The sequence below is a fragment of the Bacillus sp. SRB3LM genome (genome assembly GCF_015712745.1).
Lineage (GTDB): Bacteria > Bacillota > Bacilli > Bacillales > Bacillaceae_G > Bacillus_A > Bacillus_A thuringiensis_K.
Window position 1 is genome coordinate 173,015 of the sequence record NZ_VWVQ01000114.1, and the last position, 57,671, is coordinate 230,685.

Below are 57,671 nucleotides of genomic sequence, written 5' to 3' on the forward strand. Positions count from 1 at the left end.
AGATTAAGCCGTGGATGATAGCAAATGCCCCTATATTCATAAGCATGTATGCCAGCATATAAAACCACATGCTATCCATTGTAAATGGTGATAATGCCACAAGTGGAACGAGTAAATATCCTGCATGAGCAATGCCCGAATAAGCAAATAAACGCTTTATATTGTATTGTTTTAACGCGACTACATTCCCAACAATCATCGTAATACTTGCTAGCACCGCAATATATATACTCATATGTCCATATAAAGATTGCATATCTCCTTGTATTAATACACTTGCAAACACCATAAGGAACAAACGAATAATGAGTAGGAACCCGGCAATTTTAGAAATCGTTCCAAGAAAAGCAGTAACAGGTGTAGCCGCTCCTTCATACACATCAGGTGCCCACATATGAAACGGCACTGTGGCAATTTTAAATGAGAGACCAACTAGCAATAAAAGAAATGCGAGAACTAGCAATAACTGAATACCACTAGCAAGCTCCCCAGTGAGTACCTTTTGCATATCTACAATGTTAGTTGAACCTGTAATACCGTATAAATAACTCATTCCGAAGAGCGTGATCGCTGTTCCAATCCCTCCGCTAATGACATATTTCATTGCCGCTTCATTTGATGCACGGCTTTTTTTTCGTATTCCTACTAAAATATAGGAAGAAAGTGAAAGTAACTCCAAACCAACGAAAAGGGTAATAAAATCAACACTAGAAGCCATGAACATCGCGCCAAGAAGTACCATTAAAAATAAGTAATAATATTCACCCTTATCTTCAATTGGATTCTTCTTATCATCGCTCATTGCGGTGCATAAAATGAGAGCTGAGGCACCTAATAGCAACGTTTTAAACCCTTTTGAAAATCCATCTAACACAAACGATCCATTTAAAATATCTCCCGCTGGTTCGCTATATAGAGTAATTAATGACACGATTGCTAATACGATGGCAGCAATCGCACCAAGAGCTACATATCTATGGTTCAGCTTAAAAAACAAATCACATATGGAAAGAAGGATGGCGGCGCCGAGAATAATAAATTCTGGCACCATTAGATGCCACGATAAGCTAAGTAACGTATTCATATCCATCCTACTTCACCCCCAATGTTTTCAATGTATTTTGAAGCGGATCCCCTAGTATTTCTGGCATAACTCCAATTGCAATAATACAAAAGATAAGTAGTAAAACAGGGACGTACTCCCATCCGTGTATATCAGATTTTGCTTCCCACTCTTTCTTTCCAAATGTCACTTGAAGTGTCGCCCTTAATACATATACAGCGGTTAAAATGATGCCAATCACACCGACTGCAGCAATGACGGGCTCTCCTTGAAATAAACCGAGAAAGGCAAGAAATTCACTAACAAACCCAGACATCCCTGGTAATCCAAGCGAAGCCATTCCTCCTGCTAAAAAGAATCCGCTAAGTATCGGTACACTTTTCGCAAGTCCGCCTAGCACCGTAATATCCGAAGTTCCAAACCGTTGTTCTATAACACCGAGTAGGAAGAAAAGCAAGGCTGCAATTAAACCATGTGATACAACTTGGAATAGTGCTCCTTGTGTACCAGGTGCATTAAGTGAAGCAAGTCCCATTAACACAATTCCCATATGCGAAATACTAGAGTAAGCCAGTACTTTCCTAAAGTCCGTTTGGATGAGCGCTAAAAAGGCACCGTATAATAAATTGATTACGCCTAATATAGCAATTAGCGTTGCAATATCGTGAAAATATTCCGGGAATAGCCCTTTCCCGAAGCGAATAATACCGTACGCTCCAATCTTCAGCAAAACACCCGCATGAAGCATAACTACAGCTGGATGCGCTTCTATGTGTACATTGACCATCCAGCGGTGCAACGGAAAAACAGGTAGTTTAATTGCAAAAGCAATCATTATGGCAATAAATACACTAAGCTGCAAACTACTTGGGATGACGAGTGCTCCCTCTGCGTTTACGCTTCTTAATATCTCTTTCAGCTCCACAATATTTGTTGTACCTGTTTTCGCAAACAAAATTGAGAAAACAATGAGCAAAATAGCTGAGCCAATACCGTTATATATTAAATAACTATACGCAGCCTTTTCACTCGACAATTTTCCCCACTTTCCAATTAATAAGAACATTGGTGGCAACGTAATTTCAAAGAAGATAAAAAACAACATTAAATTTTGAGCAGCAAAGACACCGAGCATTCCTATTTCTAGCATGAGTAACAACATATAAAATGCTTTTAAATTTCTTTTAATAGAAAAGGCTGCAATTGCTGCAAGCATCGCTAGAAGAGCCGTCAGTACCATCATGACAAGTGACAAACCATCAATACCGAGCTCGTAATAAATAGAAAACCACCTTTTATCCACCGCTGTTAAATCTCCGAACTTAATCCATTTCACCTTTTCATCAAATAGTGACAAATTCTTTCCAGAAGCATATGTACAAGCGAGGACTATAGCGATTCCAAATGGAAGTGCCGTCCCAAATAAGCCAAGCGCTCGCACTGTACGCAATTCCTTTTTCGGTGTTAATACAAGCAATAAAATTCCTAAAAGCGGGGAAAAAATGAAGAACGTTAACAACAAATCATTCATCGTAAATCCCCTCCCGTATAGAGCAAAATAATGACGAGTACAGCGAGCGAAACCGCCGTTACAGTACCGTACACTTGTACATTCCCGTTTTGAAGTTTCGAGCCAAGATTACTTGTGCCTTTAACTACACTTCCAATTAAAACTGCAATTCCTTCGACTACATACACTTCAAATAAGCGAAGCACATGAGTGATTCCTTTCGTAATAGAGATCACCGTCATGTTGTATAGTTCATCGACATAATATTTTTCTTTCAAAAGATTATAAAGCGATGTTTCCGTACCCCCAGCCCAATCTCTAGAAATTGATTTCTTGCCATATATGAAATATGCAAGAGCGATTCCCGCAAATGAAACGAGTGTCGCAACAATCATAATCCAAACTGGTCCATGCGCTTCTTCAACCTTAAACCCTACATCTTTCGTCAACCAATCTCCGAGAAACGTCCCAAACCAAGGTGTATTTATATATCCTGCCACTACCGCAAGAACGCCGAGAACAAGCATTGGATACGTCATAACGCGAGGCGATTCATGCACTTCTTCCTTCGTCTTCGCTTCTCCGGTAAAGACAAGAAAGTATAGACGGAACATATAAAACGCTGTTAAAAACGCTGCAATTACTGCTAAAGTAAATAAAACGTAATTGCCATTCATCCAAGTCGCCGCTAAAATTTCATCTTTGCTGAAAAAACCGGAAAGCAGCGGAACACCGCTAATGGCGAGGGTACCTGTTAAAAATAGCATACCAGTTACTTTCATCTTCTTCTGTAAACCGCCCATTTTATTAATGTTTTGCGTATGCACAGCATGAATTACACTTCCTGCTGCCAAAAATAGTAGTGCTTTAAAAAAAGCGTGTGTCGTTAAATGGAATATACCAGCTACATAGCCGGCAGAACCTAACGCAAGCATCATATAACCGAGCTGGCTAACTGTCGAATAAGCAAGCACCCTCTTTATATCTGTTTGCACAAGACCGATAGAGGCCGCAAAGATTGCAGTGAAAGCTCCAACGATTGCCACGGTCTGCATCGCCACTGTACTTGCTGAAAATAAAGGGAACATCGTTGCTACTAAATATACGCCAGCTGCGACCATCGTCGCTGCGTGAATAAGTGCCGAAACGGGCGTTGGCCCTTCCATTGCATCTGGCAACCATGTATGAAGCGGGAATTGACCTGATTTCCCCATCGCCCCGATAAAAATTAATATCGCTGTTATTGTAATCATGTAAGGAGGTAGATCACCTGTATAAATCGCCCTAAATATTGCGTCATATTCAAAACTACCTGCGTACCAAAAAATTAAAATCATCCCGATAAATAAACCAACATCACCAATACGTGTCATAATAAAAGCCTTTTTTGCAGCAGCCTTCGCTTCTTCTTTAAAGAAATAAAAACCAATAAGTAAAAATGAACCAAGGCCAACTAATTCCCAAAATATATAAAGCTGTAATAAATTCGTTGATATAACAAGCCCTAACATCGCAAATGTAAAGAGTCCTAAATATGCGTAAAAGGTTGGTAATCGTTCATCACCTTTCATATAACCTTTCGAATACACATGTACAAGCAGACTCACAAGCGTAACGATAAATAACATTAAAGCTCCTAATGCAGTCACTTCAAAGCCGAATGATATATCCACATCTCCAGCTCTAAGCCACACCCACCTATGCTTCACGCTTGCTTCTGAAAACCTTTCTATTAACACAAGTACCGCAAGTATGAAGGAGAGAAAGACGAAAAAAATACTAAGTACGCTGCTTCCTTCTCTAATTTTCTTCCCGAATATAATAAGTAACAAAAACGAAACGAGTGGGAAAAGCGGTATGAGCCATGCATAATCGATCATTGTTTCCTTCCCCCTTTTTCGGTCACAATGCTATCCTTTGAGCGTATCCATTTCATCCACCTGAACTGTCGTACGATTACGATATAAAGCAATTAAAATAGCGAGCCCTACCGCCGCTTCCGCTGCCGCTACAGCCATCGTAAACAGTGAGAAAATTTGACCTGTTAAATTCGGAAATAAGCCTAATTTACTAAACGCCACTAAGTTTAAATTGGCAGCATTCAGCATTAATTCGATACAAACTAATACGATTACTGTATTCCGCTTTGTTAAAGCTCCAAATAGACCGATGCAAAACAAAATAATCGCAAGTGTTAAATATGCAGAAGCTGGAACGCTACTCATTGGATTCCTCCTCTTTCTCGTCCTTTTTCGCAAGTATAATCGCGCCAACGAGTGCTACAAGTAAAATAACTGAAGTTAGTTCAAATGGGATAATATATTTTGAATAGAGAAGCGTACCGATTTGAAGTGTGTTGTTTTCATGGAGAGGTAAACTTCCTTGTGTGCTTTCATTTGCAAAATCAACATTATTAACAGCGAAATACATAACTGCTCCAAATGCTACAACTGCAAAGAAGATAATCCATTTTCGAAGAGTAAGACGCGATTCATTTTCCGCGTTATGTTTCGTTAACATAATGCCGAAAATCATAATAATTGTGATTGCACCAGAGTAAAGTAAAATTTGTGCAACGCCTATAAATTCGGCTGATAAAAGAAAATACAAACCTGCAATGCTGAGGAATGTTAGAACGAGAGCTAGCATCATGTGCATAACTTTCGTTAAGTTCAACATAAGAACACCGCCGATAATTGCAGACAAGGATAGTATAAAGAATGCTACAAACTCGCCATTCATGCCTTATTCTCCTTCCTGACGTTTTCGTCGTTTTCGTCAAGCCACTGCAAATTTTTAAATAAATCATCACGTGAATATTCCGCGAGTTCAAAGTTATTTGTCATGACAATTGCCTCTGTCGGACAAACTTCTGTACATAAGTCACAAAGAATACAAATTTCAAAATTAATATCGTACGTGTCGATAATTTTCCCTTTTTTCGTAGGATCCGGATGTTTCTTTCCTGTTAACTGAATACAGTCTGTCGGACAAATGTTAGAGCATTGATTACAAACAATACATTTCTCCGGATAAAATTTTTGAATCCCCCGAAAACGGTCTGGCAACGGCAACGGTTGATTTGGATAATCATACGTTACCTTCTTCTTACTCAAATTACTTAATGTATATTTTAACCCTTTAAATAGTCCTTTCATCTCTTACTGGCACCCCCCTCATAGATTAGAAGAATAACTCCTTAATCAATGCCGTTAAGAAAATATTTGCAAGTGCAATCGGCAATAATACTTTCCATCCAAATTCCATTAACTGGTCACCTCTTATACGCGGAAACGTAACGCGGAACCAAATTAATAGAAAGACTACACTGCTAAATTTCAAAGCAAACCATACGGCACCTGGGATAAATCCAAGAAACATGACTGGATTCCATCCTCCTAAAAAGAGCACTGTAATTAACCATGCCATCCCGAAGAAATATACGTACTCTGAAAGCATGAAAAACGCCCAGCGAAACCCTGAGTATTCCGTATGATATCCAGAAACAAGTTCTGACTCCGCTTCTGGCAAATCGAACGGCGTCCTATTTAACTCTGCAACTGCTGCGATTAAGAAAACGACGAAGCCAATTGGCTGTACGAAAATGTACCAAACCTTCTCCTGCGCCGCTACAATCTCATTTAAATTCAGGCTACCAGCTAACAAAACGATACCAATTACACTCATTACGAGCGGAATCTCATAAGAAATCATTTGCGCCGCCGCACGCATCCCTCCTAAAAGGGAATATTTATTATTCGATGCCCATCCCCCAGTTACAACACCTATCGTCGTAATACCGGAAACAGCAATATAATAAAGTAACCCGACTCCAATATCTGCAAATTGAAATTTATCAGTGAACGGGATAACTGCAAGCACCATAAATGCTGGTGCAAATGCAATGACAGGCGCTAATATAAACAGCGGTTTATCTGCTGCTTTCGGAATACTATCTTCTTTCAATAATAGTTTTAAAACATCAGCTACCGTTTGCAGTAAACCGAATCGGCCTCCAACCTGGTTTGGTCCAATCCGCCCTTGCATAAACCCCATCACTTTCCGTTCTGCCAAAATTCCATATGTAACGAAGCCAAGGACTGCAAATAGTAGAAGTACCGCTAATCCGAAAAAAATGAAGAAATTCGTCCAGCTTGAAGGTGATTGTAAGAGCGTCTCAATCATTAGCCATCAACCTCCCCAAGTACAATATCAACTCCACCTAAAATCGTAATTAAATTAGCGATGTTTTCACCTTTTAATAACTTCGGTAAAATTTGCAAGTTATAAAAAGATGGCCTACGAAACTTCAAACGGTACGGCTCTTTCTTTCCGTCACTAGCGATATAACAACCAATCTCTCCGCGCGGCGATTCGATACGTACAAACGCTTCTCCCTTAGGTGCCTTAATAATTTTCGGTACTTTTGCCAGCACAGCTCCATCTTTCGGGAACTGCTGAACCGCTTGCTCAACAATCTTTAAAGACTCCTCGATTTCTTGCATTCGGCAAACGTAGCGATCCCAAGCATCTCCCACGCTTCTAACAGGAATATCAAAATCAAAACGATCATAAATCGAATACGGCTCATCTTTGCGGAGATCCCAGTTTACTCCAGTGCACCGCAAATTTGCTCCGCTTAAAGAATACGAAATCGCTTCTTCCGCGCTATATATACCAACGCCTTTCACACGATTTAAGAAAATCTCATTACCGCTAACAAGATCATGATAACCTGCCAGTTGCTCTCTCATATACGGAACAAACTCTTCCACCTTTTCAATCCAACCATCTGGCGCATCCCACTTCACACCACCAACTCTCATATAGTTAAAAGTAAGCCGTGCCCCGCATAATTCATTTAATAAATTTATAATCATCTCTCGTTCACGAAACGCGTACAGAAACGGGCTGACCGCTCCTATATCAAGAAGATTCGTCCCCCACCAAACGAGATGGCTCGCAATTCTTCCTAGCTCCATCGCAAGTACTCGCAAGTATTCGGCACGCTCCGGAATTTCAAGCCCCATCATCGTCTCTACAGCATGGCAAATGACGTAATTATTCGTCATGGCTGATAAATAGTCCATTCGATCTGTATAAGGGATAATTTGCGTATACTGTAAGCTCTCAGCAATCTTTTCCGTCCCGCGATGCAAATACCCAATAACCGGTGTAGCTTCTTTAATAATTTCCCCGTCAATCTTAATTACGAGCCTGAACACACCATGTGTACTCGGATGCTGAGGTCCTACATTCAAAAGCATCTCTTCCGTGCGGATCATAGCTACACCTCCACATCATACGGTTCATAGTCTTTTCTAAGCGGATATCCTACCCAATCATCTGGCATTAAAATACGCGTTAAATTCGGATGCCCTTTAAATACAATACCGAGCAAATCGTACGCTTCTCTCTCCGGCCAGTCAGCCCCTTTCCAAAGCGCTGTCACAGATTCGACTTGCGGCGCTTCCCGGTCTAGCTTTACCTTCACCGCTACCGATTGTTTCTTACCATATGAAAACAAATGAACATACACTTCCATATGTGTCACAAAATCCGTCGCATGTAGCTCTGACATATAATCAAAAGCAAGTCCCTCATGGAATCGCAGTAACTCCATCACTTCATAATATTTTTCGGGATCCACCACAAGAGTTGGCACATCCTTTGACAGTTTATTAATATAGGAATCTACTAATGCACCCTCTCCTAACTTCTCCCTAATAGCCTCAACATACTGATTTAAATACGGCTGATTTACGGACAGTTCTTCCTGCTTCGGCTCATCCTCTTTCTTACCTTCAGCCCCCTTTGTCTTCGCTCTTGCAGCCGCTGCTGCTTTTGCTTTTGCCGCTGCAATTGCCTTTGCCTTTTCATCTCCCGAATCCCCATCACCTTGCGAGGCTTTCTGCTTCGCCAATGCTGCCGCTTTTGCCTTGGCCGCTGCCGCTGCCTTCGCCTTCGCTTTTTCTTCTTCCGTTACTTCTTCTGTTCCTTCTCTTTTCTGCTTCGCTAACGCCGCCGCTTTTGCTTTGGCAGCCGCTGCTGCCTTCGCCTTGCCTTTCGCTTTTTCTTCTTCCGTTACTTCTTCTGTTCCTTCTCTTTTCTGCTTCGCTAACGCTGCCGCTTTTGCCTTGGCCGCTGCCACCGCCTTCGCCTTGCCTTTCGCTTTTTCTTCTTCCGTTACTTCTTCTGTTCCTTCTCTTTTCTGCTTCGCTAACGCCGCCGCTTTTGCTTTGGCAGCTGCTGCTGCACGTCGTTTTGCTTCTTCTATAGTAATATCATTATTTTTTGGTAGCGCTTTCTCTTTTTCTTGACCTTCTTCCTCAAGCTTACTTATTTCCGCCTCGTGTTTCGCTACAAGGCGTTTTCTCGCCTCTTCTTTTGCACGCCTAGCTGCTTCTTTTTTCAACTCCTCTAAATCTTTATTTGGATTACTCATTTATTCGTCACCTGCTTCCCGGTCTTTGCTTCGTAACGAATTTTTTCTTTTAATTTATTAATTCCATAAATTAAAGCAGCTGGATTTGGGGGACAACCAGGAATATACACATCAACTGGTACAATTTGGTCTACACCTTTTACAACAGCATATGAATTTACATACGGACCACCTGCTGTCGCACAAGATCCCATCGCAATAACCCATTTCGGTTCGGGCATTTGATCATATAAGCGCCGAACAATAGGAGCCATCTTCTTCGTTACCGTTCCCGATACAATCATGACGTCCGATTGCCTTGGTGAAGTCCGAAAAAATGACCCAAATCGATCTAAATCATAATGTGATGAGCCTACTCCCATCATTTCAATTGCACAGCACGCCAGTCCGAATGTCATCGGCCATAAAGAATTGCTCCTCGCCCATCCTTTCAACTGTTCCAATGTAGAAAAAAAGATATTTCGTTCTAATTCTGCTCGTTCATTTGGATGTAATTCCTCAAAATTTATAACCATTGTAACACCTTCTTTTTCCAAGCATACGCTAATCCAACTAGCAACATTACAACAAAGATGAGCATTTCAATTAATGCAAATAAACCTAGCTTGTCATACGCAACAGCCCAAGGATATAAAAATAAAGTTTCTACATCAAAGATCACAAACAATAAAGCGAAAATATAATAACGAGCATGAAACCGAATGTTTGCATCATGAAAAGGCTCAATTCCACTCTCATACGTCGTCGCCTTTGCTGCACTTGGTTTATTTGGGCGCAGCATCCTGCCTAATGTAAGAGCCACTACCGGCAGCAATATACCTAATAGCAAGAAAATCAAAACGATCATATAACTATTTTCATATACACTTGCCATTGTGAAACCCTCCCCCCTAAATTAAGAACAAGTTCACATAGTAAACAATATGTCCTAGTTGCAGTAATTATTATTTTTAAATTTTTCTAAATAATGCAACTATTATAATCATTATAGCAAACTTCAAATTCCTATGTCGATATGTTGGGAGACAGAAACAAGAATTATTAAAATCTATCTTTACAACTTGCTATAATTGTGCAAAATAAATATAAAACTTATATATGCTTTTCAAGAAACCGTAGGTGATATAAATGAAAAAACAAACACATGTAAGTATTCTTATAAGCATTGTATTGCTGTCTATAACGCTTCACTATGTAGCGATGCCTTTTCTGTATGAATACTCATTTCCTTTTCAGCTATTAATCGGAACGAGTACCCTATTAATTGATATTATCGCTTGTAGTTATATACTTTATTTTTCAAACATGAAAGAAGGGCTATCTCGTTTATTTTGGATCATATTATCTGTTGGAGCTCTCTCTTATTTTATCGGTGATATAGTCGTTGCCTATCAGCGTTTAATTGTAAAAGACTTCTATACGTTCGTTGATCCATCTGACTTTTTTTACTTACTTTTTTTAGTTAGCTTTACGTTTGCCTTTCTATACGAAATCATTTACAACCGAGATTTATTAGAAAAACTTTTTATGCTATGTGATATTTGTATTATCGTTACAGCCCAATTTACTTTAAGTTACTACTTACTTATTGAACGAACTATTCACATCTTTACAACATCCTATATCGACATATTTGTTCAACTTACCTATCCAATGGCTGATTTACTCTTTCTCTTAATAGGAATCAACCTTTTATTTAAACCACTATCCTTATTACCTAAAAAGGTCGGTGCACTTCTTGGCAGTGCTTTAATTTTATATGCTACTACAGATGCGATTTATGCTTATATAAAATACTTCATACCAGAGTATTCTATGTTTACAGTTACTCCTTTCTATCAAGTAACCTTAGCACTAGTAGCAATCGCCTGTATTCTCCATACAAAAGAGCCTGAAAAACAAGAACAAGTACTACTAACACCTAAAATTGGTGAATCAATCCGATTATCATTACCGTATATTTCGGTAGTAATGCTTATTGTTTTTATATTAGTTGAATACGTTTTTGCGCCTATTATAGTAATCGGACTTATAATAACTTTCTCTTTCGTTCTCATACGTCATAGTTTAGTTCGAAAACAAAATAAAATATTATTGCTAGCTCAAATGCAATTCAACTCAGAACTCGAGAAACAAATTAAACTACGTACAGAAGATTTAGTAGAACAGAAAAATGAACTTTATCATAATCAACAAATGTTTAAATCTTTATACGAGCATCATCCAGATCCAATCTTCACATTAGATTTGTACGGCAATTTTCTCAAAGTAAATAACGCTGGTACTACTTTACTCGGTTATCAAACGAATGAATTATTAAACCAGCCTTACTACTCACTCATATACGAAGAAGATTTAGAAGAAATGATTAACGCCTTTCATCGTGTGAAAAAGGGATATTCTATCTCTTTAGAAATACGGGCATACCATAAAAACAGAGATATTTACTACTTGCACGTTACCGCCGTACCGATCTTTTTAAAGGAGAAAATTTCTGGGGTTTATTTAATGATTAAAGATATTACGGAAAGCAAACAACAACAAGAACAAATCAACTTCCTAGCATACCATGATACTTTAACAGAGCTTGCAAATCGTCGTGCATTTCATCAACATTTAGAACAAGCAATTGCACGAGCAAAAATATCGAAAAAGCCTTTTGCTGTTATGTTTCTCGACCTAGACCGTTTTAAAGTTATTAATGATACCCTCGGTCATCGAGTAGGAGACCTATTACTCATCGCAGTAGCAAAAAGGCTCGAAAAAATAGCAACATCAAATATGAAACTCGCACGGCTAGCTGGGGATGAGTTCACAATCCTTATCGAGAATTACAAAAAAAAGCCAGATGTCCAAAAAATAGCTGATAGGATTGTGGGGGCCATGAATGAGCCATTTGAAATCGAAAATCAACATTTACAAATCTCACCGAGCATCGGAATTGCAATATATCCTGAAGCAGGTGAAGATCCGCTATCCATTTTGCAGCATGCTGATATGGCCATGTACGAAGCAAAGAATAAAGGAAAAAACGGTAGCTCTCTTTACACGAAAGAACTATATAAAAAAATGGAACGAAAAGCTCGAATCGAAAAAGATTTGCCAATCGCTTTAGTAAACAAAGAATTTTATCTCGTTTATCAACCACAAATTGATACGACAACAAATAAAATTATCGGTGCTGAAGCTTTAATACGTTGGAAACACCCACTATTAGGTGACATTTCACCATGTGAGTTTATTCCAATTGTAGAAGAGACGCCACAAGTAGTCCCACTTGGACATTGGGTATTACAAGAAGCTTGTCTCCAATTAAAAATATGGCATACCTTTGGCTACCAAAATTTAAAAATAAGTGTTAATCTATCCGCAAAAGAGTTCCGGCAAGATCAATTAATCGAAAGCATTTCACAAATATTAAACGACGTGCAAGTCGATCCAAAATATGTAACCCTTGAGTTAACAGAAAGAATTGCAATGATTGACGAGAAAGAAACGTTATTAAGACTGAAGCAATTAAAAGAGTACGGTATCCAAACTTCCATTGATGACTTCGGTACTGGGTATTCTTCTCTTGCTTATTTATCAATTTTTCCAATCGATACATTAAAAGTACCGAGAGAATTTACACAATTAGCTGATCATCGTCCTGAAGAACGAGCCATCGTTTCTACAATACTTTCCCTCGCAAATACTTTAAATCTTTCAGTCGTTGCCGAAGGAATTGAAACCGAAAAACAACTTAAGTTTCTGCAAAAACATAACTGTAAATATATGCAAGGTTACTATTTCAGTAAACCACTTACTAGTAATGAGTTTATAAAGTTTCTACAAAAAACCCCCAGTATGAACAAATAATTCATACCGGGGGTTTTTTAGTGCTAAATATTTTTCTCATAATATTCTTCTGCGATCTCTTCGTAAAAAGCTGCAGATGTTGTATAGAAATATGGAATTAACCATAAGAATCCAATCCCTAATGTAATACAACTTAATATAAACCAGCCAATAAAACTTAAACATAAAATGAAATACTCCATCTTATGTCCATCCATCATACGACGACTTTCTGTAATAGCCTGGTTCAGTGAATACTCAGGATGATCGTTTATAATAAAGTATGTCATCGCATAAGAAAATGATTTAATAATACCTGGAATAATGAACAATAACATCCATAAGAAAAGATAAAGATTTACTAATAAATATAATAAAAATGATTTTAGAAATCTCTTTCCCTCTGAAAACCAAACGAATACATTACCAATACTAGCTTGCTTTTCACGAAGGATATTTAAACCAAGATAATATCCACCTAAAGTTAACGGTCCAGTAACAAAAAATGTAAGAATATTCGTTGAAAGTGAACCATTTGTTTTTTGCCAACCGAAAATTAAAGAAAATCCCCAATCAACACTAAAACTAAAAGCCGTGATAAGAATTGAAATGAGTAGTGTAGCTCCAACAGCTAATCCCCATTTTCCCTCTAATGAATCTAGTGCTTCTCCTTTTAAATCACTAATCATGCGTAGCCTCGCCTCCTATACACAATAATTCTATTAGTATAGCATGTTCCTATTGAAATTCACCTTTTGAAATATAGCGATAAAAGTGTGCTGTCGTCGTACTCATATACGGACTAAGCCAAAGAAATCCTATTCCAAAAGTAAAAAGCGCTAAAATAGCCCATCCTATGAAGCTCAGCCATAAAAGAAACAAATCTAACTTATGACCCTTCATAAGATTCTTACTTTCCTTCATCGCCTGCGAAACACTATATTCTGGATTTTCAATCATCACATAATACGTCAGTGCATAAGAAAAATACATCACAATCATACCAACAATTGAAATTGCTAATAGTACGAAGAAAGCTATTGCAAATGACGTATTCCCTTCTTCACCTAACAATGCAAATAAGCCTATTAACAGCATCGGAATCCATGTACCTGTATATAACAAAATAGCAAGCATTGCCCACATTGTTTTCATCATTCTTTTAAAGCCACGAAATCCTTCAAATAAGTAATCTACTTTAGCATCTTCTCGTTTACTAATCTGTAAAAATACATTTGTATAACCATATGACGTAATCCCATACGATGCGTTACTCAAAATTATCATAATGAAATAAAAAATCCCAAAGGTAATACCTGCTCCAATTGACATCGTTTCCTCTTCAAATGATCCAGTTAAGCTTGCAACTGAGAGAAATATAATAATTCCTGGAATTAATAGTATAAGCATTGCAGCCATCGAAACGACATAACTTAAAATAAAATATAAAATTGTTGATCCAACACCTAGTCCCCATTTTCCCTTTAAAGAGTACAATGCTTCTCGCTTCATTTCACCAATCATTGATTCATCCCCTTTATGAAATATAAATTGTTGTACACTTCTACTTATACAAGCATCAATATAATTATACCAGTTTTGTAAAATTATCCATAAAACAAACAAAAAAAAAAATCCGTAAAGGCAAAGCCCTTACGGATTTTTTTACTTCATATCGGAAACGTTTAAACGGTTCACGGCACGTTGTAATGCCATTTCTGCACGTTTAAAGTCAACATGTGCTTGTTTATCTTGCAGACGTTGCTCAGCGCGACGCTTCGCTTCATTTGCGCGATGGATATCGATATGGTTTGCTTCTTCAGCAGATGATGATAATACAGTCACTTTATCTGGACGAACTTCGATAAAGCCACCGCTTACTGCTACATAATCAGTGTGTCCACCATTTTTCAGACGAACTGCACTAATTTTTAATGGTGCAACAGTTGGAATGTGACCTGGTAAGATCCCCATTTCCCCACTCTCTGCTTTTACACTTACCATTTCTACTTCTTTTTCGTAAACCGGTCCATCAGGAGTTACAATACTGACTGGAAATGTCTTCATACTTCGTCCCTCCTAAGGCCTTACGCCATCATTTTCTTCGCGTTTTCAATAACTTCTTCAATGCCACCTACTAAGCGGAATGCATCTTCTGGAAGGTCATCATATTTTCCTTCTAGAATTTCTTTGAAACCACTAACTGTATTTTTTACAGGTACGTAAGAACCTTTTTGACCTGTAAACTGCTCAGCTACGTGGAAGTTTTGAGATAAGAAGAATTGAATACGACGAGCACGATGTACAACTAACTTATCTTCTTCAGATAACTCATCCATACCTAAGATAGCGATGATATCTTGAAGCTCTTTATAACGTTGTAAAGTTTGCTGTACTTGACGAGCTACTTCATAATGCTCTTCTCCTACGATTTCTGGAGAAAGTGCACGAGATGTAGATGCTAATGGATCTACGGCTGGATAAATACCCATTTGCGTTAAACGACGCTCTAAGTTTGTTGTTGCATCTAAGTGAGCGAACGTTGTAGCTGGTGCTGGGTCAGTATAGTCATCGGCTGGTACATATACCGCTTGGATAGACGTGATAGACCCTTTATTTGTAGATGTAATACGCTCTTGTAATTGACCCATTTCTGTTGCAAGTGTTGGTTGGTAACCTACCGCAGATGGCATACGACCAAGAAGGGCAGATACTTCAGAACCCGCTTGCGTGAAACGGAAGATGTTATCGATGAACAGAAGTACGTCTTGTCCTTGCTCATCACGGAAATGCTCAGCCATTGTTAAACCTGTTAATGCAACACGTTGACGTGCTCCAGGTGGCTCGTTCATTTGTCCGAATACCATCGCAGTTTTCTTGATTACGCCAGAATCGCTCATTTCGTGGTATAAGTCATTACCCTCACGAGTACGCTCACCTACACCAGCGAATACAGAGATACCACCGTGCTCTTGTGCGATGTTGTTAATTAATTCCTGAATTAATACTGTTTTACCTACGCCGGCACCACCGAATAGGCCGATCTTACCACCCTTAATGTAAGGAGCAAGTAAGTCTACTACTTTAATACCAGTTTCAAGAATTTCTACTTTAGTAGATAATTCTTCGAATGCAGGTGCTTGACGGTGAATTGGATCACGATGTACATCTGCAGGAACCTCACCATCTAAGTCAATTGCATCACCTAATACGTTAAATACGCGACCAAGTGTTACATCACCAACTGGTACAGAGATTGGTTTACCAGTATCTTCTACTTCTGTGCCACGAACAAGTCCATCTGTGGAAGACATCGCAACTGTACGAACTGTATCATCACCTAAATGAAGTGCAACTTCAAATGTTAAGTTAATACTTCCGTTTTCGTTGCTTTGTTTTACCGTAAGGGCGTTGTAGATTTCTGGTAGCTTTCCGCCATCAAACTTAACGTCTACAACCGGACCCATGATTTGCGTAACGCGCCCTTTATTCATCGGGTTCCCTCCTAGCTTTCTTTTAATTAGCCAACTTTCTACGAGCAGCTAGCTTTTAATTTTTTATTGGTTTATAGCTTACGCGACTCTTTTGACAGAGCCGCTTCCACTTTTTATTGAATCTAGTTCCAGCGGCTAGAACAGTCGGTCATTTCGCGCCTTCCTGTGAGGCAAACTACGCCTCTTCGTCAGGAGCTCCAATGCCCTCCTGTTCTGGACGAGCCGCTTCCACTTTTTATTACTATTCTAACGCTGCTGCTCCACCAACGATTTCCGTAATTTCTTGCGTAATCGCTGCCTGACGCGCACGGTTGAATGAAAGTGTAAGTGAATCGATAACTTCCATTGCGTTGTCTGTAGCACTCTTCATTGCTGTCATACGCGCTGCGTGTTCACTTGCTTTACCATCTAGTAATGCACCGTACACTAAGCTTTCTGCGTATTGTGGCAATAGTACTTTTAAAATTTCTTCTTCAGAAGGTTCGAATTCATAAGCTGTCGTTGGTTTATCAGACGCCACATCAGTAAGCGGTAAAATTTTATTTTCCGTTACTTCTTGTGAAATTTTACTTACGTAATGGTTGTAGTAAATATACAGCTCATCATAAGCACCATCTGCGAACATCGCAATTGCTCGAGAAGCAAGGTCTTTAATGTCAGTAAATGATGGGTGGTCAGATAATCCAACTACTTCATCAATGATGTTAAAGCCGCGACGTTTTAAATAATCACGTCCTAGTCGTCCAAGCACAATAATAGAATATTGGTTTGAATCCATATTATGACGTTCACGAATTACGTTACTTACTGTACGTAATACGTTACTGTTATAACCACCTGCTAGTCCGCGATCAGATGTAATAACGATGTATCCTGTACGCTTTACAGGACGCGCATTTAGCATTGGATGATTAATCCCTTTGCTTCCTTGTGCAATGCTCGCTACTACTTCTTGAATCTTTTCCATATACGGAACGAAAGATTTAGCATTTTGCTCTGCACGGTTTAACTTAGATGCAGATACCATCTCCATCGCTTTCGTAATTTGACTCGTTTTCTTTGTCGAGTTAATCTTCGCTTTTATATCGCGTAAAGATGCCACAGGTTTTCACCACCTTTTTTCCGGAAGTTGGCACGATTAGTAAGAATCCTCTTCCTAATCTACGTTGCAAGATATTCTTGCTCATGATTGAAGGAAAAGAATAGGTGCACCTACTCTTTTCCTTTACATGACCTTTAGCAATCTCAGAGCCCGAGATGCCTTTTATATATACTATCTAGCTCCAGCGGCTTGAATGTTCGGTGGCTTCACTTCTTCCTACGAGGCAAACACCGCCTCTTCGTCAGAAGCTCCATCCCCCTCACATTCAGAACGAGCCGCTTCCGCCTTTATTAATCTAGTTCCGCCTCCTAGCCCCTTTCGTCTAAGAACCTTCCCCACAAGAAGGTAAAAAGCACCTTCTGTGAGAAAGAACCTTAGCCGATGGGGCTGAACAGTCGGCTTCACTTTTTATTATTATTCAGAAGCTACGAATACTTTTTTAAATCCATTGATTGCTGCTGCAAATTTGTCGTCATCCGCAAGTTTCTTAGTTGTGCGGATTTCTTCTAATAAGTCAGTCGCATTAGAATCTAACCAAGCATGGAATTCTTCTTCAAAACGAGTGATATCTACTACTGGGATATCATCTAGGAATCCACGTGTTAAAGCGTAAAGAATGATAACTTGTTTCTCTACACGTAACGGTTTGTGTAATCCTTGTTTTAATACCTCAACAGTACGAGCACCACGGTTTAATTTCGCTTGAGTTGCTTTATCAAGGTCAGAACCGAACTGAGCGAACGCTTCTAACTCACGGTAAGATGCAAGGTCAAGACGAAGTGTACCTGATACTTTACTCATTGCTTTAATCTGAGCAGATCCACCTACACGAGATACAGAAGTACCCGCATCGATCGCTGGACGTACGCCAGAGAAGAATAGGTCAGATTGTAAGAAGATTTGTCCATCCGTAATAGAAATTACGTTTGTTGGGATGTATGCTGATACGTCCCCTGCTTGTGTTTCGATGAAAGGTAGTGCAGTTAAAGAACCGCCGCCTTTTGCATCACTTAATTTTGCTGCACGCTCTAATAAGCGAGAATGTAAGTAGAATACATCCCCTGGGTAAGCTTCACGACCTGGAGGACGACGTAATAGTAATGACAGCTCACGGTAAGCCGCTGCTTGTTTTGATAAGTCATCATATACTACTAATACGTGTTTACCATTGTACATGAACTCTTCACCCATTGTTACACCAGCGTAAGGAGCTAGGTATAATAATGGAGCTGGTTGAGAAGCAGATGCAGTTACAACGATTGTGTACTCTAATGCACCGTGCTTACGTAGTGTTTCTACTACGTTACGTACAGTTGATTCTTTTTGTCCAATTGCTACGTAGATACAAATCATGTCTTCATCTTTTTGGTTAATGATTGTATCAAGTGCAACTGCTGTTTTACCAGTTTGACGGTCACCGATGATTAACTCACGTTGACCACGACCAATTGGTACAAGGGCATCGATCGCTTTAATACCTGTTTGAAGTGGCTCATGAACAGATTTACGATCCATTACACCTGGTGCTGGACTTTCGATTGGACGAGTGTTTGTTGTATTGATTGGGCCTAAACCATCAACTGGTTGACCTAATGGGTTTACAACACGACCAATTAGTTCTTTTCCTACTGGTACTTGCATGATGCGACCAGTACGACGAACTTCGTCACCTTCACGGATTTCTGTGTAAGGTCCTAAAATGATAATACCTACGTTGTTTTCCTCTAAGTTTTGTGCTAGTCCCATAACGCCGTTAGAGAACTCTACAAGTTCACCAGCCATAACGTTATCAAGACCATGAGCACGCGCGATACCGTCACCAACTTGGATAACTGTACCAACATCACTAACTTCGATTTCAGACTGATAGTTCTCGATTTGTTGCTTTATCAGTGCGCTAATTTCTTCAGCTCTGATGCTCATGTGCTTCACCCCTATCTATTCTTCATTAATTCACGCTGAATACGTGCTAATTTTCCTTGTAAACTTCCGTCATAAATGCGATTTCCAATACGTACTTTAATGCCGCCTAGTAAATCTTCATCTACAACATTTTTCACGCGAATTGCATCTTTGCCCGTTCTCTTTGCAAATGCTTCAGCAATGTTAAGCTTCTCTTCTTCTGATAGAAGACGAGTAGAATATACAGTTGCATCCGCTACGTTACGTTCTTCATTAGCAAGAACAACATATTCATCTGCAATTTCAGGTAAGATATCAATGCGTTTGTTATCAATTAAAATATATAACGTATTTAAAATAGATTCAGAAACAGATCCGAATACGTTTGCAAGAAACGTTTTCTTCTGCTCTTTTGAAATGTTCGGTTGCGTTAAAAAGCTATGTAGTTCTCCGTTCTTTACATAAACGTTTTGTACAAGGCGTAATTCCTCTTCAAACATTTCTAATACGTGTTTTTCTTTAGCAATTTTAAAAAGAGCGACAGCATAACGTTTTGCTACAATCCCATTGCTCATCGCGCTTCTCCTACTTCTTTAATATAATCGCGAATTAACTTCACTTGATCTTCTTCTTTTAATTCTTTTTCAATTACTTTAGAAGCAATTTGAACAGATAAAGAAGCAACTTGTTCTTGTAAAGCAGCAATTGCTTGCTCTTTTTCGCGTTGAATTTCTTGTACAGCAGATGCTTTAATTGATTCTGCTTCTTCTTTCGCAGCAGCAACAATAACATCTTTTTGATCTACAGCTTGCTTTTTCGCTCTTTCGATTAACTCTTGTGCTTCAACACGTGATTGTTTTAACATTTCACGTTGTTCTTCTACTAACTTCTTCGCCTCAGCATTACTTCTTTCTGCAGCGTCGATTTCATTAGTAACATGCTCTTCACGTTCTTTCATAATTCCCATTAAAGGACCCCACGCAAATTTGCGTAGCATTACTAATAGAAGTAAGAAAATGAACAATGTATAAGCAATCGTTCCAAATGGAATGGCAGCACCTAATAATAAAGTTGGCACAAGGATTCACTCCCTTCAAAATATCTAAATTGATCATATGAAAAAAAAAGACATACGTTTCATTCATAAAGCAATGGCGAAGAAAGTTCGGAAAAACACTCTTCGCCATCTATGTAAGGGGAGTCTCCCTTATTTGTTCATTACGATGAATGCAATAACTACACCGATGATTGGAAGTGCCTCAACTAAAGCAACCCCGATGAACATAATTGTTTGAAGTGCGCCTTTTAATTCTGGTTGACGAGCAACACCTTCGATTGTACGTGATACGATAAGACCGTTACCAATACCTGCACCTAATGCTGATAAACCAATTGCAATTGCAGCTGCGATTACACCTAAACTCATTTAATTTGTCCTCCTTTGTATTATAAAAAAATAAATTTTTTCTTACTTAAATTATATTAATGGTCATGGCTTACTTTATGAGCCATATAAACCATCGTTAACATAACGAAAATAAATGCTTGGATTGATCCAACGAATACACTGAATCCCATCCATGCTAACATTGGTACAAGCGCACCTAATGCCCCAAGGACTGATGCTCCGCCCAACTTAGCAAGTAATCCTAATAAGATCTCACCTGCATAAATGTTACCAAATAAACGAAGACCTAACGTTAATGTGTTAGCAAACTCCTCAATAACCTTTAATGGGAATAAGAATTTCATAGGTTGGAAATAACCTTTTACGTACTCTTTCGTACCCTTCATCTTAATTCCATAATAATGGGTGAGGGTAACTACCATCACGGCTAATGTTAATGTAACTGCTGGATCAGACGTTGGTGATCTCCACCATGCAATATGTTCGCCAGCTTCAGTTGCTGAATACATGAATGGTAAACCAAGGAAGTTCGATACGATGATAAACATGATAAGCGTAACGCCAAGCGTTAAGAAACGTCCACCTGTTTTCCAGTCCATCGTACTATTGATAATCCCTTTCACGAAGTCAAACACCCATTCCATGAAGTTTTGCATCCCGGTTGGGCGAAGAGCTAAGCTGCGAGTTCCGATAACAGCGATTAAGAAAACAATAACTGCTGCTACAGTAACCATCATAACTGATGACAAATCGAACGTTAAACCTAGAAATTCAACTAATTTACCGTGTTCCACTAGTAATTCACCTCTCTTCCCTGCTCTTATACTCTAAATAAAGAAAATCTATGATCATGACAAGGTATCCTGTCAGCAATCCTACACCTAGGCCCCACATCGCGATTAACTCTTGATATTTGGCTGCAAATAAAATTAATAACCCAATCGTGGCGAATCTTGAATATGTACTTACCGCTGTTGCCTTGAACTTCACGTTTTCTCCATTTGTTACGCGATCTAGCAGCTTGTCTGTTCTACGTGCAATGATGCGCAAACTAAGAAAACTGAAAATCGTCCCGATAATCAGTCCAAGAAATACATCCTTGTAAGAGGTAAATCCCCATCCTAGCACTAGAAGCGCAAGCAAGTAGTACATATATTTCTTTTGTCTTTGGACAAGTCCATGTACGTCTATCATCATTGCTCTCCCGAATAGTAATGTCGAATGAGTCGAATCATTGCGTATACCCCTGTTCCTAGTCCGAGTAATAACCCTATAATAAGAAACAACGGAAACGTTCCAACCTTATTATCAATCCACTGCCCACCAAAGATTCCAACAAGAATAGAACCGACTAATTGAGCAAGAATACCTGACATTAAAGCATAAGCTTTTATATGGCTGCGATCGTTTTTTTGCAAGGATTCATCCCTCCAATATGTAACCCTCATTCACGATGTGTTAATAATAACTCATTTTTTTGCATAAATCCTATACAAAACAAAAAGTTTACATTTTCGTCACGGAATAGATGTAATTTTGTCACTGAAAGCCCTACCATCTATCCCCGTTGTTAGCATACAATAGGGTACTAACAGTGTCAACGAGAAATCGTAAAAAATCTAAAAATTTGAGTATTAGGCATTTCCTCCCAAAAATGAAAACGTTCCCCTTCTAAATACTGGTTACATATATGCAATTTCTAACAGTTTTCTCTTTATAATAGAAGGAAATGTTCACAAGTTTGTCACTATTATATTTTCGAGATATAACGCTTTTCTTCCATAATATAGTGTTCCTCAGACGTAAGACTTCTATATTATATGTGAGGTGTATGCAACTTATGTTGTATATACGATGTATATTTATCCTCTCCCCCTTCCCTACTTGCTTACAGCAAAAAAGACGAGCTGGGGAATCTCCCCTGCTCGTCAGTTGTCTTACTTCGTTCCGAATAAACGGTCACCAGCATCACCAAGACCTGGTACTACATATCCGTGGTCATTTAATTTCTCATCTAATGCTGCTACATAAATATCAACATCAGGATGTTCTTCTTGTACTACTTTTACCCCTTCTGGAGCTGCAACGATACACATTAATTTAATTTGTTTCGCACCGCGCTTTTTCAGAGAGTTAATTGCTTCAGCCGCAGAACCACCTGTTGCTAGCATCGGATCTAGTACGATAAAGTCACGCTCTTCTACATCCGTTGGAAGTTTCACATAGTATTCTACCGGTTGCAATGTTTTAGGATCACGGTATAAACCAACGTGTCCTACTTTTGCTGCTGGAATTAATTTCAGAATTCCATCAACCATTCCTAAACCTGCACGTAAAATCGGAATTAAACCAAGTTTTTTACCAGCGATCACTTTTGTTGTCGCTTTGCTTACAGGTGTTTCAATTTCAATGTCCTTAAGTGGAAGGTCGCGAGTAATTTCGAAAGCCATTAAGCTTGCTACTTCGTCCACTAATTCACGAAAATCTTTCGTACCTGTATTCTTATCGCGAATATATGTAATCTTATGTTGAATTAACGGGTGATCAAATACATACAGTTTTCCCATGTGAATCTCTCCTTTAGATGATATTCATGCGTTTGCACGCTTTTTTACACTATTTACGATTGTAAAGAAAACGCTACTAATATTCAAGGGCAAATTTGGAAAAATCATGATTTTACGATGAATCTATCTAGTATCTTTACCAATTATGGGAGCTGTATCCTTCATTATATCGCCAAAATTTATTCATCATTTGTATACATACTTTAAAAATAATATATGTCCAAAAAAAAGACCGCCAAAACAATTAAGTCTCGGCAGTCTTCTTCAATCTATTATAGATTTGGATACATTGGGAATTTGCTAGTTAACGCTTCTACACGCTTACGTACTTCTTCTAACGCAGCTTCATTTTCATGATTTTTTAATGTATAAGCAATAAGTGACGCAATTTCATCCATTTCTTCTAAACCGAAACCACGAGATGTTACAGCTGCTGTACCGATACGTACACCACTTGTTACAAATGGGCTTGCTGTTTCAAATGGAATTGTATTTTTGTTCACTGTAATACCAACTTCATCTAATACGTGCTCTGCTACTTTACCTGTGATTTCTAAGTTACGAACATCAATCAAGATTAAGTGATTGTCTGTTCCGCCAGAAACAAGTGTAAGTCCTTCTTTTTGAAGACCTTCAGCTAAGCGGTTCGCATTGTTAATGATATTTTGTGCATATGTTTTGAAATCATCTTGAAGTGCTTCACCAAATGCAACAGCTTTTGCAGCGATTACGTGCATAAGTGGACCACCTTGAATACCAGGGAAGATTGATTTATCAATTTGTTTTGCAAATTGCTCTTCACATAAAATCATACCACCACGCGGACCACGTAACGTTTTATGTGTTGTCGTTGTAACGAAATGTGCATGTGGTACTGGATTTGGATGTAAACCAGCAGCTACTAAACCTGCGATATGTGCCATATCAACCATTAAATAAGCGCCCACTTCATCTGCAATCTCACGGAATCGCTTGAAATCGATAACACGAGGGTATGCACTTGCACCTGCAACGATTAATTTTGGTTTATGTTCTTTCGCTTTTGCTAATACATCATCGTAATTAATACGGTGAGAGTCAGCATCCACGCCATATTCTACGAAATTATATTGTACTCCACTGAAGTTAACAGGGCTTCCGTGTGTTAAGTGACCACCATGAGATAAGTTCATACCAAGTACTGTATCGCCTTGCTCTAAAATCGTGAAGTATACTGCCATGTTCGCTTGTGCACCAGAGTGTGGTTGAACATTTACGTGCTCTGCGCCGAAAATTTCTTTCACGCGATCACGTGCGATATCTTCTACTACGTCTACGTGTTCACAGCCACCATAGTAACGTTTTCCAGGATATCCTTCAGCATACTTATTCGTTAAAACAGAACCTTGTGCCTCCATTACTGCTTCACTTACAAAGTTTTCCGAAGCAATTAACTCAATCTTTGAACGCTGTCTTCCTAGTTCTGCCTCAATTGCAGCAAATACCTTTTCATCTTGACGTTTTAAATGATCCACCAAAATCCCCCTTTTCTGAACGAATTACATCGATTCCCAACAGTTTTTTCTTATTTATTCAGAAAAAACGAAAATTCAGGTTGTAATTCTTTCGAACCTTCATGTTTTCAACTACATTCTAACATGACTTTCTATATCATAAAAGAAAAAAAAGACCGAAAATCGGTCTTTTCTTTCTTCTATTATAAAGTCAGACAACATACCTTTTATCTTATGATAAACAGGTACTATATGACTTCCTAATTTCTCATATTTAACGGCAAGTGGTAGTCTCTTCCACTGCCGCATAGACAGCACGTGCTCCACCAATTAGTTTTCCACGTGTTTTGGCCATCGTTACATGCGCACTTCCAATTTCCTTCACACTTGTACGAACCGGAACAGCTACATGCTTTAAATGCATACCGATAAATGTATCACCAATATCCATTCCTGCATCAGCTTTAATAAACTCAACTACTACCGGATCTTTCAAATTGTGATACGCGTATGTCCCCAATGCACCACCTGCTGATCTAACAGGCGTAACTGTTACAATTTCAAATTGATATTTTATCGCTACTTCTCTCTCAACTACTAAAGCACGGTTTAAATGCTCACAACATTGAAACGCTAATTCAATACCTGTTTGCTCTTGAAATTGTTTTAACTCAGAGAAAATCGCCTCTGCTACTTCCATCGTTCCTGATGTTCCAATTCTTTCGCCTAGCACTTCGCTCGTGCTACAACCCACTACAAAAATTTGACCGCTTTGTAATGAAGCTTGTTCTTGGAAATCAGAAAGCAACATTTGTAGCTGTTCTCTTACCTTTACGATTTCTGTCATTACGCCTCTTCCTTTCACAGGTTGGTTCACCAAATTATATTGCACACTACTGATAGTTAGAATCTATTACTTTGTTTCGTATGTTTTAATTTTTCCTACGCGGTTTTCGTGACGACCACCTTCATAGTCAGTTGTTAACCAGATTTTCGCAATATCACGCGCTAGACCAGCACCAATTACACGCTCGCCCATTGCTAGCATGTTAGTGTCATTATGCTCTCTCGTTGCTTTCGCGCTGAAAGTATCATGAACTAACGCACAACGGATACCATTCACTTTGTTTGCTGCGATTGACATACCAATGCCTGTCCCACAAACTAAAATACCACGATCTACTTGACCATTCGCTACCATTTCAGCTGCTGGAAACGCAAAGTCAGGGTAATCAACAGAACCAGCTTCACATTCACAACCTAAATCAATATATTCAATATTTAACTCTTCTAATAAACTTACAAGTTCTTTGCGGATATTCATACCGCCGTGATCAGATGCTATTACTACTTTCATTTTTACCCCTCCAAAGTTTCAATCCATTATCTTCATTTCTCACTCGATCCTTTAATGGGACGAAGTGATCTCCAATATCGTATTATACACGAAACATCAACCTTCTGAATGGTTTTTCAGTAAAGTTTGTACAAGTTTTTCCATCTCTTCTAACGTTTCTTTATAAATAGAAAGTGATCCGCCAAATGGATCTGAAATATCCTTACTTATTCCCTCAGCTACTCCATATAATGTATCTACTTTCTCTTCGACACTCGGATAATGCCCAAGGACAATTTGCTTATGGTTTTCCGTCATTGTTACTACAATATCTGCCCAACCAATCAAAGTTTCGTTTACCTGCTGCGCGGCATGATCGATTGCAATTCCCTTTTCAGCTAAAGCTTCCTTCGCATGTACCGATGCATCGCTCCCAGGATAGGCGAAAACACCAGCAGATTGCACTTCAAACTTATCTCCTCCGTGATGACGAAGCAACGCCTCAGCCATTGGACTACGACATGTATTGCCAGTACAAACAAATAACACTCGTTTCATTCAAACCCACCCCTATATTCCATTTCTTATCACTCATCATAACTTACATTAGAATAGAACAAAAGAAATGTGAATATACAAAAGGCGCATTTCTCTTATATTTTTTCTAAGAAAAATGCGCCTTATCCACATATATGTGAAGCCCTATTTCCAAGTGCCTAGAGTATTTTAACATACCTGCTGAACATACAACAAAAATAAGGAATCCATTTCATACGAAACGGATTCCTCTTATATAGCAATTATTTCATTGTAACTTTCATTACTTCTGTTGAACCTTTTGTAGCTGCTACGCCTACAGTTGTCTTAATAGACTCAGCTGCATCTGTGTTTGTAATAACAATTGGAGTAATTGTGCTTTTCGCTTTTTCACGGATTAATTCTAAGTCGAATGAGATTAATTTATCTCCAGCTTTTACAGCTTGGCCTTCAGAAACGTGAGCTTCGAAACCTTCACCTTCCATTTTTACAGTTTCTAATCCAACGTGGATTAAAATTTCTGTACCGTTTTTCGCTTTAATTCCGATAGCATGTTTTGTGTGGAATAATTGTACGATTTCACCATCAACTGGAGATACAACTACACCTTCAGTAGGATCAATTGCAACACCGTCACCCATCATACGACCAGCAAATACTGGATCTGGTACTTCTTCAATATTTTTCACTGCTCCAGTTAATGGAGCTACGATTGTTTCTTCATTTGTTTTTGAACCAAGACCGAATAATTTTTTAAACATAGGATAGTCCTCCTTATAATTTACCTAAAAGTTTATAGGGCAATCCCTAGTAAAACTCGGGATACATGTAAGACTTCATACTTCGAATATTATACTGTAAAAACGCTTTCGAAATAAATTATGTCATTACTAATAGACTCTTATTGTAGCGCTTCACAAAATTCCAGTCAATTCTGATTGTCTGAATAACAATTAGAAGTTAACTTCTATTTATATTTTCTCTTTTTTTGCCCAACTTGTCTAGAGGTCTTTACTACATTTTATTTTTTGTTGTTAATTTGTAAAATTTAATTCAAACTTTTTTCAAAATCCACTTGACTAAAGTAAGTAACTATTTTAGTATTACTTACGTAAGATAAGTTAATAACTTTTAGGGGGTTTTTTAAAATGATGGATTTCGGTCTACTTATTATTCGTCTTATTATAGGAATTACATTCATGGGTCATGGCGCTCAAAAATTATTTGGTTGGTTCGGCGGTTACGGTTTAAAAGGAACAGGTGGCTGGATGGAGTCAATCGGTTTACGTCCTGGTGTATTTATGGCATTTATGGCTGGCACAACTGAATTACTAGGTGGTTTCTTATTTGCATCAGGTATTTTCATTGTAGTTGGTTCATTATTTATCGTTGGAACAATGTTAATGGCTATCTTCACTGTTCACGGAAAAAATGGTTACTGGGTAACACAAAACGGATATGAATATAACTTAATGTTAATCGCTGTCGCTGTTGGTGTAGCTTTAATCGGGCCTGGGGCATACGTTTTACTTTAATTTTTATCTCAAATTTGAGATTCTTGAAAAAGAACTTACTTCATTACAATTGAAGTAAGTTCTTTTTATGAAACAAAATATTATTTCCAGCAGGATTTTCTCATCGTTATCTTGTAAACAAACAATAAGTATCCATATTTAGAAAGGGGATTACAAGCATGTTATCCATTAATCCAAATGAACAAACTGAAAAAGATAATTACAAATTACTTACTGGAAGTATCATCCCTCGTCCTGTCGCATTCGTTACTTCTGTAACAAAAGAAGGCGTACTAAACGGAGCACCATATAGTTATTTCAATATTGTCGCTGCTAATCCACCACTTATCTCAGTATCTGTACAACGAAAAGCAGGAGAAAGAAAGGACACTTCCCGAAACGCAATTGAAAAAGGAGAATTTGTCGTACATATTTCTGACGAATCATATGTAGCAGCAATTAACGAAACAGCAGCTAACCTCCCGCCAAATGAAAGTGAAATTGAACTAGCAAAACTAACACCAATCGAAAGTGAAGTCATCTCTGTTCCAGGTGTAAAAGAAGCAAATATTCGAATGGAATGCGTATTAGAACGTGCAATTCCACTTGGCGGAACGGAAGACTCACCAGCTTGTGATCTACTAATTGGACGCGTCGTTCGTTTCCACGTTGCCGAACATCTATATGAAAAAGGGCGCATTCACGCAGAAGGACTCAAACCAATAAGCCGCCTAGCAGGACACAACTATGCAAAATTAGGAGAACAATTTGAATTGGTTAGGCCAATCTAAAAGCGGAAACGGCTCGTTCAGAATGGGAGGAGGATGGAGCTTCTGACGTAGAGGCGCTTTTTGCCTCGCAGGAAGACGCGAAGCCACCGACCATTCTAGCCGCTGGAGCTGGATAACATCTAAAAGCGGAGGCAGCTAGATTCCTCCCATCACTCAAATATAAAATCCCCTGCTTTTTAGCAGGAGATTTTATCATTGTAATTCTTCCTTCTTTTCCTCTAAAGTAGGCATTTTCTCTTTTTTCGGCTTCCCTAGCTTAATTACGAAGAAGTATAGGGAAAGCAATGTAATAAGAAAAACAATTAAAAACGGGTACGGAGAGTAAAAGGCACGCGCCGCCTCAGTCTTTCCCGCAACAAATTTCAATGACTCAATATCTAAAAACTCAGCAAACATTTGTACACCGAGCATACTAAACCAAAAAACAAAAAAACTAATAATAATACCAAAAACTTGCTTCAATCTCGTCATTCATCTCATCCTTTCTATATCTGTAATTTTTAGCGTAATAAATATAGTACAAACAAAATATTCACAGAAAGGAACTATCTCACCATTCACGAATTAACTTAATCCAACCTAACATCGAAATTTGCAAAATAATACCCCAAATTATAAGTCTTCTTAGCCATCGAGGAAAGAAGGTTAAAAACTTAACATACCATTCCAATAGCTTGTTCATAATTCCCTCCTACATAAAATTATATAGGAAAAAGGATATATAATCCAAACCCAACCAAAATGATACCACCTACTATCTCACCGTATGTACCGAGCATATCTTTCGCATGTCTCCCAATTAATAAACCAATCCACGCTAATAACATGCTAACAAATCCAAACAGTAAAATCGTAATAATTGTCTGTGCCCCATAAATACCAAGACTAAGCCCTACTGAGAAACTATCTATACTGACGCCAAATGCAAATACGAATAAACTAATTCCAATAGGAGCAGTTCTAGTCTCTTCATTTTGTAAAATGGTCGAATATACGATATAAAACCCTAGTCCGATTAATAAAATAGCACCCGCAAAATGTGCGATATCTCCATATTTCTCTGATAAAAAACGACCTAGTACCATTCCTATAAACGGCATAATAATATGAAATATCCCTATCGTCATACCAATATACAGGATTTGTCTTAACTTTAGGGGCATCATCCCCATACCAAGACTCACCGAGAACGCATCCATCCCTAAGGCGAACGCCATAATTATTAAAGGTATTAGCTGTTCAAACGTCATTCATGCCCCTCCTTGGACGTGCTACTTCACAATATGCTTATCCAAGGAGAAATATTCTGTTTGCTAATCTTACCTTATCATTCAATAATAATATGATGTCCTGCCGCTTTTGTTAAACGATTCATAATTGCATTCCCTATTCCTTCATTAGGAAATGACTCACTAAAAATAACATCCACTTCACTTGCATCAAATGTTCTAAGTACATCATATAATTTAGTCGCAACAATAGCTAAGTCACTTCTAACACCACAAGATAATATAACATCTGCACTATATACATGCTGATACTCTTCTGTCGTTAATACGCCTACTTTAAATCCTTCTTCCTTTTTCTCATCCACAAGATGCTGAATAAACTCACGTGAGCCCTCAACAATACTAAGTGGTGCTTTCGGTGCATAATGTGTGTATTTCATTCCAGGTGATTTCGGTTTTTCCTTCTCATCCTTTAAAGCTGGATCTAAAGAAACCGTACCTATCACCGCTTCTAATTGTTCTTTCGTAATCCCACCTGGACGTAATATTGTTGGAACCGCGCTTGTACAATCAATTACAGTTGATTCAACGCCTACTCCAGTTGCACCACCATCAACAATACCTGCAATCTTCCCATTCAAATCTTCATATACGTGAGAAGCTAATGTTGGACTTGGACGCCCTGAACGATTCGCACTTGGTGCCGCAACAGGTACATTCGCCTCTTCAATAAGAGCAAGTGCAATTGGATGATCAGGCATTCTTACTCCAACCGTATTAAGTCCTGCCGTCACCTTCTCTGAAATCCCTTCTTTTCTCGGCAAAATAATTGTTAATGGTCCTGGCCAAAAATGCGCCATTAACTTCTCTGCAACTGGTGGAATTTCTTTCACAATCCCATCTAACTGAGATTTTGTACCTATATGGACAATGAGTGGATTATCACTCGGTCTTCCTTTCGCTTCGAAAATTTTCGCGATTGCTTCATCATCCATCGCATTTGCACCTAACCCATATACTGTTTCCGTAGGGAAAGCCACCGCCTCATTTTCTCTTAATAATTTTGCTGCTTCTTGTAACTGTGGATAATATTTTTTTCTTTCCACAACATTATCCACAACCCACATATTTGTATGCATTTTTTTCCACGTCCTTTTCTATCCTTAAATACTTGTCTATTTTTAGTTTACTATGAGATTTATCCAAAAGACAAACAAGGTTTATCCACAAAATGTGGATAAACCTAATTAATCCGTGGATAACTTTGTGTATAGCTGACAATTTAGTATTATTGCATTCTGCTCTTTTATATTTTTACAAAAATGTTCTAGCTGTTGAATTCCCTCTGAAACCTCATCCTTTTCTATAGTAAAAAAGTCAAAGAACTGAAAGATCGGTACAGATTGTGGATGATTTGTTAGTAAGTACAATTGTTGAACACTTTTTTCTTTCATATACTGCAAAAACATTTCAAAAAAATATAAGAAAGTCTGTTTATCCACATGAGGTGTGAATAAACAAGAACGAATAAGCACATCTTCCCCACTTTGTTCATAACCAATTACAGCTCTTATTTCTTCCGCCTCTTCCAAAATCATAAATTGTGCGTACAACTCATTTATTTTATCATCTTTTTTATTAGCTTGTCCGAAAAAAGAATGTAATCTTTCCACATCTGCTTTCGTAGCAAAATACACTTTCTTCATAATAAATCCCTCCTCATTTTTATATATGAAGAGGGATTTATTAATAGTACTATTTAGAGAATAAAGATGTAAAAGCTTCTACAATAAACAATTTAACTTCTGGCTTTTCTTCTTCCTCTTCTACTTTTACATACTCATTTTGCTTTTCTTGTTTTTTCTCCACAGGTTTCTCCACTTTTTCCACAGTTTTCATTTCTTCTTTACTTACAGGCTGCTCTTCGACTTTTGTTTCATTTTTTACTACTTTCTTTTCAGAAGCTGTTACTTTTTTTACTACTTCCTGCTTTACAGCTTTCGTTTCTTTTACCTTATCTACTTTCTTCTCTTCTTTATCTATTACTTCCTCATCTAGTTGTTTCACCTGCTCCTCTTCAGGAGATTCCGCCTTGACAACGTGCTCTTCTTTTCTTACAACTGTCCCGCTCGAAAAATCTAAGAAACACATTGGTGGAAATAATACACACCACCAGTTCGCCCCTTCACCTTCTCCAATTGTGATTAATACTGCTTCATATTCTCCTGCTGGATAAATAAAATTCCCGTATACCTTTGTAGGAAACTTTACATTCTTACTAAATTTCACTTGAAATGAATCTTTACTTCCTTCTCTTTTTAACGTATTTTCCACCGTTTTCTCGATTTCTGGAATATGACTTTGAATTACTTTGCGTGCCTCTTCAAATGAAGTTAAATCCGCTACCCACCCATCAATTTGTGCTTTTACTTCATCACGCACTTTACGTTTCAATGCCTGGTCTTTATCTGAATCACTATTTGCTAAAATTCGTAATCGAACGGCCTCTTTCGGAATAACTGAAGGCCCTTTCGCATCAGCTTTCATATATCCAAACTGCACAAGTAACTGTGCACCAATTAATAGTATAAGAAGATAAGCAATAACTTGTTTTTTCATTTCCTCCACCGTCCCTTCTACAAACAGTGTGGACAGACTTTCATCTTTCTAAACTATTAAATTCAAAATCTATATGAATTTTTCCACAAAAAAATAGAGTAAGGTGTGAACCTTACTCCATCTCTGCAAATACCATACGATCTTTTCCGTTAATATCGAAAACAACCTCAACATGAGCATGTGGAAAAGCTTGTTGTAACAATCTTTTTACATCCTCACCTTGTCCTACTCCAATTTCAAACGCCACAATCGCTTTCTTCTGCAACACATTCGGCAATTCTTCCATAAAACGGCGATAGAAATCTAATCCGTCTTCACCACCAACAAGTGCTCTCTTCGGCTCATGCTCTTTCACAACAGGAGAAAGACCACGCCAATCCTCTTCCGGTATATATGGAGGATTTGAAACAACAACATCTAGCTTTTGACCCGTTTTATGAAATGGTGACAATAAATCACCGTGATAGAACGTTACTTCTGCACCTAAAGCTTTTGCATTTTCTTTTGCAACTTCAATCGACTCTTGTGCAATATCTACTGTATAAACATGAAGATTTTCATTTTCTAAAGCAAGCGTAATAGAAATCGCTCCACTACCTGTACCTATATCTGCTACATGTAGTTTCTCATCACCAAAATGGCGCTCGATTCTTTCTAATACTCCCACTATAAGCTCTTCTGTTTCCGGTCTTGGTATTAATACTTCTTCATTCACAAAGAAAGACCGTCCATAAAACTTTTCATAACCAATCATATATTGAATAGGAATACCTTCTACATGCTTGTGGATAAACTCCGTAAAGCTTTTCTCTTGATCCTCAGTTATTTCTTCACGCATATTCATAAGTAATCCTGTTCTGTTCACCTTTAATACATGGCAAAGGACAATTTCTCCCGCATTTTCATCTCGTCCATTTTCCTGTAAAAAAGAAGAAGCCCATTTCAGGGCTTCATAGACACGCATTACTCAGCTGCCTCCATCTTTTGAGCCTGATCTTCCATCACTAAGGCATTGATGAAATCATCTAACTTACCTTGTAAGATTTGATCTAGCTTTTGAATCGTTAAACCGATTCGATGGTCTGTAACACGGTTTTGCGGGAAGTTATACGTACGAATACGCTCTGAACGATCTCCCGTACCAACAGCTTGTTTACGGTTTTGATCATACTCAGCTTGCGCTTCTTGTCTAAACTTATCATAAACACGTGCGCGTAATACTTTCATCGCTTTTTCTTTATTCTTGATCTGTGATTTCTCATCCTGACAAGATACAACTACACCAGTCGGTAAATGCGTTAAACGCACCGCTGACATCGTTGTATTAACGCTCTGTCCACCAGGTCCACTAGAAGCGAATGTATCAACACGAACATCTTTCTCATGAATATCAATTTCTACTTCTTCTGCCTCTGGTAATACAGCTACAGTTGCTGTAGATGTATGAATACGTCCACCAGATTCCGTTTCAGGAACACGTTGTACACGGTGAGCACCATTCTCGAATTTCAGCTTCGCGAAAGCACCTTTACCATTAATCATAAAGATAATCTCTTTATATCCACCTAACTCTGTATAGCTAGCCTCAATAATCTCCGTTTTCCAGCCCTGTACCTCAGCGTAACGGCTATACATACGGTATAAGTCACCAGCAAATAAAGCTGCCTCGTCTCCACCAGCAGCTCCACGAACCTCAACGATAACGTTCTTATCATCATTAGGGTCTTTTGGAACAAGTAAAATTTTCAGACGCTCTGATAATGTTTTATCTTGTGATTCTAACTCAGAAACTTCTTCTTTTACCATTTCACGCATTTCTGCGTCTAACTTATCTTCTAACATTGCTTTCGCATCTTTTAATTGCTCACGAACATCCTTATACTCACGATACACCTCTACCGTTTCCTGTATATCAGACTGTTCCTTTGAATATTCACGAAGCTTATTTGAATCACTAATAATCGCTGGATCACTTAACAATTCATTTAACTTCTCATAACGATTTTCTACAGCTTGCAAACGATCTAACACATCATTCACCTCTACATCCTAGTATCTAATACAAATAGTATATGGTACTTACTCAAAAAAACGCAAATTATATTTAAAAGCGCAAGCGGCTCACACCGCTCATTCTCTCTATTTTGAAAAAAACCCGCCTTGCGCAGCGAGTTTTACTTATCTTTGTTTGCAGGTACTGCATGACAATGACGACAACGTGGTTCATACGATTCTGAAGCTCCAACTAAAATAATTGGATCATCAAATGCCGCTGGTTCTCCATCAATTAATCGTTGTGTACGACTTGCTGGAGATCCACATACAGAACATACTGCTTGTAGTTTTGTCACATGTTCAGCAATCGCCATCAGCTGAGGAACTTGTCCAAATGGTAGACCACGGAAATCTTGGTCTAAACCAGCTACAATGACACGATAGCCACGATTTGCCAATACTTGCACCACTTCCACAATGTCCCCATCAAAAAATTGCACCTCATCGATTGCAATAACATCCAGCTCTTCTGTAATATGTTCAAATATATCCTTTGAAGCTGAAACAGGAACTGCTTTTACCTTTAATCCGTTATGTGATACAACATCTTCTTCACTATATCGATTATCAATACATGGTTTAAATACAATTGCATGTTGTTTTGCAAATTGCGTACGGCGCACACGGCGGATTAGCTCTTCTGACTTGCCAGAAAACATACTACCGCAAATCACTTCAATCCAGCCATTTTGATTTATTAAGTACATGAAGCTCTCCTTTCATCTACTTTTCAGTTAAAAGTAGGGTAAAGGTATAATATTTTCGCAAAAAAAACAGACAAGCGAATACATACACTTGCCTGTTTTATGTTTTTATTACTTAAGACCGTATTTCTTATTGAAGCGGTCAACGCGTCCGTCTGCAGTAGCAAACTTCTGACGTCCAGTGTAGAATGGGTGAGAATCAGAACTGATCTCAACTTTTAGTAATGGATAAGTGTTACCATCTTCCCACTCAACAGTTTCGTTAGATCCTTTAGTAGATCCGCTTAAGAATTTGAAGCCTGTGTTTGTGTCCATGAATACAACTTTCTTGTAATCTGGGTGAATTCCTGCTTTCATTCTTTTCATCTCCTTCCGCCCTGAATCATTTTCGAAACAGAGTTTTTCATCTTCAGCTGCATACACAACTATATTGATGAAACACATATGATGAAATTATAACAAGGCTAACTTCATTTTGCAACTACCTGTTTTTGTCTTTTTAATTTTAAAAGCGCAAGCGGCTCGTTCAGAATGGGAGGGGGATGGAGCTTCTGACGTAGAGGCGCTTTTTGCCTCGTAGGAAGACGCGAAGCCACCGACCATTCTAGCCGCTGGAGCTGGATATTAAATTGAAAGTGGAGGTGGCTCGCTCAGCTCTGACCAGCTAAGGTTCTTTCGCCCTAAAGGTGCTTTTTACCTTTCGGGCGGAAGGTTCTTAGATGCGAAGAGCTAGCCACCGGAACTGGATATTATCTTAAAGTGGAGACGGCTCGTTCAGAATCGCAGGGCACTTTAAACTCTCGACCTTGAAGCGCTCTTTGCTTCATGCAAGAGAGCGAAATGACTAAAAATTTTAACTGCTGAAGCGGCTCATCCAGCTCTGACTAACTCAAGTTCTTCCACTTATTTCCCTCTTTAATATCACCTAAACAGCATAAAAAACTCGCTTACTATAAAATAAGCGAGTCCTGATTTTTTCCCTTTACTTAGTTGTTACATACCTTTTCGAGTCTGCAACAATGTTTTGTAAAAACTCTTCATTTGTCTTCGTTTGACGAAGCTTACGTAAGAAACTTTCAACGAAGTCTGGTGTATCACGCATTGTTTTACGAATGCCCCATAACTTGTCTAAATGTTCTTTTGGAATTAATAGATCTTCTTTACGTGTACCAGAACGACGAATATCAATCGCCGGGAAGATACGACGTTCAGCTAATGAACGATCTAAGTGAAGTTCCATATTTCCAGTTCCTTTAAATTCCTCGTAAATAACATCGTCCATACGGGATCCTGTATCAACAAGGGCTGTTGCTAAAATTGTTAAGCTACCGCCTTCTTCAATATTACGCGCAGCTCCAAAGAAACGCTTCGGTCTATGGAAGGCAGCTGGATCGATACCGCCTGATAATGTTCTACCACTTGGTGGAATAACGAGGTTGTAAGCTCGAGCTAAACGGGTAATACTATCCATTAAAATGATAACATCTTTCTTGTGCTCTACAAGACGCATCGCACGTTCTAACACAAGCTCAGCTACTTTAATATGATTTTCTGGTACTTCATCAAAAGTAGAACTTACAACATCCCCTTTAACAGAACGTTCAATGTCTGTTACTTCCTCTGGACGCTCATCAATTAAAAGTACAATTAATTCTGCTTCCGGATGATTTGTTGTAACACTGTGCGCGATTTCTTTTAATAGACTTGTTTTACCAGCCTTTGGAGGCGCAACAATTAAACCACGTTGTCCAAATCCAACTGGTGCGATTAAATCCATGATGCGTGTCGGTAACTTTTTCGGTTCCGTTTCCAATTTCATTTGGCGATCTGGGTATAATGGTGTTAATGCAGGGAAATGCACACGCTCTTTTGCTGAATCTGGATCATCTCCATTTACAGCTTCAACTTGTAATAACCCAAAATAGCGTTCATTTTCTTTCGGAGGTCGTACTTTACCAGAAACCTTGTCTCCATTACGTAAATCGAAACGACGAATTTGCGAAGCTGAGATATAAATATCTTCTGAGCTTGGAGAATAGTTGATAGGACGTAGGAATCCAAATCCTTCTGATTGAATAATTTCTAATACACCTTCCATGAAAAAGAAACCTTCTTTTTCTGCTCGAGCTTTCAAAATAGAAAAAATTAACTCTTTTTTCGTTAACTTGCTATAATACGAAATCTTAAATTCTTTCGCAAGCTCGTATAACTCTTTTAATTTCATGTTTTCTAATGCTGCAATTGACAAATTCATTCAGACACCACACTTTAACGTTATTCTCTTTTTTCATGGGTAAAGGGAAAAAATACGGAAGGCAAATAATTAATAATGAAAGGCAATAAGTTCAAGTAGGGTAATATTCACTATTGTAACCCTTTTATCTAGTTTTAATCAATACGTTGGAACACAAATACAAGAAGCGAAGACAAGAAAATTTGTCTTCGCTTCTTATTTAATTTAGTTCCAGCTCCGATAGTTAAAAAGATCGGCCATTTTAACCTTTCTGAACGAGCCGCTTACGCTTTTTACTTAATCCAGCTTCAGCAGCTAGAATGGTCGGTGGCTAGAATCTCCGGTCATTTCACTCTCTCACTCGAAGCAAAGAGCGCTTCAAGGTCGAGAGTTCCAATGTCCTGCGATTCTGAGCGAGCCGCTTCCACCTTTTACTTAATAACCAAGTTGGGTTTTTTATTTAAGCTATGACGGCCATCTACGAAGCGAACTGTGCCTGATTTTGCGCGCATAACAAGGGATTGCGTTGTGCCTACGCTACCTTTAAATTGAACACCGCGTAATAGTTCTCCATCTGTTACGCCTGTTGCTGCAAAGATTGCATCGTCACCTTTTACTAAGTCCTCCATACGAAGGATACGATTAATGTCTTCTATGCCCATTTTTTTACAACGTGCTAATTCAGCTTCGTTTTGTGGCAATAGTTTTCCGTGAATTTCTCCACCTAAACATTTTAAAGCAACTGCTGCTAATACACCTTCAGGTGCTCCACCAGATCCAAATAAAATATCTACACCTGTACGATCAAATGCTGTATTAATTGCTCCAGCTACATCTCCATCATTAATTAATTTAATGCGAGCACCAGCTTTACGAATTTCTTCGATAATTTCTTGATGACGTGGACGATTTAAAACTGTCGCTACAACATCTTCAATATCTTTATTTTTTGCTTTCGCAACTGCACGTAAGTTATCAATAATAGGCGCATCAATGTCGACCGCCCCGACTGCTTCTGGGCCAACCGCGATTTTATCCATGTACATGTCAGGGGCATGTAACAAATTACCGTGGTCTGCAATTGCAATAACAGCAAGAGCATTCCAGCCACCAGCTGCTACGATGTTTGTCCCTTCTAAAGGATCAACCGCAACGTCTACACGTGGTCCATATCCTGTACCTAATTTCTCTCCGATATATAGCATTGGTGCTTCATCCATCTCACCTTCACCAATTACAACTGTACCTTTCATCGGAATTGTATCAAATACATCACGCATAGCTGATGTTGCTGCACCATCTGCTTCATCCTTTTTCCCGCGCCCCATCCAACGCGCTGATGATAAAGCTGCAGCCTCTGTTACACGTACTAACTCCATAGATAAACTTCTTTCCACGATAATCCCTCTCCTTTAAGCCTTTATATTTCTGCCGTATTTTGTGAACCGTGTTTTTCTATAAAGTGTACTTCCGCAAGTAGTGATGCTTCGCTTCCCCCTTGCGGAAGTATCACTTATGCGTTCTTCATCTCTTCAATTTCTTGCTTTGTCATTTGTTCTCGCCAAATGTTTGCTCCAAGCCCTTTAAGCTTGTCCACTATATTCTCATAACCTCGATCAATATGCTCAAGTCCTGTTACTTCTGTAATTCCATCTGCCATTAACCCTGCAATAACAAGTGCCGCTCCCGCTCGTAAATCACTCGCCTTCACTTTTGCACCTTGCAGTAACACAGGACCAGTTACAATTGCCGAACGACCCTCTACTTTAATTTGAGCATTCATACGACGTAATTCATCAATGTGCTTGAAACGGGCACCGTAAATTGTATCTGTTACAACTCCCGTCCCGTGCGCCTTTGTTAAAAGCGTCGTAAACGGCTGTTGTAAATCCGTTGGAAAACCTGGATATACAAGCGTTTTGATATCAACTACTTTTAGCTTTCTATTACCGTTCACCGTAATTTGATCATCGTTCGTTTCAACTTGAACACCAGCTTCTCTTAGCTTTGCAGTAACTGATTCTAAATGCTGAGGAATAACATTATCAACCGTTACTTCTCCTCCTGATGCAGCTCCTAGAATCATATACGTACCAGCTTCAATACGATCTGGGATGATAGTATGGTGACAACCATGTAAAGAGTCCACACCATCTATTCGGATTACATCTGTACCAGCACCTTTAATACGTGCTCCCATGCTTGTTAACAATGTAGCTACATCAATGATCTCGGGCTCTTTCGCTGCATTTTCAATAACAGTTCTACCTTTCGCTCGTACAGCTGCTAGCATAATATTAATCGTAGCTCCTACACTAACAACATCTAAATAAATACGTGCCCCACGTAGCTCATCTGCTCTTAAATAGATGGCACCTTGTTCATTCGTAACATGTGCACCTAGCGCTTCAAACCCTTTAATATGCTGATCAATCGGCCTCGGTCCTAAATGACATCCACCCGGAAGCCCAATAACAGCTTTTTTAAAACGGCCAAGCATCGCACCCATTAAATAATAAGAAGCGCGCAATTTTTTCACTTTTCCATTTGGCAAAGGCATTGCAACCATGTTAGAAGGATCGACTACCATCTCCTCCTCCTGTCCATAAGTTACTTTCCCTCCAATTTCCTCTAGTAAGTCTCCTAACATTTTCACGTCCGAAATATTAGGGACACCACCAATAGTTACTGGAGTATCTGCTAAAATTGTCGCTGGAATTAATGCAACGGCACTGTTCTTTGCACCACTTACTCGAATTGTTCCATTTAAAGCTCTTCCGCCTTCAATTAGCAATTTTTCCATATTGAGCTCCCTTCTTGTGAATGTATTTACTTTCTATCTTTTTATAGAAAGCTCCCCTTAAGAATCTCAATTACTCTTTCCATCCCAAAACTCAATAAATAGGAAACCATTATCTTCATTTCTCCTATAGCACGAATAGATAAAGATCAACTATTCATCGAATTCACTTTATCAATTTAGATACGTTATCACATTTATTAATAGGACTATGCACATTATTTTCTATTTAAAAACCAAAAATGATAAAATCTTTAGACTTGTTCACGCTTTCATTATACAACGAAAGGAAACCGTCTAAAAGACTAGACGGTTTCCAAAACGGAATTTTATTCTTACGCTTTACCGTTAGAACCGAATTCGCGAATTTTACCAATAACAGTTGCTTTGATAGCGTCGCGGCCAGGTCCGATAAATTTACGAGGATCGTAAACTTCTTGGTCTTTGTTTAATACTTCACGAACAGCTTTTGTAAACTCGATTTGGTTCTCAGTGTTTACGTTGATTTTTGAAGTACCTAAAGAGATAGCTTTTTCGATATCAGCAGTTGGGATACCAGTACCACCATGTAATACTAAAGGTACGCCAGTGAAGTCACGAACTTGTTCCATTTCAGCGAATCCTAAGTTAGGCTCACCTTTGTAAGGACCGTGTACAGAACCTAAAGCTGGAGCTAGGCAATCGATACCTGTTGCTTCAACAAGGTGCTTACACTCTGCTGGGTCAGCGTAAATTACGCCTTCAGCGATTACGTCGTCTTCTTGTCCGCCAACTGTTCCAAGCTCAGCTTCAACAGATACGTTACGAGCGTGTGCGTATTCTACTACTTGTTTAGTAGTTTCAACGTTTTCTTCGAATGGGTGGTGAGAAGCGTCAATCATTACAGATGTGAAACCTGCATCGATTGCTTCTTTACATTTTTCGAAGCTTGAACCATGGTCAAGGTGAATCGCTACAGGAACAGTGATGTTCATTTCTTCGATTAAAGCTTTAACCATAGCTACAACTGTTTTGAAACCAGTCATATGACGAGCTGCACCCTCAGATACACCTAGGATTACAGGAGATTTTTCTTCTTCCGCAGCAGCTAAGATAGCTTGAGTCCACTCTAAGTTGTTCATGTTGAATTGACCAACTGCGTATTTTCCTTCTAGTGCTTTGTTTAGCATTTCTTTCATAGAAACTAAAGGCATGGTGAATCCTCCTAAAAAACGTTTTTTGTATCCGATAAGTTCTTATCGCTGGTAGTATGACCAGAATAAGGTAAAATATGTATATCTACATACCGGACTTTTTTCTACACTCAATAGGATAACAACTTGTACTCAAAAACTCAACCGTATTCACCTGCACAATAGTCCATGTAAACGCTTTTTTCCATATTTTTTATAAAAAATTCATTTTTATGCCTCTACAGCGAGCTCATTTCTCACAGCTTGACGAATTTCATCAATATCAAATGGTTTAGCAAAATGCATTAAAGCTCCTAAATCTTTTGCTTCTTGGATCATATCAAGTTCTCCATAAGCAGTCATTAAAATTACTTTAATACTCTCATCAATTTCTTTTACATGCTTTAAAATCTCTATACCATCCATGCCTGGAATTTTCATATCTAACACTACTAAATCTGGATTATCTTTTTTCACGATATCTAAAGCTTGAAATCCATTTGCTGCTTGGAATGTCTGATAACCTTCTTTTTGGAACACTTCATGTAATAACACACGAATCCCATATTGATCATCAACGATTAAAATTTTACCTTCCATAATTCCCAACCTTTCTGTGTAAGTACAAGATTTAAAGCTTCTTATATCTTAACGATTTATTTTCGCTATTCTTTGGCAAATTCCTTCCTATTCTTTCTTATTTTACCGTTTCCTATTTTGTTATGCTACCCTACGATTTCACCTTTCTAAAAAAATAAACTATAATGAAAGCCGGCAAACACGTACGAAGGGAGTAACATTATGTTAAAAATTTTTTCAACTCAATTAAGTGGTTATTTCTCCAGAGTTTCTCAAAAAGAAGAAATGAATATAGAAGATAGCGCTCGTTTACTTGCTCAAGCACTAGTTGGCGATGGTTTCATTTATTTATATGGTACAAATGAGATGGAGGGCGTTATTGCCGAAGCACTATTCGGTGCTGAACCAATGAAGCAAGCAAAACGCTTATTTGAAAATGGTAAAGAAGCAGAAGTAACCTCTGCGGATCGTGTACTTCTTATTAGCCGTTTTTCAACAGATGAAGCGGTTGTAGAAATTGCAAAAAAACTACAAGAAGAGGGACACTCTATTGTCGGCATTTCTGCTCTTCAAGAAGGTACGGAATCACTCGAACGATATACAGACGTACATATTGATATAAAACTGTTAAAAGGTCTTATTCCAGACGATGAAGGTAATCGCTACGGATTCCCAAGTTTAATAGTAGCTTTATTTGCTTATCACGGAATCAAATTTACAATCGATGAAATGTTAAACGAATATTAAAAAAAAGCGCCTTATTTCAGGCGCTTTTTTTATTACTTGCTCTCTTTATTCGTAATAGAAGCTCTTACGAAGTCATGGAACAATGGTTGTGGACGGTTTGGACGAGAAACAAGTTCTGGATGGAACTGTGCTGCCACGAACCAAGGGTGGTCTTTTAATTCAATGATTTCAACTAGACGGCCGTCTGGGCTTGTACCAGAGAATACAAATCCTTCTTTTTCCATATCCGGACGGAACTGGTTGTTGAACTCATAACGATGACGATGACGCTCATATACAACCGGCTCATTATAAGCATTGTAAGCATTTGTTTCTTCAGCAAGCTTACATGGGTATAGACCAAGACGAAGTGTACCACCTAGGTCCTCTACATCTTTTTGTTCTGGTAATAAGTCGATGATTGCATATGGTGTGTCAGGGTTGATTTCAGAAGAGTTAGCACCTTCTAAACCTAATACATTACGCGCGAATTCGATTGATGCAAGTTGCATACCTAAGCAAATTCCTAAGAATGGAACTTTGTTTTCACGAGCATATTGAATCGCAACGATTTTACCTTCTACACCACGATCACCGAAGCCACCTGGTACAAGGATACCATCTGTATCGCCAACTAATTCTTTTACGTTTTCTGCTGTTACGTGCTCAGCATTTACCCATTTCACTTCTACATCTGTGTCGAATGAGTAACCAGCATGACGAAGTGCTTCTACAACAGAAATATAAGCATCTTGAAGTTCTACATATTTACCAACAAGAGCGATTTTTGTTTTCTTAGAAAGATTACGCACTTTGTTAACTAGAGCAGTCCACTCTGTCATATCTGCAGCTGGATTGTCTAATTTTAAGTGGTCACAAACGATTTGGTCCATGTTTTGTTCTTGAAGAGATAATGGAACCGCATATAAAGTATCTGCATCGCGAGCTTCGATAACTGCTTTTGTATCGATGTCACAGAACAATGCAAGCTTGTCTTTCATATCTTGAGAAACAGGCATTTCTGTACGAACAACGATAATGTTTGGTTGAATACCTAAGCTACGAAGTTCTTTAACACTATGTTGTGTTGGTTTTGTCTTCATTTCACCCGCTGCTTTTAAGTACGGGATTAACGTACAGTGAATGTACATTACATTGTCACGACCGATGTCGCTCTTAATTTGACGGATTGCTTCTAAGAATGGTAGAGATTCGATGTCACCAACAGTCCCACCGATTTCTGTAATAACAACATCCGCATTTGTTTCACGACCAGAACGATATACGCGTTCTTTAATTTCGTTAGTAATGTGAGGAATAACTTGAACTGTTCCTCCTAAATATTCACCGCGACGCTCTTTTTGAAGAACTGAAGAGTAAATTTTACCTGTTGTTACGTTGCTGTATTTGTTTAAGTTAATGTCGATAAAACGCTCATAGTGACCAAGGTCTAAGTCAGTTTCTGCGCCATCATCTGTTACGAATACCTCACCGTGTTGATATGGGCTCATAGTCCCTGGGTCTACGTTAATGTATGGATCAAACTTTTGAATCGTTACGTTTAAACCACGATTTTTTAAAAGTCTTCCAAGAGATGCTGCTGTAATACCTTTTCCTAAAGACGATACTACACCGCCTGTTACAAAAATATACTTAGTCATGAAAAAGCTCCCTTCTATTTTGCTGTTATATAATCACCGTTGCAAAGCGCAACGTATGTAGATAACACTGTATCCATCTTATTGTTAGACTCTTTTTATTTTCTAAACAAAAAACAAAAAAGAAAATTGCTCCCCTCATCACAAAAAGTAATAAGTAGGGAGCAATTTTCTTTTATATTTACACTTTAAAAGTATTATCGTCCTTTTTTAAAGAGCCCAAAAATGATTCTACATGGACGATAATGAAAAGTCAAGAACTACAGTTCTTCCTCTTCTTCTTCTTCAGTTTCATCATACTCAAGTTCTTCTTCAGCGAAGTCATCGTCATCTTCGTCTAAATCATCAAGATCGTCGTCATCTCCGTCTTCTTCTTCAAGAACCTTGTCCAAATCTTCTACATCGTCTTCATCTTCACTTACGTCTGCATCGTCGAAGTCATCTTCATCTTCTTCAATGTAGTCATCAAAACCGTCTTCTTCAACTTTACGTTTCTTCTTCGGTTTTGGTTGAGGCAAGATTTCTTCATCAATTTGCTCGTATGGGTACCAGCTGCGTAGTCCCCAACGATTTTCTCCTAAATTAATGAAACGTCCATCGATGTTTAAGTCTGTATAAAATTGTGCGATTTTCGCATTAACTTGCTCTTGAGATAGTCCCAGCACTTGAGCGATTTCTTGAACCAACTCGTTGAATGTCGTTGCTTGTTTTTTATCCCCTAAAACGCTATGTACAACTTCAATCATTGAACATTCTTTTAGCTCTTCTGGTGAATATTGCTTAAAATCCACTTATGCGGCACTTCCTTTCATCAAATATAACCTTATATATAACGGCCTGCTTAAAAAAATCCATACTATTCATTATAAACAAAAGTCGCACAAATATGCTACAAAAAAAACGGGAAACTTTTATAGGGTAGTAAAATTATAATTTGTCTGTTCCTTATTTCGGAAGCATATGGGCCCCTTGCAATACATACCTAATTTGCATTTCTGTATATTCTTCGAGCGTATACAGTTTTTGCAACGCCCAGCGTCTAAATCCCCACATCTGCCCTTGTATAAAAATATTATGGGCAAGAAGCTGTATTTCTTTTTTATTTAATGTAAATGTTCCATTTTCCGTACACTGTTCTAAAATATCCTCGAACATTCCTACCATTTGAAACTCCTTTTCTAATACATACGGAAGTGATTCTTTCGGTAAAAAGCGTACCTCTTGATACATTATCAATACTTCTTCCTGCAATTCGTCCATCACTTTAAAGTAATTCGTTATTGCTATCTTTAAACTTTCTACACTCCCTTTTTCTGTACACACTACTTCCTCTAATCGTTCTTTTACATGTTCATATATACTATCACAAACTAAATATAAAACATCGTCTTTTGTACGAATGTACTCATAAAGTGTCCCTATACTAAATCCAGCCGCTTTTGCAATTTCTCTCGTTGTTGTACGCGGAAATCCTTTTTGTTTAAACAGTTGCACCGCACCTTTAATCATTTGTTCACGTCTTAACGCAACTAATTTTTCATCTTTCACCGATGCATGTACATTATGTTTAACCATTCCCTTCACCTCTCTCTATTATTTTTTGGAAGGAAAAAGCGTAGGAAAATACCTACGCTTTCGTTCCTACTTCGTTAACATACGAGAAATTACAAGCCTCTGAATCTCTTGTGTTCCTTCATATATTTGTGTAATCTTTGCATCTCTCATATAACGCTCTACTGGATAATCTTTCGTATAGCCGTAACCACCAAATACTTGCACCGCTTCAGTCGTCACCTTCATAGCTGTATCCCCTGCAAATACTTTTGACATCGCTGATTCTTTTCCATACGGAAGCCCTTCTGATTCAAGCCAAGCCGCTTGATATGTTAAAAGGCGTGCCGCTTCTACATCTGTTGCCATATCTGCAAGTTTAAAGCCAATCCCTTGCTGCGCCGCAATTGGTTTTCCAAATTGATGGCGCTCCCTTGCATATTCTACAGAAGCATCTAAAGCCCCTTGTGCAATACCAACAGCTTGCGCCGCAATACCGTTACGACCTCCATCTAATGTTTGCATCGCAACTTTAAACCCTTGCCCCTCTTCTCCAAGTAGATTCTCTACAGGAATACGGCAATCTTCAAACATAATTTCAGTCGTTGGTGAAGAGCGAATCCCTAGCTTGCTCTCCTTCTTCCCAACTGAAAATCCCGGTGTATCACTTTCTACAATAAATGCACTCGTACCACGCTGCTTCGATTCAGGATCAGTTAGCGCAAAAACAACATAAATATCAGCAATACCGCCATTTGTAATGAAAATTTTTGATCCATTTAAAATATAATGGTCTCCATCTCTCTTTGCAATTGTCTTCATTCCACCAGCATCCGATCCAGATCCTGGCTCCGTTAAGCCGTATGCACCAATTTTCTTCCCTTCAGCCATCGGTCGTAAAAATTTTTGCTTTTGCTCTTCCGTCCCAAATTTAAAAATTGGCCATCCCGCAAGTGAAGTATGCGCGGACAGTGTTACGCCTGTTGAAGCACAAACGCGAGATAATTCTTCAATAGCGATTACGTACGCTAAGTAATCGCTTCCAATTCCGCCGTACTCTTCAGGCCATGGAATACCAGTTAAACCAAGCTCTGCCATTTGATCAAATAATTCTCGATCAAATCGCTCTTCCTCATCACGCTCAGCTGCTGTTGGTGCCACTTCATTTTTAGCAAAATCTCGAACCATTTTTCTTATCATTTCATGTTCTTCTGATAGTTTAAAATGCATCTCCGTCTCCCCCTCGCCCTTTTATAAAGCACGGCTAATAACAAGTTTCTGTATTTCACTTGTTCCTTCATATATTTGCGTGATTTTCGCATCACGGAAAAATCGTTCTACTGGATAGTCTTTCGTATAACCGTAACCACCAAATACTTGCACCGCCTCAATCGCGACTTCAACCGCTGTCTTAGAAGCAAATAATTTCGCAATAGATGCTTCTTTACCGCATGGTAATCCTTGTGCCCTAAGAGATGCCGCTCTATATACGAGTAACCTTGCTGCCTCGACACTTGTTGCCATATCTGCAAGTTTAAAGCCAATCCCTTGCTGCGCCGCAATGGGCTTCCCGAATTGTTCTCGTTCTTTTGCATAATCAATCGCACATGCAAGCGCCGCTTCAGCAATTCCTAACGCCTGTGCACCGATTCCAATTCGCCCAACATCTAAATTCGCCATCGCCACCTTGAATCCTTGTCCTTCTTCCCCAAGTAAATTCTCAGCTGGTACTTTCATATCTTCAAAAGTAAGTTGTACTGTACGAGAACCGAGAAGTCCCATCTTATGTTCATCTTTTCCGATGATTAAACCAGGTGTATCTTTCTCTACTATAAATGCAGAAATACCACTTTTTCCTGCCTTTGGATTTGTAGAAGCGAATACAATGTATGTACTTGCTTCACCACCATTTGTAATAAACACTTTCGATCCATTAATAATATAATGATCGCCTTTTTTCACAGCTCTTGATTTCAAACTCCCTGCATCTGATCCTGCATTTGGCTCTGTTAAAGCAAATGCGCCTAAATATTCCCCGGTTGCAAGTTTAGAAACATATTTTTTCTTCTGTTCTTCTGTTCCGAAATATAAAATCGGATTCATTCCAACTGACGTATGTACAGCTAAAATTACACCAACTGTTGCACTTACCTTTGAGATTTCCTCAATTGCTAGAATGTAAGAAATAAAGTCCATTTCTGCCCCGCCGTATTTTGCAGGCGCTGGAATACCCATTAATCCAAGCTCACCCATCTTTTGTAAAATCTCTTTCGGGAACCCCCCTTGTTCCATACTAGGAACAAAGGGAGCTATTTCCTTCTGTGCAAAGTCCTGAACCATTTTCCTCATCATTTGCTGCTCTTCATTAAAACGAAAGTTCATATATTCCGCCTCCATTTGCTATATATCCTTTAAATAATTTGGTAAGACCACTATGTTGTAACAAAGGGGGCATTTATTCGTAAACGTAGAATCCACGACCTGTTTTACGCCCTAACCATCCTGCATTCACATACTTACGTAATAACGGACATGGGCGATATTTACTATCTCCTAATCCTTCATGCAACACTTCCATAATGTATAAACACGTATCTAAACCGATAAAATCAGCGAGTGTCAAAGGCCCCATCGGATGGTTCATACCAAGCTTCATGACTTCATCAATTGCTTCTTTCGTCGCTACACCTTCATATAACGTATAAATCGCTTCGTTAATCATCGGTAGCAAAATGCGGTTTGATACAAAACCTGGGAAATCATTCACTTCAACTGGTACTTTCCCAATTTTTTTCGTAATATCTTCAATTGCTTCATATACCGCATCATCGGTAGCCAAACCACGAATAATCTCAACAAGCTTCATAACTGGAACTGGATTCATAAAGTGCATACCGATTACTTTTTCCGGACGCTTCGTTACCGCTGCAATTTCTGTAATTGGCAGAGATGACGTATTCGTCGCTAAAATTGCATGTTCTGGAGCAATTTCATCTAGATTCGCAAAGATTTTCTTTTTAATATCCATTTTCTCAACAGCTGCTTCAATAATAAGATCCGCTTCTTTCACACAATCTAAATCAAGCGTTACTGTAAGACGATTTAATGTCGCTTCCTTCTCTTCTTCCTTCATGCGTCCTTTTTCTACTTGGCGCGCTAGGTTTTTCGTAATGATAGCCAATCCTCTATCTAATTGCTCTTGTTTTAAATCTTGTACCTTCACGTCATATCCTGCCATTGCACATACTTGTGCAATTCCTGATCCCATTTGCCCTGCACCAATTACAACAATGTTTTGTACACCCATTTTTTCTTCCCCCTTAATTGTTAATAAATTTTATACCCTCGAACTTTAATTAGTGAACTTCAATCATCACCGCGTCCCCTTGACCGCCACCGCTACAAATCGAAGCAATTCCAATTCCGCCGCCGCGCTGCTTAAGTGCATGGATTAGTGTAACGATAATGCGCGCTCCGCTTGCTCCAATCGGATGTCCCATCGCCACTGCGCCGCCATTTACATTCAATTTTTCTGGATCAATTCCTGCGATTTCTGTACTTGCGATTGCTACCGCTGCAAATGCTTCATTAATCTCGAATAAATCGATGTCTTCAATTGTCTTGCCTGTTTTTTCAAGCAATGCGTTAATTGCATAACCTGGCGTTCTTGGGAAATCTTTAGATTCCACTGCAATTGCTGTATGCGCCAAAATTGTCGCTAATGGCTTTCTTCCTTCTTGCTTCGCTCTGTCTTCGCTCATTAATACAAGTGCGGCACCACCATCGTTTAGTCCTGGCGCATTACCAGCTGTCACCGTCGCTGTCTTATCAAATACAGGTTTTAACTTTGCTAACTTTTCAATCGTTGTATCTTCACGTGGCGCCTCATCCTTTGCAACGACAATAGGATCGCCTTTTCTTTGCGGAATCGTTACTGGTACGATTTCCTCTTCAAAACGCCCTTCTTTATGCGCTGAAACCGCACGCTGATGGCTACGATATGCCCATTCATCTTGCGCTTCGCGAGAAATTCCATCTTCCTTTGCAACTTCTCCGCCATAAACGCCCATGTGTGTACCTGAAAATGCGCATGTTAAACCGTCAGCAACGTTTAAATCAATAACTTCGTTGTTGCCCATTCTGTATCCCCATCTTGCTCCACGTAAAATGTAAGGACTGTTACTCATCGACTCCATACCGCCAGCTACAATCAGTGATTGATCGCCAGTACGAATAATCTGATCCGCTAAAGTAACCGCACGAAGCCCTGATGCACAAACTTTATTCACTGTTTCCGTCTGCACTTCCCAAGGGATTCCAGCAGCCCTCGCAGCTTGGCGCGATGGAATTTGTCCCTGCCCACCTTGAATAACCGTTCCAAATATAACTTCTTCAACATCACTAGCCGCAACATTTGCTCTTTCAAGCGCTGCTTTAATTGCAATTCCTCCAAGTTCCTTCGCTTTTACATCTTTTAAAGATCCTCCAAATTTTCCAACTGGTGTTCTTGCAGCACTTAAAATAACTGTTTTACTCATGTTTCTTTCCCCCATTTCATTTTTTAACACTGAGCGCTCGCTCGGTATCCCTACGTTGAGAAGAGGTGCAATCATTGCACCTCTTTCTAAAGTTGTATACATTCTTACAAACTACATCGCTTCTTTTTTCTGTCCGATAACAGATCGTTCTAAAATCTCTGTCACATCAAGAGTTTGAACTTTCTCTTCTACCTCTTTCGCTTTCGTTCCATCACTGATCATCGTTAAGCAATATGGACAACCTGTACCAATAATGGATGGCTGTACAGCTAATGCTTGTTCTGTACGAGCAACGTTAATACGAGAACCTGTTGTTTCTTCCATCCACATTAAGCCACCACCTGCGCCACAGCACATTCCCGTTTCACGATTACGTGCCATTTCTACAAGATTCACTCCAGGAATCGCTTTCAAAATGTCACGTGGCGCTTCGTACACTTCGTTGTATCTTCCTAAATAACAGGAATCATGGTACGTAACTGTTTCTTCAATAGCGTGAACAGGCTTTAAGCGCCCTTCTTTCACCCACTGAGCTAACAATTCTGTATGATGATAGACTTCTGCTTGCAAGCCAAAGTCCGGATACTCATTTTTAAATGTGTTATAAGCATGAGGATCAATCGTAACGATTTTCTTCACTCCTGCCTTTTCAAATTCTTCGATATTCTTTGTCGCCATCTCTTGGAATACAAATTCATTTCCGAGGCGGCGTGGTGTATCTCCAGAATTCTTTTCTTTATTACCGAGAATTGCGAATGAAATGCCTGCTTCGTTCATTAACTTCGCAAACGATATCGCAATCTTCTGACTACGATTGTCGTATGATCCCATTGAACCAACCCAGAATAAATACTCGAATTCCTCCCCAGCTTTTGATTTTTCTTTTACAGTTGGAACTGTTACTTCGTCATCACCTTGGCGCCATGTTTCACGCTCTTTACGGTTCAGCCCCCACGGATTTCCTTGACGCTCGATATTTGTCATCGCGCGTTGTGCTTCCGCGTCCATTTTTCCTTCTGTTAAAACGAGATATCGACGTAAATCAATAATTTTGTCAACATGCTCATTCATAACTGGGCATTGATCTTCACAGTTACGACACGTTGTACATGCCCAAATCTCTTCTTCTGTAATAACATCTCCGATTAAACTCGGATCGTAAGCGAGTGTTGTAGACGCTGATTCTTGTTGTCCTTTTCCAGCTGCCATCATCGCTAACTGATTTCCTTGTGTGTTATTGAAGGCAACTACTGGAACCCACGGTGCTTTTGATGTTACCGCAGCTCCTTTATCAGTTAAATGATCGCGAAGTTTTAAAATTAAGTCCATCGGCGATAACATTTTTCCTGTTCCTGTTGCCGGACACATATTTGTACAACGGCCACACTCTACACAAGCGTATAAGTCAATAAGTTGATTTTGTCTAAAGTCTTCAATTTTACCAACACCAAATGTTTCTTGCGTTTCATCTTCAAAATCAATCTTTTCAAGCTTCCCTGGGTTTGAAAGACGACCGAAGAATACATTAGCTGGTCCCGCAATTAAATGCGCATGTTTTGATTGTGGAACATACACTAAAAACGTTAACAAAATTAGTAAATGCACCCACCAAGAAAAATAGAACACTGAAATGGCTACGGTTTCATTTATCCCGCTAAAAACGTAAGCGATTGCAGAAGCAATTGGTTCACTCCATGAAAGCTCCTCGCCATGCCATATAATTCCCATACCGTTACCAAGTAGCACAGAAATCATTAAGCCACCGATAAAGATAAGAACAAGACCTGATTTGAAGTTACGTTTTAAACGAACAAGCTTTTCTACATAACGTCTATGAAAAGCCCAAAATACTGCAATTAAAATAACAAGTGTGACAATTTCCTGGAAGAATGTAAATGCAGGGTATAGTGGTCCAAGTGGAAGATGTGATCCTGGTGCGAGTCCTTTCCAAACGAAGTCAATTGCTCCAAATTGGACAAGAATAAATCCGTAAAAGAACATAACGTGAATGATGCCGCTTTTCTTATCTTTCAGCAGCTTTTTCTGACCGAAAACATTGACCTTAAGGAGATCCCAACGCTCTTTAAAACGACGGTCAAATTCAATTTTTTTCCCTAATTGTATGTAGGCCATTCTCGTCCGTATAAGATATACAAACAAATATCCTGCATAAGCAATAACAGCAATGGCAGCCAGCCAATTAATGATCAGTAAGCTATTCATTTTTATGCTACCCCTCTCTTTGTAAGCCCTCTTTCTTTTTTCGAATCTTCAAAAATATATAATTTTCTGAATTATATCCCCTATCCCCATTATATAATGAGTGAGCATTCAGTCAACAGTTTTTTGTTATAGAACAACACATTTTTTCATAAAGCTGTTTATTTCGGTGAAACTATAAAGTGAAACTTTAATCAGTAGGGGTGGTTCATCCCCCGCTGATTATTAGTTGAACCAATCGGGCTTTTACGGGCAGTTGATTTCCAAACTAACTTCTACTTATTCAACAGTTTTGAGTTGAAAGGCTTACTGCCCGTTAAAGCGGGATAAAGTGAAACTTTAATCAGTGCAACATACTATCCTCTAATGAAATTTATAATAAGAGCCATGCTACCCGTATCATTTGTAACACACTGAAGGTGAAAAGAATGCGAAGGAGGGAATTCACTGATGCTCTACTTATCTCTTTTGTTAATATCCGTTGCTCTTTGGATTACAATTGACCTTTCATACGGGCGACTTCTTCATTTAAAACGAGTAAGCCCTCGCACTTTCCCTTTACGTCAAAGTGATTTTCACCTTTATACATACGGGAAAGATTTATATGACGCTTTATTTACTGATATAAAACAAGCACAGCATCACATTCATATTTTATTCTTCATTGTAAAAAACGATAAAATCAGTCGTGAATTTTTAAAATTGCTGATTGATAAGGCTCAGGAAGGAATTGAAGTACGACTTTTACTTGATCGATTTGGCAGCCATTCTTTATCAAACGAAGCTATTCGCTCCCTGCAAAAACATGGTATATCTTTTTCATTTTGTCATAAGGTAAAATTTCCTCTGCCTTTCTTTTCTGCTAATCAAAGAAATCATAGGAAAATTACAGTGATTGATGGGAAAACCGGCTATATCGGGGGATTTAATATCGGCGAAGAGTATCTAGGGCATAATGAATATTTAGGATTATGGCGAGACTATCATTTACGCCTTACAGGAGAAGGGGTTCAAGATTTACAAAAGCAATTTTTGCATGACTGGTTTGATGATACGAAACAGAATTTATTGGATGCTTCTCTTTATTTTCCAAAACAAAACAAAGGTACCATCCTGCATCAATTTATTCCGACTGATGGTGCTTATTTACAACATACTTTTTTACATTTAATTAACGGGGCAAAAAAAGAAATCTGTATCGGTACACCATATTTCATTCCTGGAAAAAAAATTATGAATGCCTTATTAAAAGCAAGAGAAAGAGGGGTTCAAATCACAATTCTTGTTCCAGAAAAAGCTGATCACCCTCTCGTTCGAGAAGCAAAATTCCCGTACTGCCGAAAATTAATACAGGCTGGTTGCAATATTTATGCATTTCAACAAGGATTTTTTCACGCCAAAATTATTATAGTGGACGATGATATTTGTGATATCGGAACGGCAAACTTTGATATGAGAAGTTTATATATTAACCATGAAATAAACTGCCTGTTATATAATAAACATTTCATTCAAACAGTAAAAAATAAATTCCATGAAGATCTAGAGAATGCATCCGTACTTTCCTATAGTGATGTAAACCCGCCTTCTCTTATCGATAGAGGAAAGGAATGGATTGGAACAATGCTTGCTTTCTTTTTATAGGAAAAACAATGAATAAAAGGGGGTATCTCATATGATTATACGGTTTGGATATGTCTCACATGCAATGGCACTCTGGGACTGTTCTCCTGCCAAAACAATGACGTTTACAAGCTTTAAGAAACTCAGCAAGCAAGAACGAGAAGACAAACTGTACCATGTTATAAGGCAAAATTTAGAGCACACAATACGTATCCTTCATTACAATATAGCACATGAAATCCCACTATATCGCCTATCATCTTCCATCGTCCCACTTGCAACACATCCCGAAGTCGAGTTTGACTATATTGGGGTATTCACACCACTTTGGCGTAAAATAGGGGCTTTAATTAAAGAACACAATTTACGAATAAGTTTTCATCCAAATCAATTTACGCTATTTACAAGCGACAAGCCACATATTACTACTAACGCTATTACGGATATGACTTATCATTATAAAATATTAGATGCTATAGGCATTGCAGATTCTTCTTACATTAATATTCATGTAGGTGGAGCCTATGGAAATAAAGAAAAGGCAATTGAGCGCTTCCATGAAAACATAAAAAAACTTCCTACACATATAAAAAAACAAATGACTCTTGAAAACGATGATAAAACATATACAACTGCTGAAACTTTATCAATTTGCCAAAAAGAAAATATCCCATTTGTATTTGATTATCATCATCATATGGCCAATCTTTGCGAAGAACCACTAGAAGAGTTGCTTCCTGCAATTTTTGAAACTTGGTCACATACAAATATTTCTCCTAAAGTTCACATTTCCTCCCCGAGATCGGAAAAAGAATTTAGGGCCCATGCTGAATATATCGATTTAGAGTTTATTAAGCCCTTCTTACACATTGCGAAAAAAAACAATCATAATTTCGATATTATGATTGAAAGTAAACAAAAAGACTTAGCACTATTCCAATTAATAGACGAACTTTCTGCTATAAGAGGAATGAAAAGAATAGGTGGTGCAAAGTTACAGTGGTAAATTGTAACTTTGCACCATTTTTTCAAAAAAGTAATTTTTATAGTAAAAAACATTCTATTTTATATGCTATTATTTAAATTAGCATTTTCTCCCCGAGATTCAACTTTATTGAAACGGAGTCATAATATGATTAATCAAAAAAAGTATATACAATCTGTCATAATATACATATTTATATTTGCTCTTTGGATATTCCTTATACCAAATGAGTTGAATATAAAAGAAACCGGGATTCTTTTCTTATTCTGTTTCGCTGCACTTTTTTCTTGCTATTGCTTATGTAAAGCGATTAGAAAAATGACACATGGTGATAAATTATTTTGGATTTTATTATTATGTACTTGTCTATGCGGGTTAGCTATGGAGATAACTTTATTCCTTCATTCACTTTCCATTCATGAGCAAGTTATATTCTCATATAAAGCATTACCTTTTTTTATCATACAATATGTTTTACTCTTTGTTGGATTTGCTATAAAGTTTATAAAAATTTACTCTATTAAGGGTCTTGCTCAATTTTCATTCGATAGCATCTTTATCGTTATTATGAACATTTATTTCACTTTAACTTTTATCTTGGACCTTTCAAGCTTCCGTATGTTAACAAAGGAAACTTGGATTTTAATTGGCTATTTCATTGCACAATCATTAGTAATTTACGCCGTTATTAGTCTATATAGAAGAGAACAATATTCTTCTAGTAGAATTGCACTAATTACCGGTTTCACTATTGTACTCGTATACGGTTATATTCATCTGTTTCAATTGAATTTTAAGATGAAAACTTCTGCTGAAATTAATTATTTAATACACACTGCTTCTATTTTATTAATTGGACTTTCTTCCATACTATATATATTGGATAAACCAATGCAGCATGAAACGAAAGCAAAATATTATCGATTCGATTATATACGTTTTATACTACCTTATTTTAGTATTATTATTACTTTTTCCTTTATTATCATTCAACCTTGGGATGATAAATTCATGTTAATTGGCCTCGTATTATCACTTATTTTGTTATTCTTGCGGCAACTTTACATGTGGAAAGATAATCAAATACTAATCCATACATATGAACAGTTGACTACACAACTAGAGGGCGAAGTGGAAGAAGGTGCATTTGCATTATCAAAAAGTGAACAACGCTATAAGTCCTTATTCGAAGATCATCCCGATGCCGTTTTCTCTTTAAATATGAATGGCATTTTTCAACAATCTAATAAGGCTTGCGAAAGCTTATTTACTGCCTATTATTGCGAAGTGGCAAGCTATTCTCTGCTACACTTCATTGATTCAAAAGACCACGAACTACTAAAGAAGGCTTTACAAATTACAAAGGAAGGTAGGCCACAAACGTTAGAAGTTCGTACAAAAGAACAAGAAGGCTATTATTATTATCTCCATATTACACTTATCCCTACTTTTATAAACAAAGAAGTGGTCGGAATGTTTGGGATAGCGCGTGATATTACCACTTTATATGAAAAACAAAAACAAGTAGAGCATTTAGCTTTTCACGATGCACTTACTGGATTACCAAATCGCCGAAAGTTCGAAAAAGATTTAAAAGCCATTTTAAATACAGCTCAAACTAACGCAAATGATGCCGCCGTCATATTCCTTGATTTAGATCGATTTAAAAAAATTAACGATAGACTTGGTCATGACGTCGGAGATTTATTATTAATTGAAGTAGCAAAAAGATTACGCAGTTGCTTGCGTTCAAAAGATATCGTCGCTCGCCAAGGTGGAGATGAGTTTACAATTCTATTACCAGAAATGTACTCAGAAAAAAGTGCAATTTTTATAGCTGAACAGATTTTAACTATTTTAAACAAACCATTCTTCATTCAAGGGGAAGAACTCTCTATTACACCAAGTATCGGAATTGCGATGTACCCTGATTATGGAACTGATGTAAATGAGTTAATGAAAAATGCTGATATGGCTATG

Annotated in this window: 60 protein-coding genes (2 of these 60 running past the window's edge); 7 read left to right on the top strand and 53 right to left on the bottom strand. The window is 38.3% G+C overall.

The annotated features are described in order from the left end of the window. The 11 genes in view from nuoN to nuoA are tightly spaced (at most 30 nt apart) and all read right to left on the bottom strand, a layout consistent with a single transcriptional unit that may run on beyond the window. A protein-coding gene (gene nuoN, locus F3I02_RS33215; protein ID WP_374058669.1) for an NADH-quinone oxidoreductase subunit NuoN crosses the window boundary here: on the bottom strand, nucleotides 1-1,084 show its 5' portion. It extends 431 nt beyond the left edge of the window; the window shows 1,084 of its 1,515 coding nt (coding positions 1-1,084); the start codon lies at nucleotides 1,082-1,084; its stop codon lies off the left edge, out of view. Between the two features lie 7 nt (nucleotides 1,085-1,091). Further along, the gene (locus tag F3I02_RS33220) at nucleotides 1,092-2,594 is read right to left on the bottom strand and encodes an NADH-quinone oxidoreductase subunit M (RefSeq protein WP_061884787.1); all 1,503 of its coding nucleotides are present in this window, start codon (nucleotides 2,592-2,594) and stop codon (nucleotides 1,092-1,094) included. After that, the gene (gene nuoL / locus F3I02_RS33225; protein WP_163050865.1) at nucleotides 2,591-4,453 is read right to left on the bottom strand and encodes an NADH-quinone oxidoreductase subunit L; all 1,863 of its coding nucleotides are present in this window, start codon (nucleotides 4,451-4,453) and stop codon (nucleotides 2,591-2,593) included. The genes F3I02_RS33220 and nuoL overlap by 4 nt, the downstream gene beginning before the upstream one ends. Nucleotides 4,454-4,483: 30 nt before the next feature. Then, entirely contained in the window at nucleotides 4,484-4,798 is a 315-nt protein-coding gene (nuoK, locus tag F3I02_RS33230; RefSeq protein ID WP_000100079.1) for an NADH-quinone oxidoreductase subunit NuoK, read from the bottom strand. Then, nucleotides 4,791-5,315: an NADH-quinone oxidoreductase subunit J gene (locus F3I02_RS33235; protein ID WP_001012813.1), complete on the bottom strand. Its 525-nt coding sequence runs from the start codon at nucleotides 5,313-5,315 to the stop codon at nucleotides 4,791-4,793. Before F3I02_RS33235 ends, nuoK begins: the two co-directional genes overlap by 8 nt. Continuing rightward, nucleotides 5,312-5,731: an NADH-quinone oxidoreductase subunit NuoI gene (gene nuoI, locus F3I02_RS33240; RefSeq protein ID WP_000677191.1), complete on the bottom strand. Its 420-nt coding sequence runs from the start codon at nucleotides 5,729-5,731 to the stop codon at nucleotides 5,312-5,314. The genes F3I02_RS33235 and nuoI overlap by 4 nt, the downstream gene beginning before the upstream one ends. Nucleotides 5,732-5,756: 25 nt before the next feature. Next, the gene (gene nuoH, locus F3I02_RS33245; protein WP_196478845.1) at nucleotides 5,757-6,758 is read right to left on the bottom strand and encodes an NADH-quinone oxidoreductase subunit NuoH; all 1,002 of its coding nucleotides are present in this window, start codon (nucleotides 6,756-6,758) and stop codon (nucleotides 5,757-5,759) included. Then, entirely contained in the window at nucleotides 6,758-7,858 is a 1,101-nt protein-coding gene (gene nuoD, locus F3I02_RS33250) for an NADH-quinone oxidoreductase subunit NuoD (protein WP_074593520.1), read from the bottom strand. Before nuoD ends, nuoH begins: the two co-directional genes overlap by 1 nt. A 2-nt stretch (nucleotides 7,859-7,860) precedes the next feature. After that, nucleotides 7,861-9,018 carry an NADH-quinone oxidoreductase subunit C gene (locus tag F3I02_RS33255; RefSeq protein ID WP_196478846.1) on the bottom strand — a complete coding sequence of 386 codons (1,158 nt, stop codon included), beginning with the start codon at nucleotides 9,016-9,018 and terminating at the stop codon, nucleotides 7,861-7,863. After that, the gene (nuoB, locus tag F3I02_RS33260) at nucleotides 9,015-9,533 is read right to left on the bottom strand and encodes an NADH-quinone oxidoreductase subunit NuoB (protein WP_000236331.1); all 519 of its coding nucleotides are present in this window, start codon (nucleotides 9,531-9,533) and stop codon (nucleotides 9,015-9,017) included. The genes F3I02_RS33255 and nuoB overlap by 4 nt, the downstream gene beginning before the upstream one ends. Then, complete coding sequence (gene nuoA, locus F3I02_RS33265) at nucleotides 9,524-9,892, bottom strand: NADH-quinone oxidoreductase subunit NuoA (protein ID WP_000179273.1); 369 nt, start codon at nucleotides 9,890-9,892, stop codon at nucleotides 9,524-9,526. The genes nuoB and nuoA overlap by 10 nt, the downstream gene beginning before the upstream one ends. A 254-nt stretch (nucleotides 9,893-10,146) precedes the next feature. On the opposite strand from nuoA, the gene F3I02_RS33270 reads away from it, so the two are divergent. After that, nucleotides 10,147-12,876, top strand: coding sequence for an EAL domain-containing protein (locus tag F3I02_RS33270; protein ID WP_163050862.1), 2,730 nt, complete (start codon nucleotides 10,147-10,149; stop codon nucleotides 12,874-12,876). Between the two features lie 23 nt (nucleotides 12,877-12,899). On the opposite strand, the gene F3I02_RS33275 is transcribed toward F3I02_RS33270, so the two are convergent. The 19 genes from F3I02_RS33275 to F3I02_RS33365 form a co-directional block, all read right to left on the bottom strand. After that, complete coding sequence (locus F3I02_RS33275; protein WP_046946594.1) at nucleotides 12,900-13,544, bottom strand: DUF975 family protein; 645 nt, start codon at nucleotides 13,542-13,544, stop codon at nucleotides 12,900-12,902. 49 nt (nucleotides 13,545-13,593) lie between these two features. Further along, the gene (locus F3I02_RS33280) at nucleotides 13,594-14,379 is read right to left on the bottom strand and encodes a DUF975 family protein (RefSeq protein WP_000578832.1); all 786 of its coding nucleotides are present in this window, start codon (nucleotides 14,377-14,379) and stop codon (nucleotides 13,594-13,596) included. Between the two features lie 141 nt (nucleotides 14,380-14,520). Next, the gene (gene atpC, locus F3I02_RS33285; protein WP_000847211.1) at nucleotides 14,521-14,922 is read right to left on the bottom strand and encodes a F0F1 ATP synthase subunit epsilon; all 402 of its coding nucleotides are present in this window, start codon (nucleotides 14,920-14,922) and stop codon (nucleotides 14,521-14,523) included. Between the two features lie 20 nt (nucleotides 14,923-14,942). Beyond that, complete coding sequence (gene atpD, locus F3I02_RS33290) at nucleotides 14,943-16,349, bottom strand: F0F1 ATP synthase subunit beta (RefSeq protein WP_001032593.1); 1,407 nt, start codon at nucleotides 16,347-16,349, stop codon at nucleotides 14,943-14,945. A gap of 241 nt (nucleotides 16,350-16,590) precedes the next feature. Next, nucleotides 16,591-17,451, bottom strand: a complete 861-nt coding sequence (gene atpG, locus F3I02_RS33295) for a F0F1 ATP synthase subunit gamma (RefSeq protein ID WP_000157696.1) — start codon at nucleotides 17,449-17,451, stop codon at nucleotides 16,591-16,593. Nucleotides 17,452-17,865: 414 nt separating this feature from the next. After that, nucleotides 17,866-19,374 carry a F0F1 ATP synthase subunit alpha gene (gene atpA / locus F3I02_RS33300; protein ID WP_000027518.1) on the bottom strand — a complete coding sequence of 503 codons (1,509 nt, stop codon included), beginning with the start codon at nucleotides 19,372-19,374 and terminating at the stop codon, nucleotides 17,866-17,868. An 11-nt stretch (nucleotides 19,375-19,385) separates the two neighbouring features. Next, complete coding sequence (atpH, locus tag F3I02_RS33305) at nucleotides 19,386-19,928, bottom strand: F0F1 ATP synthase subunit delta (RefSeq protein WP_000064683.1); 543 nt, start codon at nucleotides 19,926-19,928, stop codon at nucleotides 19,386-19,388. Beyond that, nucleotides 19,925-20,431, bottom strand: coding sequence for a F0F1 ATP synthase subunit B (atpF, locus tag F3I02_RS33310; protein WP_001142618.1), 507 nt, complete (start codon nucleotides 20,429-20,431; stop codon nucleotides 19,925-19,927). The genes atpH and atpF overlap by 4 nt, the downstream gene beginning before the upstream one ends. A gap of 129 nt (nucleotides 20,432-20,560) precedes the next feature. Further along, the gene (gene atpE, locus F3I02_RS33315) at nucleotides 20,561-20,779 is read right to left on the bottom strand and encodes a F0F1 ATP synthase subunit C (protein WP_000052064.1); all 219 of its coding nucleotides are present in this window, start codon (nucleotides 20,777-20,779) and stop codon (nucleotides 20,561-20,563) included. A gap of 56 nt (nucleotides 20,780-20,835) precedes the next feature. Next, complete coding sequence (gene atpB, locus F3I02_RS33320) at nucleotides 20,836-21,555, bottom strand: F0F1 ATP synthase subunit A (protein ID WP_000399871.1); 720 nt, start codon at nucleotides 21,553-21,555, stop codon at nucleotides 20,836-20,838. 7 nt (nucleotides 21,556-21,562) lie between these two features. Further along, nucleotides 21,563-21,955 carry an ATP synthase subunit I gene (locus tag F3I02_RS33325; protein ID WP_000567600.1) on the bottom strand — a complete coding sequence of 131 codons (393 nt, stop codon included), beginning with the start codon at nucleotides 21,953-21,955 and terminating at the stop codon, nucleotides 21,563-21,565. After that, a complete protein-coding gene (locus tag F3I02_RS33330) occupies nucleotides 21,955-22,179 on the bottom strand; it encodes an AtpZ/AtpI family protein (protein WP_001171223.1) in 225 nt (74 codons plus the stop codon). The genes F3I02_RS33325 and F3I02_RS33330 overlap by 1 nt, the downstream gene beginning before the upstream one ends. A gap of 26 nt (nucleotides 22,180-22,205) precedes the next feature. Continuing rightward, nucleotides 22,206-22,319 carry a DUF4024 domain-containing protein gene (locus F3I02_RS33335; protein ID WP_000232962.1) on the bottom strand — a complete coding sequence of 38 codons (114 nt, stop codon included), beginning with the start codon at nucleotides 22,317-22,319 and terminating at the stop codon, nucleotides 22,206-22,208. 379 nt (nucleotides 22,320-22,698) lie between these two features. Further along, a complete protein-coding gene (upp, locus tag F3I02_RS33340) occupies nucleotides 22,699-23,328 on the bottom strand; it encodes a uracil phosphoribosyltransferase (RefSeq protein ID WP_000517539.1) in 630 nt (209 codons plus the stop codon). 272 nt (nucleotides 23,329-23,600) lie between these two features. Then, a complete protein-coding gene (glyA, locus tag F3I02_RS33345) occupies nucleotides 23,601-24,842 on the bottom strand; it encodes a serine hydroxymethyltransferase (RefSeq protein WP_000349806.1) in 1,242 nt (413 codons plus the stop codon). Nucleotides 24,843-25,095: 253 nt separating this feature from the next. Then, the gene (locus F3I02_RS33350) at nucleotides 25,096-25,668 is read right to left on the bottom strand and encodes a TIGR01440 family protein (protein ID WP_230876928.1); all 573 of its coding nucleotides are present in this window, start codon (nucleotides 25,666-25,668) and stop codon (nucleotides 25,096-25,098) included. A 66-nt stretch (nucleotides 25,669-25,734) separates the two neighbouring features. Continuing rightward, nucleotides 25,735-26,178, bottom strand: coding sequence for a ribose 5-phosphate isomerase B (rpiB, locus tag F3I02_RS33355; protein WP_000869545.1), 444 nt, complete (start codon nucleotides 26,176-26,178; stop codon nucleotides 25,735-25,737). A gap of 96 nt (nucleotides 26,179-26,274) precedes the next feature. Beyond that, nucleotides 26,275-26,715, bottom strand: a complete 441-nt coding sequence (locus F3I02_RS33360; RefSeq protein WP_000832367.1) for a low molecular weight protein arginine phosphatase — start codon at nucleotides 26,713-26,715, stop codon at nucleotides 26,275-26,277. A gap of 242 nt (nucleotides 26,716-26,957) precedes the next feature. Next, nucleotides 26,958-27,455, bottom strand: coding sequence for a PTS sugar transporter subunit IIA (locus F3I02_RS33365; RefSeq protein WP_000473665.1), 498 nt, complete (start codon nucleotides 27,453-27,455; stop codon nucleotides 26,958-26,960). Between the two features lie 387 nt (nucleotides 27,456-27,842). Here F3I02_RS33365 and F3I02_RS33370 point away from each other — a divergent pair, with 387 nt between their 5' ends. Together F3I02_RS33370 and F3I02_RS33375 are read left to right on the top strand one after the other, a co-directional pair. Beyond that, the gene (locus F3I02_RS33370) at nucleotides 27,843-28,229 is read left to right on the top strand and encodes a DoxX family protein (RefSeq protein WP_196478848.1); all 387 of its coding nucleotides are present in this window, start codon (nucleotides 27,843-27,845) and stop codon (nucleotides 28,227-28,229) included. A gap of 158 nt (nucleotides 28,230-28,387) precedes the next feature. Next, on the top strand, nucleotides 28,388-28,999 hold the full coding sequence (locus F3I02_RS33375) for a flavin reductase family protein (RefSeq protein WP_000949054.1): 612 nt from the start codon (nucleotides 28,388-28,390) through the stop codon (nucleotides 28,997-28,999). A gap of 192 nt (nucleotides 29,000-29,191) precedes the next feature. Here the strand turns inward: F3I02_RS33375 and F3I02_RS33380 are convergent, their stop codons facing one another. The 15 genes from F3I02_RS33380 to spo0F form a co-directional block, all read right to left on the bottom strand. Then, nucleotides 29,192-29,470, bottom strand: coding sequence for a DUF3935 domain-containing protein (locus F3I02_RS33380; RefSeq protein ID WP_000197472.1), 279 nt, complete (start codon nucleotides 29,468-29,470; stop codon nucleotides 29,192-29,194). Nucleotides 29,471-29,549: 79 nt separating this feature from the next. Further along, nucleotides 29,550-29,681 (bottom strand): hypothetical protein, encoded by a 132-nt coding sequence (locus tag F3I02_RS34565; protein ID WP_001037634.1) that lies wholly within the window; start codon nucleotides 29,679-29,681, stop codon nucleotides 29,550-29,552. A gap of 19 nt (nucleotides 29,682-29,700) precedes the next feature. Continuing rightward, on the bottom strand, nucleotides 29,701-30,249 hold the full coding sequence (locus F3I02_RS33385) for a manganese efflux pump MntP (RefSeq protein ID WP_000142475.1): 549 nt from the start codon (nucleotides 30,247-30,249) through the stop codon (nucleotides 29,701-29,703). 77 nt (nucleotides 30,250-30,326) lie between these two features. Continuing rightward, complete coding sequence (locus tag F3I02_RS33390; protein WP_000557350.1) at nucleotides 30,327-31,367, bottom strand: L-threonylcarbamoyladenylate synthase; 1,041 nt, start codon at nucleotides 31,365-31,367, stop codon at nucleotides 30,327-30,329. 108 nt (nucleotides 31,368-31,475) lie between these two features. After that, nucleotides 31,476-31,934 (bottom strand): hypothetical protein, encoded by a 459-nt coding sequence (locus tag F3I02_RS33395; protein ID WP_000758439.1) that lies wholly within the window; start codon nucleotides 31,932-31,934, stop codon nucleotides 31,476-31,478. Between the two features lie 49 nt (nucleotides 31,935-31,983). After that, on the bottom strand, nucleotides 31,984-32,847 hold the full coding sequence (gene spoIIR / locus F3I02_RS33400; RefSeq protein ID WP_196478849.1) for a stage II sporulation protein R: 864 nt from the start codon (nucleotides 32,845-32,847) through the stop codon (nucleotides 31,984-31,986). 112 nt (nucleotides 32,848-32,959) lie between these two features. Then, nucleotides 32,960-33,811, bottom strand: a complete 852-nt coding sequence (prmC, locus tag F3I02_RS33405; protein ID WP_196478850.1) for a peptide chain release factor N(5)-glutamine methyltransferase — start codon at nucleotides 33,809-33,811, stop codon at nucleotides 32,960-32,962. Further along, entirely contained in the window at nucleotides 33,811-34,878 is a 1,068-nt protein-coding gene (gene prfA, locus F3I02_RS33410) for a peptide chain release factor 1 (RefSeq protein WP_000887064.1), read from the bottom strand. Before prfA ends, prmC begins: the two co-directional genes overlap by 1 nt. A gap of 143 nt (nucleotides 34,879-35,021) precedes the next feature. Then, nucleotides 35,022-35,609, bottom strand: a complete 588-nt coding sequence (locus tag F3I02_RS33415; RefSeq protein WP_000280859.1) for a thymidine kinase — start codon at nucleotides 35,607-35,609, stop codon at nucleotides 35,022-35,024. Nucleotides 35,610-35,717: 108 nt separating this feature from the next. After that, on the bottom strand, nucleotides 35,718-35,963 hold the full coding sequence (locus F3I02_RS33420) for a type B 50S ribosomal protein L31 (protein WP_000643433.1): 246 nt from the start codon (nucleotides 35,961-35,963) through the stop codon (nucleotides 35,718-35,720). A 625-nt stretch (nucleotides 35,964-36,588) separates the two neighbouring features. Continuing rightward, nucleotides 36,589-37,860, bottom strand: a complete 1,272-nt coding sequence (rho, locus tag F3I02_RS33425) for a transcription termination factor Rho (RefSeq protein ID WP_001053903.1) — start codon at nucleotides 37,858-37,860, stop codon at nucleotides 36,589-36,591. Nucleotides 37,861-38,270: 410 nt separating this feature from the next. After that, complete coding sequence (gene glpX / locus F3I02_RS33430; protein WP_000442340.1) at nucleotides 38,271-39,236, bottom strand: class II fructose-bisphosphatase; 966 nt, start codon at nucleotides 39,234-39,236, stop codon at nucleotides 38,271-38,273. Nucleotides 39,237-39,352: 116 nt separating this feature from the next. Beyond that, the gene (gene murA, locus F3I02_RS33435; protein WP_000413254.1) at nucleotides 39,353-40,642 is read right to left on the bottom strand and encodes a UDP-N-acetylglucosamine 1-carboxyvinyltransferase; all 1,290 of its coding nucleotides are present in this window, start codon (nucleotides 40,640-40,642) and stop codon (nucleotides 39,353-39,355) included. A 332-nt stretch (nucleotides 40,643-40,974) separates the two neighbouring features. Next, a complete protein-coding gene (locus F3I02_RS33440; RefSeq protein ID WP_001131855.1) occupies nucleotides 40,975-41,832 on the bottom strand; it encodes a class II fructose-bisphosphate aldolase in 858 nt (285 codons plus the stop codon). Between the two features lie 210 nt (nucleotides 41,833-42,042). Next, a complete protein-coding gene (gene spo0F / locus F3I02_RS33445; RefSeq protein WP_000398594.1) occupies nucleotides 42,043-42,411 on the bottom strand; it encodes a sporulation initiation phosphotransferase Spo0F in 369 nt (122 codons plus the stop codon). 201 nt (nucleotides 42,412-42,612) lie between these two features. On the opposite strand from spo0F, the gene F3I02_RS33450 reads away from it, so the two are divergent. Then, on the top strand, nucleotides 42,613-43,137 hold the full coding sequence (locus tag F3I02_RS33450; RefSeq protein ID WP_000912412.1) for a DUF2529 domain-containing protein: 525 nt from the start codon (nucleotides 42,613-42,615) through the stop codon (nucleotides 43,135-43,137). Between the two features lie 32 nt (nucleotides 43,138-43,169). Here F3I02_RS33450 and pyrG read toward each other — a convergent pair whose 3' ends face one another. The 8 genes from pyrG to F3I02_RS33490 form a co-directional block, all read right to left on the bottom strand. Then, nucleotides 43,170-44,777: a CTP synthase gene (gene pyrG / locus F3I02_RS33455; protein WP_000170460.1), complete on the bottom strand. Its 1,608-nt coding sequence runs from the start codon at nucleotides 44,775-44,777 to the stop codon at nucleotides 43,170-43,172. 257 nt (nucleotides 44,778-45,034) lie between these two features. Further along, nucleotides 45,035-45,565, bottom strand: a complete 531-nt coding sequence (gene rpoE / locus F3I02_RS33460; protein ID WP_000346280.1) for a DNA-directed RNA polymerase subunit delta — start codon at nucleotides 45,563-45,565, stop codon at nucleotides 45,035-45,037. Between the two features lie 154 nt (nucleotides 45,566-45,719). After that, entirely contained in the window at nucleotides 45,720-46,349 is a 630-nt protein-coding gene (locus F3I02_RS33465; RefSeq protein ID WP_000238603.1) for a TetR/AcrR family transcriptional regulator, read from the bottom strand. Nucleotides 46,350-46,415: 66 nt separating this feature from the next. Further along, on the bottom strand, nucleotides 46,416-47,555 hold the full coding sequence (gene acdA / locus F3I02_RS33470) for an acyl-CoA dehydrogenase AcdA (RefSeq protein WP_000545543.1): 1,140 nt from the start codon (nucleotides 47,553-47,555) through the stop codon (nucleotides 46,416-46,418). A 21-nt stretch (nucleotides 47,556-47,576) separates the two neighbouring features. Further along, a complete protein-coding gene (locus tag F3I02_RS33475) occupies nucleotides 47,577-48,707 on the bottom strand; it encodes an acyl-CoA dehydrogenase family protein (protein WP_196478851.1) in 1,131 nt (376 codons plus the stop codon). 73 nt (nucleotides 48,708-48,780) lie between these two features. Next, complete coding sequence (locus tag F3I02_RS33480; protein ID WP_000538874.1) at nucleotides 48,781-49,632, bottom strand: 3-hydroxybutyryl-CoA dehydrogenase; 852 nt, start codon at nucleotides 49,630-49,632, stop codon at nucleotides 48,781-48,783. A gap of 49 nt (nucleotides 49,633-49,681) precedes the next feature. Continuing rightward, nucleotides 49,682-50,965, bottom strand: coding sequence for an acetyl-CoA C-acetyltransferase (locus F3I02_RS33485; RefSeq protein ID WP_196478852.1), 1,284 nt, complete (start codon nucleotides 50,963-50,965; stop codon nucleotides 49,682-49,684). Between the two features lie 9 nt (nucleotides 50,966-50,974). Beyond that, nucleotides 50,975-53,086: a (Fe-S)-binding protein gene (locus F3I02_RS33490; RefSeq protein ID WP_001086769.1), complete on the bottom strand. Its 2,112-nt coding sequence runs from the start codon at nucleotides 53,084-53,086 to the stop codon at nucleotides 50,975-50,977. A gap of 447 nt (nucleotides 53,087-53,533) precedes the next feature. Here F3I02_RS33490 and cls point away from each other — a divergent pair, with 447 nt between their 5' ends. The 3 genes from cls to F3I02_RS33505 all read left to right on the top strand — a co-directional run. Next, nucleotides 53,534-54,727 carry a cardiolipin synthase gene (cls, locus tag F3I02_RS33495; protein WP_000966412.1) on the top strand — a complete coding sequence of 398 codons (1,194 nt, stop codon included), beginning with the start codon at nucleotides 53,534-53,536 and terminating at the stop codon, nucleotides 54,725-54,727. A 31-nt stretch (nucleotides 54,728-54,758) separates the two neighbouring features. After that, the gene (uvsE, locus tag F3I02_RS33500; protein WP_000586777.1) at nucleotides 54,759-55,712 is read left to right on the top strand and encodes a UV DNA damage repair endonuclease UvsE; all 954 of its coding nucleotides are present in this window, start codon (nucleotides 54,759-54,761) and stop codon (nucleotides 55,710-55,712) included. Nucleotides 55,713-55,838: 126 nt separating this feature from the next. Continuing rightward, nucleotides 55,839-57,671: the 5' portion of a DUF4084 domain-containing protein gene (locus tag F3I02_RS33505; protein ID WP_196478853.1), read on the top strand. The gene runs 846 nt beyond the window's last position; 1,833 of the gene's 2,679 nt are visible here — the first part of the coding sequence; it begins with the start codon at nucleotides 55,839-55,841; its stop codon lies beyond the right edge, outside the window.

Excerpts from the sequence above, each read along its gene's own strand:
- F3I02_RS33220 (WP_061884787.1), bottom strand. The coding sequence starts at position 2,594 with ATGAATGATTTGTTGTTAACGTTCTTCATTTTTTCCCCGCTTTTAGGA.
- nuoL (WP_163050865.1), bottom strand. The coding sequence starts at position 4,453 with ATGATCGATTATGCATGGCTCATACCGCTTTTCCCACTCGTTTCGTTT.
- nuoK (WP_000100079.1), bottom strand. The coding sequence starts at position 4,798 with ATGAGTAGCGTTCCAGCTTCTGCATATTTAACACTTGCGATTATTTTG.
- F3I02_RS33235 (WP_001012813.1), bottom strand. The coding sequence starts at position 5,315 with ATGAATGGCGAGTTTGTAGCATTCTTTATACTATCCTTGTCTGCAATT.
- nuoI (WP_000677191.1), bottom strand. The coding sequence starts at position 5,731 with ATGAAAGGACTATTTAAAGGGTTAAAATATACATTAAGTAATTTGAGT.
- nuoH (WP_196478845.1), bottom strand. The coding sequence starts at position 6,758 with ATGATTGAGACGCTCTTACAATCACCTTCAAGCTGGACGAATTTCTTC.
- nuoD (WP_074593520.1), bottom strand. The coding sequence starts at position 7,858 with ATGATCCGCACGGAAGAGATGCTTTTGAATGTAGGACCTCAGCATCCG.
- F3I02_RS33255 (WP_196478846.1), bottom strand. The coding sequence starts at position 9,018 with ATGAGTAATCCAAATAAAGATTTAGAGGAGTTGAAAAAAGAAGCAGCT.
- nuoB (WP_000236331.1), bottom strand. The coding sequence starts at position 9,533 with ATGGTTATAAATTTTGAGGAATTACATCCAAATGAACGAGCAGAATTA.
- nuoA (WP_000179273.1), bottom strand. The coding sequence starts at position 9,892 with ATGGCAAGTGTATATGAAAATAGTTATATGATCGTTTTGATTTTCTTG.
- F3I02_RS33270 (WP_163050862.1), top strand. The coding sequence starts at position 10,147 with ATGAAAAAACAAACACATGTAAGTATTCTTATAAGCATTGTATTGCTG.
- F3I02_RS33275 (WP_046946594.1), bottom strand. The coding sequence starts at position 13,544 with ATGATTAGTGATTTAAAAGGAGAAGCACTAGATTCATTAGAGGGAAAA.
- F3I02_RS33280 (WP_000578832.1), bottom strand. The coding sequence starts at position 14,379 with ATGATTGGTGAAATGAAGCGAGAAGCATTGTACTCTTTAAAGGGAAAA.
- atpC (WP_000847211.1), bottom strand. The coding sequence starts at position 14,922 with ATGAAGACATTTCCAGTCAGTATTGTAACTCCTGATGGACCGGTTTAC.
- atpD (WP_001032593.1), bottom strand. The coding sequence starts at position 16,349 with ATGAATAAAGGGCGCGTTACGCAAATCATGGGTCCGGTTGTAGACGTT.
- atpA (WP_000027518.1), bottom strand. The coding sequence starts at position 19,374 with ATGAGCATCAGAGCTGAAGAAATTAGCGCACTGATAAAGCAACAAATC.
- atpH (WP_000064683.1), bottom strand. The coding sequence starts at position 19,928 with ATGAGCAATGGGATTGTAGCAAAACGTTATGCTGTCGCTCTTTTTAAA.
- atpE (WP_000052064.1), bottom strand. The coding sequence starts at position 20,779 with ATGAGTTTAGGTGTAATCGCAGCTGCAATTGCAATTGGTTTATCAGCA.
- F3I02_RS33325 (WP_000567600.1), bottom strand. The coding sequence starts at position 21,955 with ATGATAGACGTACATGGACTTGTCCAAAGACAAAAGAAATATATGTAC.
- F3I02_RS33335 (WP_000232962.1), bottom strand. The coding sequence starts at position 22,319 with ATGGTAGGGCTTTCAGTGACAAAATTACATCTATTCCGTGACGAAAAT.
- upp (WP_000517539.1), bottom strand. The coding sequence starts at position 23,328 with ATGGGAAAACTGTATGTATTTGATCACCCGTTAATTCAACATAAGATT.
- F3I02_RS33350 (WP_230876928.1), bottom strand. The coding sequence starts at position 25,668 with ATGACAGAAATCGTAAAGGTAAGAGAACAGCTACAAATGTTGCTTTCT.
- rpiB (WP_000869545.1), bottom strand. The coding sequence starts at position 26,178 with ATGAAAGTAGTAATAGCATCTGATCACGGCGGTATGAATATCCGCAAA.
- F3I02_RS33360 (WP_000832367.1), bottom strand. The coding sequence starts at position 26,715 with ATGAAACGAGTGTTATTTGTTTGTACTGGCAATACATGTCGTAGTCCA.
- F3I02_RS33365 (WP_000473665.1), bottom strand. The coding sequence starts at position 27,455 with ATGTTTAAAAAATTATTCGGTCTTGGTTCAAAAACAAATGAAGAAACA.
- F3I02_RS33370 (WP_196478848.1), top strand. The coding sequence starts at position 27,843 with ATGATGGATTTCGGTCTACTTATTATTCGTCTTATTATAGGAATTACA.
- F3I02_RS33375 (WP_000949054.1), top strand. The coding sequence starts at position 28,388 with ATGTTATCCATTAATCCAAATGAACAAACTGAAAAAGATAATTACAAA.
- F3I02_RS33380 (WP_000197472.1), bottom strand. The coding sequence starts at position 29,470 with ATGACGAGATTGAAGCAAGTTTTTGGTATTATTATTAGTTTTTTTGTT.
- F3I02_RS34565 (WP_001037634.1), bottom strand. The coding sequence starts at position 29,681 with ATGAACAAGCTATTGGAATGGTATGTTAAGTTTTTAACCTTCTTTCCT.
- F3I02_RS33385 (WP_000142475.1), bottom strand. The coding sequence starts at position 30,249 with ATGACGTTTGAACAGCTAATACCTTTAATAATTATGGCGTTCGCCTTA.
- F3I02_RS33390 (WP_000557350.1), bottom strand. The coding sequence starts at position 31,367 with ATGCATACAAATATGTGGGTTGTGGATAATGTTGTGGAAAGAAAAAAA.
- F3I02_RS33395 (WP_000758439.1), bottom strand. The coding sequence starts at position 31,934 with ATGAAGAAAGTGTATTTTGCTACGAAAGCAGATGTGGAAAGATTACAT.
- spoIIR (WP_196478849.1), bottom strand. The coding sequence starts at position 32,847 with ATGAAAAAACAAGTTATTGCTTATCTTCTTATACTATTAATTGGTGCA.
- prmC (WP_196478850.1), bottom strand. The coding sequence starts at position 33,811 with ATGCGTGTCTATGAAGCCCTGAAATGGGCTTCTTCTTTTTTACAGGAA.
- F3I02_RS33415 (WP_000280859.1), bottom strand. The coding sequence starts at position 35,609 with ATGTACTTAATAAATCAAAATGGCTGGATTGAAGTGATTTGCGGTAGT.
- F3I02_RS33420 (WP_000643433.1), bottom strand. The coding sequence starts at position 35,963 with ATGAAAGCAGGAATTCACCCAGATTACAAGAAAGTTGTATTCATGGAC.
- rho (WP_001053903.1), bottom strand. The coding sequence starts at position 37,860 with ATGAATTTGTCAATTGCAGCATTAGAAAACATGAAATTAAAAGAGTTA.
- murA (WP_000413254.1), bottom strand. The coding sequence starts at position 40,642 with ATGGAAAAATTGCTAATTGAAGGCGGAAGAGCTTTAAATGGAACAATT.
- F3I02_RS33440 (WP_001131855.1), bottom strand. The coding sequence starts at position 41,832 with ATGCCTTTAGTTTCTATGAAAGAAATGCTAAACAAAGCACTAGAAGGA.
- spo0F (WP_000398594.1), bottom strand. The coding sequence starts at position 42,411 with ATGGAAGGTAAAATTTTAATCGTTGATGATCAATATGGGATTCGTGTG.
- F3I02_RS33450 (WP_000912412.1), top strand. The coding sequence starts at position 42,613 with ATGTTAAAAATTTTTTCAACTCAATTAAGTGGTTATTTCTCCAGAGTT.
- pyrG (WP_000170460.1), bottom strand. The coding sequence starts at position 44,777 with ATGACTAAGTATATTTTTGTAACAGGCGGTGTAGTATCGTCTTTAGGA.
- F3I02_RS33465 (WP_000238603.1), bottom strand. The coding sequence starts at position 46,349 with ATGGTTAAACATAATGTACATGCATCGGTGAAAGATGAAAAATTAGTT.
- acdA (WP_000545543.1), bottom strand. The coding sequence starts at position 47,555 with ATGCATTTTAAACTATCAGAAGAACATGAAATGATAAGAAAAATGGTT.
- F3I02_RS33475 (WP_196478851.1), bottom strand. The coding sequence starts at position 48,707 with ATGAACTTTCGTTTTAATGAAGAGCAGCAAATGATGAGGAAAATGGTT.
- F3I02_RS33480 (WP_000538874.1), bottom strand. The coding sequence starts at position 49,632 with ATGGGTGTACAAAACATTGTTGTAATTGGTGCAGGGCAAATGGGATCA.
- F3I02_RS33485 (WP_196478852.1), bottom strand. The coding sequence starts at position 50,965 with ATGTATACAACTTTAGAAAGAGGTGCAATGATTGCACCTCTTCTCAAC.
- F3I02_RS33490 (WP_001086769.1), bottom strand. The coding sequence starts at position 53,086 with ATGAATAGCTTACTGATCATTAATTGGCTGGCTGCCATTGCTGTTATT.
- cls (WP_000966412.1), top strand. The coding sequence starts at position 53,534 with ATGCTCTACTTATCTCTTTTGTTAATATCCGTTGCTCTTTGGATTACA.
- uvsE (WP_000586777.1), top strand. The coding sequence starts at position 54,759 with ATGATTATACGGTTTGGATATGTCTCACATGCAATGGCACTCTGGGAC.